Annotated in this window: 67 protein-coding genes, 1 tRNA gene and 1 pseudogene (2 of these 69 running past the window's edge); 21 read left to right on the forward strand and 48 right to left on the reverse strand. The window is 41.8% G+C overall.

The genetic code is table 11. The features are described 5' to 3' along the window. The 10 genes from H3U73_RS06850 to H3U73_RS10740 all read right to left on the reverse strand — a co-directional run. A protein-coding gene (locus H3U73_RS06850) for a PBSX family phage terminase large subunit (RefSeq protein WP_198190246.1) crosses the window boundary here: on the reverse strand, positions 1-582 show its 5' end (the start). 762 nt of this gene lie to the left of the window's left edge; the window shows 582 of its 1,344 coding nt (coding positions 1-582); its start codon is at positions 580-582; the stop codon falls past the left edge of the window. Continuing rightward, the gene (locus H3U73_RS06855) at positions 575-1,123 is read right to left on the reverse strand and encodes a terminase small subunit (RefSeq protein WP_198190247.1); all 549 of its coding nucleotides are present in this window, start codon (positions 1,121-1,123) and stop codon (positions 575-577) included. Before H3U73_RS06855 ends, H3U73_RS06850 begins: the two co-directional genes overlap by 8 nt. Positions 1,124-1,409: 286 nt before the next feature. Continuing rightward, the gene (locus H3U73_RS06860; protein WP_198190248.1) at positions 1,410-1,934 is read right to left on the reverse strand and encodes a hypothetical protein; all 525 of its coding nucleotides are present in this window, start codon (positions 1,932-1,934) and stop codon (positions 1,410-1,412) included. Between the two features lie 10 nt (positions 1,935-1,944). Further along, on the reverse strand, positions 1,945-2,238 hold the full coding sequence (locus tag H3U73_RS06865; RefSeq protein ID WP_198190249.1) for a DUF1364 domain-containing protein: 294 nt from the start codon (positions 2,236-2,238) through the stop codon (positions 1,945-1,947). Between the two features lie 2 nt (positions 2,239-2,240). Then, a complete protein-coding gene (locus H3U73_RS06870; RefSeq protein WP_198190250.1) occupies positions 2,241-2,840 on the reverse strand; it encodes a DUF1367 family protein in 600 nt (199 codons plus the stop codon). 2 nt (positions 2,841-2,842) lie between these two features. After that, complete coding sequence (locus H3U73_RS06875) at positions 2,843-3,190, reverse strand: DUF1064 domain-containing protein (RefSeq protein ID WP_084551487.1); 348 nt, start codon at positions 3,188-3,190, stop codon at positions 2,843-2,845. After that, positions 3,120-3,470: a hypothetical protein gene (locus H3U73_RS06880; protein WP_084551488.1), complete on the reverse strand. Its 351-nt coding sequence runs from the start codon at positions 3,468-3,470 to the stop codon at positions 3,120-3,122. Before H3U73_RS06880 ends, H3U73_RS06875 begins: the two co-directional genes overlap by 71 nt. Continuing rightward, the gene (locus tag H3U73_RS06885; RefSeq protein ID WP_198190251.1) at positions 3,463-3,723 is read right to left on the reverse strand and encodes a hypothetical protein; all 261 of its coding nucleotides are present in this window, start codon (positions 3,721-3,723) and stop codon (positions 3,463-3,465) included. Before H3U73_RS06885 ends, H3U73_RS06880 begins: the two co-directional genes overlap by 8 nt. A 14-nt stretch (positions 3,724-3,737) precedes the next feature. Beyond that, positions 3,738-4,091, reverse strand: a complete 354-nt coding sequence (locus tag H3U73_RS06890) for a hypothetical protein (RefSeq protein WP_198190252.1) — start codon at positions 4,089-4,091, stop codon at positions 3,738-3,740. A 42-nt stretch (positions 4,092-4,133) separates the two neighbouring features. Beyond that, positions 4,134-4,304, reverse strand: coding sequence for a helix-turn-helix domain-containing protein (locus H3U73_RS10740; RefSeq protein ID WP_172397074.1), 171 nt, complete (start codon positions 4,302-4,304; stop codon positions 4,134-4,136). A 373-nt stretch (positions 4,305-4,677) separates the two neighbouring features. Between H3U73_RS10740 and H3U73_RS06900 the strand changes: the two genes are divergently transcribed. After that, positions 4,678-5,400: a S24 family peptidase gene (locus H3U73_RS06900; RefSeq protein ID WP_084551449.1), complete on the forward strand. Its 723-nt coding sequence runs from the start codon at positions 4,678-4,680 to the stop codon at positions 5,398-5,400. Positions 5,401-5,462: 62 nt separating this feature from the next. Here H3U73_RS06900 and H3U73_RS06905 read toward each other — a convergent pair whose 3' ends face one another. Beyond that, a complete protein-coding gene (locus H3U73_RS06905; protein WP_198190253.1) occupies positions 5,463-6,209 on the reverse strand; it encodes a LexA family transcriptional regulator in 747 nt (248 codons plus the stop codon). Positions 6,210-7,016: 807 nt separating this feature from the next. Here H3U73_RS06905 and H3U73_RS06910 point away from each other — a divergent pair. The 10 genes and pseudogenes from H3U73_RS06910 to H3U73_RS06950 all read left to right on the forward strand — a co-directional run bounded on the left by H3U73_RS06910 (position 7,017) and on the right by H3U73_RS06950 (position 13,712). Then, the gene (locus tag H3U73_RS06910) at positions 7,017-7,388 is read left to right on the forward strand and encodes a hypothetical protein (RefSeq protein WP_198190254.1); all 372 of its coding nucleotides are present in this window, start codon (positions 7,017-7,019) and stop codon (positions 7,386-7,388) included. Positions 7,389-7,576: 188 nt separating this feature from the next. After that, complete coding sequence (locus tag H3U73_RS06915; RefSeq protein ID WP_174829825.1) at positions 7,577-8,413, forward strand: hypothetical protein; 837 nt, start codon at positions 7,577-7,579, stop codon at positions 8,411-8,413. Positions 8,414-8,496: 83 nt separating this feature from the next. Further along, the gene (locus H3U73_RS06920; RefSeq protein ID WP_084551453.1) at positions 8,497-8,835 is read left to right on the forward strand and encodes a hypothetical protein; all 339 of its coding nucleotides are present in this window, start codon (positions 8,497-8,499) and stop codon (positions 8,833-8,835) included. A gap of 162 nt (positions 8,836-8,997) precedes the next feature. Continuing rightward, a complete protein-coding gene (locus H3U73_RS06925) occupies positions 8,998-9,822 on the forward strand; it encodes a hypothetical protein (RefSeq protein ID WP_198190255.1) in 825 nt (274 codons plus the stop codon). Positions 9,823-10,057: 235 nt separating this feature from the next. Then, positions 10,058-10,192: a hypothetical protein gene (locus tag H3U73_RS10745; RefSeq protein ID WP_255454428.1), complete on the forward strand. Its 135-nt coding sequence runs from the start codon at positions 10,058-10,060 to the stop codon at positions 10,190-10,192. 215 nt (positions 10,193-10,407) lie between these two features. Then, entirely contained in the window at positions 10,408-10,659 is a 252-nt protein-coding gene (locus H3U73_RS06930) for a hypothetical protein (protein ID WP_174829823.1), read from the forward strand. 12 nt (positions 10,660-10,671) lie between these two features. Continuing rightward, positions 10,672-11,139 (forward strand): single-stranded DNA-binding protein, encoded by a 468-nt coding sequence (locus H3U73_RS06935; protein ID WP_198190256.1) that lies wholly within the window; start codon positions 10,672-10,674, stop codon positions 11,137-11,139. Between the two features lie 676 nt (positions 11,140-11,815). Then, positions 11,816-11,912 (forward strand): annotated as a pseudogene (locus H3U73_RS10835) (Bro-N domain-containing protein); the annotation flags it as partial. Positions 11,913-11,963: 51 nt separating this feature from the next. After that, positions 11,964-12,227 (forward strand): ORF6C domain-containing protein, encoded by a 264-nt coding sequence (locus H3U73_RS06945; protein ID WP_084551457.1) that lies wholly within the window; start codon positions 11,964-11,966, stop codon positions 12,225-12,227. A 744-nt stretch (positions 12,228-12,971) separates the two neighbouring features. Further along, entirely contained in the window at positions 12,972-13,712 is a 741-nt protein-coding gene (locus tag H3U73_RS06950; RefSeq protein ID WP_198190258.1) for a site-specific integrase, read from the forward strand. A gap of 51 nt (positions 13,713-13,763) precedes the next feature. Here H3U73_RS06950 and H3U73_RS06955 read toward each other — a convergent pair. Further along, positions 13,764-13,839: transfer RNA gene (locus tag H3U73_RS06955), tRNA-Ala, on the reverse strand. Between the two features lie 238 nt (positions 13,840-14,077). Here H3U73_RS06955 and mltG point away from each other — a divergent pair. Genes mltG through H3U73_RS06985 form a run of 6 tightly spaced genes read left to right on the forward strand, consistent with a single transcriptional unit; the run spans position 14,078 to position 18,649 of the window. Continuing rightward, positions 14,078-15,082 carry an endolytic transglycosylase MltG gene (gene mltG, locus H3U73_RS06960; RefSeq protein ID WP_198190259.1) on the forward strand — a complete coding sequence of 335 codons (1,005 nt, stop codon included), beginning with the start codon at positions 14,078-14,080 and terminating at the stop codon, positions 15,080-15,082. Between the two features lie 15 nt (positions 15,083-15,097). Beyond that, positions 15,098-15,724: a dTMP kinase gene (tmk, locus tag H3U73_RS06965; RefSeq protein WP_025330087.1), complete on the forward strand. Its 627-nt coding sequence runs from the start codon at positions 15,098-15,100 to the stop codon at positions 15,722-15,724. Further along, a complete protein-coding gene (gene holB / locus H3U73_RS06970) occupies positions 15,721-16,710 on the forward strand; it encodes a DNA polymerase III subunit delta' (RefSeq protein ID WP_078474248.1) in 990 nt (329 codons plus the stop codon). The genes tmk and holB overlap by 4 nt, the downstream gene beginning before the upstream one ends. 9 nt (positions 16,711-16,719) lie before the next feature. Continuing rightward, positions 16,720-17,079: a PilZ domain-containing protein gene (locus H3U73_RS06975; protein WP_025330085.1), complete on the forward strand. Its 360-nt coding sequence runs from the start codon at positions 16,720-16,722 to the stop codon at positions 17,077-17,079. Beyond that, a complete protein-coding gene (locus tag H3U73_RS06980; RefSeq protein WP_198190352.1) occupies positions 17,079-17,855 on the forward strand; it encodes a TatD family hydrolase in 777 nt (258 codons plus the stop codon). Before H3U73_RS06975 ends, H3U73_RS06980 begins: the two co-directional genes overlap by 1 nt. 2 nt (positions 17,856-17,857) lie before the next feature. After that, positions 17,858-18,649, forward strand: a complete 792-nt coding sequence (locus tag H3U73_RS06985) for an MBL fold metallo-hydrolase (RefSeq protein ID WP_198190260.1) — start codon at positions 17,858-17,860, stop codon at positions 18,647-18,649. 100 nt (positions 18,650-18,749) lie between these two features. On the opposite strand, the gene H3U73_RS06990 is transcribed toward H3U73_RS06985, so the two are convergent. The 11 genes from H3U73_RS06990 to H3U73_RS07040 all read right to left on the reverse strand — a co-directional run bounded on the left by H3U73_RS06990 (position 18,750) and on the right by H3U73_RS07040 (position 29,052). Beyond that, on the reverse strand, positions 18,750-19,859 hold the full coding sequence (locus tag H3U73_RS06990) for a hypothetical protein (RefSeq protein WP_198190261.1): 1,110 nt from the start codon (positions 19,857-19,859) through the stop codon (positions 18,750-18,752). A gap of 269 nt (positions 19,860-20,128) precedes the next feature. Next, complete coding sequence (locus tag H3U73_RS06995; RefSeq protein ID WP_198190262.1) at positions 20,129-20,941, reverse strand: urease accessory protein UreD; 813 nt, start codon at positions 20,939-20,941, stop codon at positions 20,129-20,131. Further along, positions 20,941-21,576 carry an urease accessory protein UreG gene (gene ureG, locus H3U73_RS07000; protein ID WP_025330080.1) on the reverse strand — a complete coding sequence of 212 codons (636 nt, stop codon included), beginning with the start codon at positions 21,574-21,576 and terminating at the stop codon, positions 20,941-20,943. The genes H3U73_RS06995 and ureG overlap by 1 nt, the downstream gene beginning before the upstream one ends. Before the next feature lie 150 nt (positions 21,577-21,726). Further along, positions 21,727-22,284 carry a HupE/UreJ family protein gene (locus H3U73_RS07005; RefSeq protein WP_174829816.1) on the reverse strand — a complete coding sequence of 186 codons (558 nt, stop codon included), beginning with the start codon at positions 22,282-22,284 and terminating at the stop codon, positions 21,727-21,729. 22 nt (positions 22,285-22,306) lie between these two features. Next, positions 22,307-23,026 carry an urease accessory protein UreF gene (locus tag H3U73_RS07010; protein WP_038648660.1) on the reverse strand — a complete coding sequence of 240 codons (720 nt, stop codon included), beginning with the start codon at positions 23,024-23,026 and terminating at the stop codon, positions 22,307-22,309. A gap of 13 nt (positions 23,027-23,039) precedes the next feature. Then, positions 23,040-23,555 (reverse strand): urease accessory protein UreE, encoded by a 516-nt coding sequence (ureE, locus tag H3U73_RS07015; RefSeq protein WP_100125127.1) that lies wholly within the window; start codon positions 23,553-23,555, stop codon positions 23,040-23,042. Between the two features lie 30 nt (positions 23,556-23,585). Then, the gene (gene ureC, locus H3U73_RS07020) at positions 23,586-25,307 is read right to left on the reverse strand and encodes an urease subunit alpha (protein WP_198190263.1); all 1,722 of its coding nucleotides are present in this window, start codon (positions 25,305-25,307) and stop codon (positions 23,586-23,588) included. Positions 25,308-25,407: 100 nt separating this feature from the next. Next, the gene (locus H3U73_RS07025; RefSeq protein WP_174829813.1) at positions 25,408-25,722 is read right to left on the reverse strand and encodes an urease subunit beta; all 315 of its coding nucleotides are present in this window, start codon (positions 25,720-25,722) and stop codon (positions 25,408-25,410) included. A gap of 91 nt (positions 25,723-25,813) precedes the next feature. Continuing rightward, positions 25,814-26,116, reverse strand: a complete 303-nt coding sequence (gene ureA, locus H3U73_RS07030) for an urease subunit gamma (RefSeq protein WP_025330073.1) — start codon at positions 26,114-26,116, stop codon at positions 25,814-25,816. A gap of 480 nt (positions 26,117-26,596) precedes the next feature. Further along, positions 26,597-28,387, reverse strand: coding sequence for a 2-isopropylmalate synthase (locus H3U73_RS07035; RefSeq protein ID WP_198190264.1), 1,791 nt, complete (start codon positions 28,385-28,387; stop codon positions 26,597-26,599). A 239-nt stretch (positions 28,388-28,626) separates the two neighbouring features. Then, entirely contained in the window at positions 28,627-29,052 is a 426-nt protein-coding gene (locus H3U73_RS07040; RefSeq protein WP_025330071.1) for a hypothetical protein, read from the reverse strand. 33 nt (positions 29,053-29,085) lie between these two features. On the opposite strand from H3U73_RS07040, the gene H3U73_RS07045 reads away from it, so the two are divergent. After that, positions 29,086-29,730 carry a 4'-phosphopantetheinyl transferase superfamily protein gene (locus H3U73_RS07045; RefSeq protein WP_198190265.1) on the forward strand — a complete coding sequence of 215 codons (645 nt, stop codon included), beginning with the start codon at positions 29,086-29,088 and terminating at the stop codon, positions 29,728-29,730. Here the strand turns inward: H3U73_RS07045 and H3U73_RS07050 are convergent. From H3U73_RS07050 to rluD, 20 genes are all read right to left on the reverse strand, one after another. Continuing rightward, positions 29,714-30,940, reverse strand: a complete 1,227-nt coding sequence (locus H3U73_RS07050) for a beta-ketoacyl-ACP synthase (RefSeq protein WP_084553267.1) — start codon at positions 30,938-30,940, stop codon at positions 29,714-29,716. The two genes, H3U73_RS07045 and H3U73_RS07050, sit on opposite strands and share 17 nt — an antisense overlap. Then, the gene (gene fabG, locus H3U73_RS07055; RefSeq protein WP_025330068.1) at positions 30,934-31,668 is read right to left on the reverse strand and encodes a 3-oxoacyl-ACP reductase FabG; all 735 of its coding nucleotides are present in this window, start codon (positions 31,666-31,668) and stop codon (positions 30,934-30,936) included. Before fabG ends, H3U73_RS07050 begins: the two co-directional genes overlap by 7 nt. After that, a complete protein-coding gene (locus tag H3U73_RS07060) occupies positions 31,661-32,128 on the reverse strand; it encodes a hypothetical protein (RefSeq protein WP_084564751.1) in 468 nt (155 codons plus the stop codon). Before H3U73_RS07060 ends, fabG begins: the two co-directional genes overlap by 8 nt. After that, positions 32,109-33,329 (reverse strand): beta-ketoacyl-ACP synthase, encoded by a 1,221-nt coding sequence (locus H3U73_RS07065; RefSeq protein WP_198190266.1) that lies wholly within the window; start codon positions 33,327-33,329, stop codon positions 32,109-32,111. The genes H3U73_RS07060 and H3U73_RS07065 overlap by 20 nt, the downstream gene beginning before the upstream one ends. Beyond that, entirely contained in the window at positions 33,322-33,762 is a 441-nt protein-coding gene (locus H3U73_RS07070) for a hypothetical protein (protein WP_100115774.1), read from the reverse strand. Before H3U73_RS07070 ends, H3U73_RS07065 begins: the two co-directional genes overlap by 8 nt. Beyond that, entirely contained in the window at positions 33,756-35,009 is a 1,254-nt protein-coding gene (locus tag H3U73_RS07075) for an NAD(P)/FAD-dependent oxidoreductase (RefSeq protein ID WP_084551340.1), read from the reverse strand. The genes H3U73_RS07070 and H3U73_RS07075 overlap by 7 nt, the downstream gene beginning before the upstream one ends. Then, a complete protein-coding gene (locus tag H3U73_RS07080) occupies positions 34,996-37,344 on the reverse strand; it encodes an MMPL family transporter (protein WP_198190267.1) in 2,349 nt (782 codons plus the stop codon). The genes H3U73_RS07075 and H3U73_RS07080 overlap by 14 nt, the downstream gene beginning before the upstream one ends. Then, positions 37,328-37,930: an outer membrane lipoprotein carrier protein LolA gene (locus H3U73_RS07085; protein WP_078474300.1), complete on the reverse strand. Its 603-nt coding sequence runs from the start codon at positions 37,928-37,930 to the stop codon at positions 37,328-37,330. Before H3U73_RS07085 ends, H3U73_RS07080 begins: the two co-directional genes overlap by 17 nt. 1 nt (position 37,931) lies before the next feature. Then, complete coding sequence (locus H3U73_RS07090; RefSeq protein ID WP_084551338.1) at positions 37,932-38,381, reverse strand: thioesterase family protein; 450 nt, start codon at positions 38,379-38,381, stop codon at positions 37,932-37,934. Further along, the gene (locus H3U73_RS07095) at positions 38,365-39,315 is read right to left on the reverse strand and encodes a glycosyl transferase family 2 (RefSeq protein WP_078474298.1); all 951 of its coding nucleotides are present in this window, start codon (positions 39,313-39,315) and stop codon (positions 38,365-38,367) included. The genes H3U73_RS07090 and H3U73_RS07095 overlap by 17 nt, the downstream gene beginning before the upstream one ends. Beyond that, complete coding sequence (locus tag H3U73_RS07100) at positions 39,308-40,048, reverse strand: glycosyltransferase family 2 protein (RefSeq protein WP_084564741.1); 741 nt, start codon at positions 40,046-40,048, stop codon at positions 39,308-39,310. Before H3U73_RS07100 ends, H3U73_RS07095 begins: the two co-directional genes overlap by 8 nt. Beyond that, positions 40,045-41,748, reverse strand: a complete 1,704-nt coding sequence (locus H3U73_RS07105) for an AMP-binding protein (RefSeq protein ID WP_172397397.1) — start codon at positions 41,746-41,748, stop codon at positions 40,045-40,047. The genes H3U73_RS07100 and H3U73_RS07105 overlap by 4 nt, the downstream gene beginning before the upstream one ends. A 2-nt stretch (positions 41,749-41,750) precedes the next feature. Continuing rightward, entirely contained in the window at positions 41,751-42,299 is a 549-nt protein-coding gene (locus tag H3U73_RS07110; protein WP_198190268.1) for a hypothetical protein, read from the reverse strand. Beyond that, positions 42,292-42,549 (reverse strand): acyl carrier protein, encoded by a 258-nt coding sequence (locus tag H3U73_RS07115; RefSeq protein ID WP_025330056.1) that lies wholly within the window; start codon positions 42,547-42,549, stop codon positions 42,292-42,294. Before H3U73_RS07115 ends, H3U73_RS07110 begins: the two co-directional genes overlap by 8 nt. Positions 42,550-42,586: 37 nt before the next feature. Next, positions 42,587-42,844 (reverse strand): phosphopantetheine-binding protein, encoded by a 258-nt coding sequence (locus tag H3U73_RS07120; RefSeq protein ID WP_037392583.1) that lies wholly within the window; start codon positions 42,842-42,844, stop codon positions 42,587-42,589. Between the two features lie 3 nt (positions 42,845-42,847). Next, positions 42,848-43,573: a 1-acyl-sn-glycerol-3-phosphate acyltransferase gene (locus H3U73_RS07125; protein WP_232336239.1), complete on the reverse strand. Its 726-nt coding sequence runs from the start codon at positions 43,571-43,573 to the stop codon at positions 42,848-42,850. Between the two features lie 41 nt (positions 43,574-43,614). Next, positions 43,615-44,346, reverse strand: a complete 732-nt coding sequence (locus H3U73_RS07130) for a beta-ketoacyl synthase chain length factor (RefSeq protein ID WP_037392580.1) — start codon at positions 44,344-44,346, stop codon at positions 43,615-43,617. 401 nt (positions 44,347-44,747) lie between these two features. Beyond that, complete coding sequence (locus H3U73_RS07135) at positions 44,748-45,275, reverse strand: DUF6882 domain-containing protein (RefSeq protein ID WP_174829805.1); 528 nt, start codon at positions 45,273-45,275, stop codon at positions 44,748-44,750. A gap of 320 nt (positions 45,276-45,595) precedes the next feature. Next, on the reverse strand, positions 45,596-46,387 hold the full coding sequence (gene pgeF / locus H3U73_RS07140) for a peptidoglycan editing factor PgeF (protein WP_084551316.1): 792 nt from the start codon (positions 46,385-46,387) through the stop codon (positions 45,596-45,598). A 9-nt stretch (positions 46,388-46,396) separates the two neighbouring features. Beyond that, a complete protein-coding gene (rluD, locus tag H3U73_RS07145) occupies positions 46,397-47,527 on the reverse strand; it encodes a 23S rRNA pseudouridine(1911/1915/1917) synthase RluD (protein ID WP_084551314.1) in 1,131 nt (376 codons plus the stop codon). Between rluD and H3U73_RS07150 the strand changes: the two genes are divergently transcribed. Further along, on the forward strand, positions 47,526-48,332 hold the full coding sequence (locus H3U73_RS07150) for an outer membrane protein assembly factor BamD (RefSeq protein ID WP_038648650.1): 807 nt from the start codon (positions 47,526-47,528) through the stop codon (positions 48,330-48,332). The genes rluD and H3U73_RS07150 overlap by 2 nt on opposite strands. 287 nt (positions 48,333-48,619) lie before the next feature. On the opposite strand, the gene speD is transcribed toward H3U73_RS07150, so the two are convergent. From speD to H3U73_RS07170, 4 genes are read right to left on the reverse strand one after another with little or no spacing between them, the layout of a single operon-like run. Further along, entirely contained in the window at positions 48,620-48,997 is a 378-nt protein-coding gene (gene speD / locus H3U73_RS07155) for an adenosylmethionine decarboxylase (RefSeq protein ID WP_084551310.1), read from the reverse strand. After that, entirely contained in the window at positions 48,985-50,823 is a 1,839-nt protein-coding gene (locus tag H3U73_RS07160; RefSeq protein ID WP_084551308.1) for a DUF4178 domain-containing protein, read from the reverse strand. Before H3U73_RS07160 ends, speD begins: the two co-directional genes overlap by 13 nt. 8 nt (positions 50,824-50,831) lie before the next feature. Then, the gene (locus H3U73_RS07165) at positions 50,832-51,875 is read right to left on the reverse strand and encodes an SPFH domain-containing protein (RefSeq protein WP_084551306.1); all 1,044 of its coding nucleotides are present in this window, start codon (positions 51,873-51,875) and stop codon (positions 50,832-50,834) included. A 31-nt stretch (positions 51,876-51,906) separates the two neighbouring features. Next, a complete protein-coding gene (locus H3U73_RS07170) occupies positions 51,907-52,305 on the reverse strand; it encodes a DUF350 domain-containing protein (RefSeq protein ID WP_025330045.1) in 399 nt (132 codons plus the stop codon). A 194-nt stretch (positions 52,306-52,499) separates the two neighbouring features. Here H3U73_RS07170 and H3U73_RS07175 point away from each other — a divergent pair, with 194 nt between their 5' ends. Next, complete coding sequence (locus H3U73_RS07175) at positions 52,500-54,011, forward strand: polyamine aminopropyltransferase (protein ID WP_084551304.1); 1,512 nt, start codon at positions 52,500-52,502, stop codon at positions 54,009-54,011. Between the two features lie 13 nt (positions 54,012-54,024). Continuing rightward, positions 54,025-55,653 carry an FAD-dependent oxidoreductase gene (locus H3U73_RS07180; protein WP_084551302.1) on the forward strand — a complete coding sequence of 543 codons (1,629 nt, stop codon included), beginning with the start codon at positions 54,025-54,027 and terminating at the stop codon, positions 55,651-55,653. Between the two features lie 73 nt (positions 55,654-55,726). On the opposite strand, the gene H3U73_RS07185 is transcribed toward H3U73_RS07180, so the two are convergent. Beyond that, positions 55,727-56,177, reverse strand: the 3' portion of a protein-coding gene (locus H3U73_RS07185) for an FAD-dependent oxidoreductase (protein WP_084551300.1). The gene runs 959 nt beyond the window's last position; only the last 451 of its 1,410 coding nucleotides appear in the window; its start codon lies beyond the right edge, outside the window; it ends in the stop codon at positions 55,727-55,729.

Below are 56,177 nucleotides of genomic sequence, written 5' to 3' on the forward strand. Positions count from 1 at the left end.
ATAATCCCGTTCTTTGCAGGCTTCCATCTCAACGCGCAGCACTTCTGGGAAGTTCAGGTTATCGTAATAGTTAGCTTTAATAACAATTGCGTTATCCGGGGGACGGATTACAAACCGCTGGTGTGTATCGTCCAGCATGTTCTTAGGATTGTAAGAAACCCATATCTCACTGCCCAGTGTCCGGATTGTAGGAATCAGGGTATCCCACATCTCCTGAGTGATACTTTCTGCCTCTTCTATCCAGCATACGCCGGCACCCTCAAGTGACTTTATCTTTCCCGGGTCATTCTTAATCCCGAAAAAGATAAAGTTTGTACCTGTCCCTCTATGGATAATGGTTGATTTCTGTATTTCAAATTCATCATCATAGCCAAGGCGGGAAATAGTATTTGAGAGTAGCTTGTGTACTGAATCAGCAATCGATAACTGTAATTCGCGTACACACGGGATAGTCGTTTTTGTACGTCTGGCTATTTCAATTGCCAGCTCTGCAAACATCCACGACTTACCCGATCCACGACCACCATAAGCAACCTTGTAACGTGCTGGTCTGGCAAATCTGGCAAAGTGTTTACTAATCATTCGCCTGCTCAAATATCGCACTGATCGGGCGTGTTTCTATTTTTAACTCACCTGATACAGAAGTCTTTTCATTAAACGCCTGTACAGTTACATGCTTGCCCAATAACTCAAGATTCTTCACCTTGTCCGGCCATTTAATCTTTTTGAGAATACTCTGACCATCTTCTTTATCCATCATGGTAAATACATCAAAGCCGCTTAATGTCTTTCTCCATACTTCCGGCCATTCCTTAACCGGTAATACTGAGCCATCTGCATTAAGAATATCCGCAACATCCATCTGGTCAATCTCAACCAGACGCTGCAGAACATAATCAGCATTAATCTGTGTACGCATGCAGCGTTTTTGCTTTGCTTCGTTCAGTGCCTTTACAATCTCAGGTTTTTTGAGGTTTTCATGCCCTACCGCGCTCGCCGTTCTGGCACTGTATCCAGCCCTTATTGCAGCCTGTGTTGCATTGAAATCTATTAGATACTCTTCAACAAAACGCTGCTGTTTTTCTGTTAATCCGCTCATGGCGGAGTTGTTGGTATCCACCATGGCAATCTCCAATAAAAAAAGCCCACGCGCGCGCGTTAGGCTTGTCTCTTTTTTTGACGGTTAATATGCATACACCAACAAAAAAGCGGATTAGCTATCAGCCAACCCGCTATAAATAAATATTATATGTAATATAAATAATTTGCTGCTTAACCCAATAAAAAACCAGCCTTTTTGGCTGGTTAATATGTATATCGAATCTCGCAAATAAGGTTTATATATCTTTATCTAACATCTTATCCGAAACATAGCATAATTATAAATTTTCACTCCCGCTTTTTCAATGCTAAAAGCTTGAATATTCCAAATTTTTACCTAATTTAACTAAAATATCACTCATTCCTACTTCCAGCTTATCTATACAGTCACAATGCAGCTTGTTAATGATGGTTTTAACATGGGATAACTTCCTGTTCAGCCTCTGCGCTCCCCAGTCGAATTTATCCTGAAGCTGTATATAGGTTTTATTCCTAGTAAAAAGGTATTCCAGCAAGGTATCGCACTCTAACGGCTGAATATATGAATCTCTGGCTAATACGTAGTTTGTTAAATCAATAATACCGGACAGGTTATAGCCGTATTCTGCATTAATCAGCGTCCATTCAATATCATTTAAAATACGCTCTACACGGGTTAATAGCATGGAACTGTTTGCATGCATATCATGCTGGCTTAGCCCTGATTTACTTCTGTCAATTACACCTCTGGATTTAATCCATTCCTCAATGCGCGCTGAATTACTTTTGCCCATGATTAGCGTGTTTTTTATGAAAAACACTTCACACAGCATGTGATCTATTGATTCATACATTATTCAGCTCCTAAGCTATTTGTATCAAATGCTGGCTGTTTAGTAGCAGTTGCGTTCTTAGTACGCCCTCTGCGTGGTACAGATGAGCGGTTTCTGCATCCAGTATCCTTGTTCTTCTATCCGCCTCATCATGGCAGGCACTGCATGCGTATGCACCTAAAAGGTCACTGGGTTTAATTCCGGTACCGCAACTACCTGCTAGTCTGTAATGAGCGAAAACCACTGTTTCAGGATTACCGTTACAAATACCGGGCATGCGTACCTGACATTGCTGTCCTCGTGCTGATCGGGTGATTTTGCTCATGATTAATTCCCTAAAGACAAAAGCTGGTCAATAGCCTGCTGTGCTTCATCTTTACTAGAGAAGCGGTTGCATAAAATCATGTTCCAGCAAACGGTGAAGCAGGCTTGATAGAAGGCGTTAAACTCGTTCTGATTCATACTGGCAAAACTTATTGATTTAGGTTCTTTCACCACACCAGCCGGTGTTACGCAAATATTAAAATGTCCAGCTTCAATAGTTAGCCAGCGACGAAATGAATCAATATCTTTGTCTATAACGGGTAGTTTTTCGGCGCGCTTTTTAGCCAGTAAGTTAAGTGCTTCCTCTGCGGCTTTAACAATAATGCCTTTATTACCGGCGAACTTATCCAGCCTCTTAGCTACCCACAGCACTACATCCCGTTCTTTAGGGCTGATAACTCCACCTGCCGGTTGCCAGTAATCAAAAGCCAAAGGCAGTAAGCCGCCAAAGAATAAACGGTGATGAGGCAGGCTCCGGTCTTTTTGTCTTGTTACTTGTATCTTTACCGCTTGCCCTACTTTAATTCCTTTGAGACTATCGGCATCAATTGCTGTAACTGGTCGCAAGCTGTTATCAACTGCCTTAACTGCTACAAATTCCATGATTAAAATTCCTCAATGCTCCAGCCTCCGCCGTTCTTCTTGGCCTGGCGTTTTACCGCAATAAATTTAAGCGGGTACATATCAGCGGCTACTTTGATTTTTACCCTTGCATCATCCTGCCAGAAGCCCTTTACTTCGTGCATTTCCATCGTGCCGTCACTGCGCATAACGCAATAATCCGGTGTGTAAAAGGTGTTATCTGCCAGCCTGAGTTTTACGCCTTCAAACCGGTACCAGCTTACTGATCCGTCCTGCATGGCCGGCTTTAATACTTCCAGCTCATATGCCTGCTCTGTTTTGTTTTTTTGTCCGGTTTTTAATCTTCCCAGTGCGTAAAAATTTTTTGACATCTTTTCTCCAGTATTTGTTTTTCCAGTTTCTTAAGCCACGCAGCTTTGCTTCAATGTCATCCGGGCTTATATCGATTTCTGCGAGGGCACAGACTTCTTGAAAACCTCTACTCCTGAAATAGCCCATTTCCAGCCTGACAGCCCTATCCAGATCTCTGGAATCGCCTATAGCTTCAGTAGCGTCCTGCAATGCCTGAATAATGACCATTCCCCATAAGGCTCTGCATGCGTGATATTGTTCATAAGGGGATTCAACATAATCATCCGGCTGCTTATCCATGCTGCCTCCTGACATACTTACTCCGCTTATTATTTCGGGCTTCCCACTCTTCGCGCTTTATTCTCAGATCTTCGGCTATAGGCTCAAATTTATTGTTTGCACATTCTCTGTGACCGGGGAAATAGTGCCATTTTTCATCATGAGCACAAATGCCAAACCCGAGTGCCGCCATTTCGTGGGGGACATATTCGCCTTTATTATTTTTTTCTCTCAGTATCCAGTGACGGTAAGCTATACAGGTATTTTCAGACACGATGTGATCTCCTGTTAATTCATCGCACATTTTTGCGTTATTAAATTAAGCAGATTTCCTAACCGGGCTTTACCCTCTTCTTTTTGTTTATCGGTTAGAAGATTTCTGGTTTCAATATTCATGCGCTCTTCGCCTGCCGGCAATAAAGCTAAGGCATAATCGTTTGTAATTTTCCCTGTTGCCGCCGCTTCTGTGATTAGTTGCGCTAACTGTTCTTTATCAAGCCCTGCGCTAACGTACCAGTCTGGCTGTATACCTTTTGCCTTCTTCTCGCTAACGATGCGCTCATATGCAGTTTTAAACGCAAGCCCTGCACGGTATTTGTCTCCTGCGTTGAATAATGCTGATACACTTTCTGCTGCATGCATAGCTGTGTGAATTGTAAGGAATGAATTAATGACATATCCTTTCTATCGTAAATCGTAGATACGCACACCCAGTCTCAGGCAATTAAATTTGCGCAAGGCTTCTAAGGGCGTTAAAGCGTTACCTGCCTGTAGGTATTTCAGAATTTGTTCTGATTGGGAATTTATTACTAACCCTCTTAAATTACCTAAACTCGTGCTTGGTTTTAATTGCAGTCATAACTAACCACATTCTTTTAGTGCCGAAAAAATAAACACTATTAATTAAAAAGTTATTAATAAAACTTTTAATTTTTACTTATAAAAGTATTTAGATATTCTTCTTTTCGCAGTGTCTTTAAATAATTTAGTTGAGCTTTTGGAATACCTCATTTTTCCCATTGCGAAACAGCACTGCGGTTATACAGCATAATTTTGCTACAGCCGTATCGCTACCTAATATCTCTATGAATCTATTATCCTTTTCATACATTTTGTTAGCTTTCTATCTATTCTTAAACTATAAAAAGTATAGTTTACTAAATATTGTAAAGTAAACTATACTTTTTATAGTTTAAGAATACTAAACAAATGAAAGGACATTTATACTATGACAAATAAGCTAAAAGAACGTCTTCATGAATTAATGCGGGAGTATGGATTAAAAACCCAAACACAGCTTGCAGATTTTGCTAAGGTTAGCAAAGGATTAGTTCATCAGTGGTTTAATGGTGATACAGGTCTTGGGAAAAAGCCGTTACTAGAATTAGAGAAGAAAACACGATTTTCAGCACAATGGCTAGCAAATGGAACAGGAAATAAATATAAAGATTATGCTACTAATTTATCTGATTCATATAAAATGTATAGCCCATTGGAAGCAGCCGATAGTAATTCCACAACCCTGAAATTATATGATATGAGTGCTTCTTGCGGTCAAGGAATCATAATTCCTGAATTTCCAGAACTCCTTAGAACTATTGAAATTCCTAATGATGCTCTTTTAGAGTTACTAGGAACAACTAATTTACAAGGAGTACAACTAATGCCTCCTGATGGCGATTCAATGGAGCCAACAATACCAAGGCGATCTATTACATTAATTAAAACAGATATAGATAAATTTCAAGATAGTGGTGTTTATTTAATTACATTTGATGGATATACATACATCAAAAGATTAGCAAGAGGGAAATCAGGTGTAATTAAAGTAATATCTGATAATAAATTATATTCAGATACAGATTTTGACATTAAACCTAATGAAATAGACCAGTTAGTTATCCATGGTAAGTTTTGGAAAGCTTTGCCCTTGGATTTTCTAGATATATAAATTTTAAAATGAATAATGAATATTGCATAAAAGCCGCTTTTAGCGGCTTTATATATTTAATTTTAAATACTTTGAACTACAGACCACCAAAAGGCTACACCGATGATCTCTATTTTATCAATTTTTACTAGCTCATCAGCATATGCTTTATCTTCTTGATTGTAACAACTAATTTTTAAGACATCGCTTGCGATTCTATATAATTTTCTGATTCTAACAAGGCTGCCCTGTTTAATCGCATAAATCCTTCCATCCTTAATAATTTTACTTGATGTATCTATAGCTACAATAGAGCCATCTTTTAAAACAGGCTCCATACTGCTGCCGGCAACTGTTATGCAAACTACGTTCTCTTTTTGGACGCCAAATTTTTTTAATAATTCTTTGGAACATGGCAATTTGAAATCAGATTGATTAAATTGATAACGGTAAATACCTGTTTTTGCGTCAAGTGCATAAGTGTCATGATACAAAGGTATCAGTACATAATGCCCAGAAAAGAGGGAATTTTCATCATACAAAAAGAAATCACCATATAATTCGATATTTGATTGATTATTAATTCCGTCGTTTGGATTATCGATAATTAATTCATTCCCAACTCCTGATACTAACCAATCTGGATTGATTTTTAATTTTTTCTGAATCAGCAGCAATCCTTGTTTTGAGATTCCTCTTTTTTCCCAGTTTACAATTGATTGCTGAACGACACCAAGAACATGAGCTAATTCACTTTGCTTGTGTATATTGTTATTTTTCGCCACGATTTTATACAATCTTGCTGCTGTTTCATGCATTTTCTTATTCATGTAGCTCTGTCAATAAATTAATTTAATATCTAATTGTTACATATTTTTTACATATCACTACCATTTTTATTTTTAAATTTAGTTTTCTAAACTTTTTATTGTTTAAAATCAGAATATAACGTCAATAATAGATAATTTGTTTATTTTTCTATACTCCAACCATTAAAACTAATCAACTCAGTTGATTAGTTTTATTCGTAGCATTATCCGCATCGGCTCAAGGCAGCGGAATATAAAAGCCTGAGGCAAGTAGGAGCTTGCTGGCAAGCCGTTAAGCCTTCGCGGGCGGCCGAAACAAAATTGGTAAGTTCATGTAGGACTTACAAACAGAAAAGTCTAAAAATCCAAAGAACTTTATGAAAGGAGAACGACTTTAAATATTAATTTTTGATAGATTCATGAAACAACAAAAGTTAAATTAATATTAAATTTTCAAAGAAAGGAAACGTAATGAAAACTTACTATTTTTATAAATTATAAATTTAAATTCTTTTTCATACTTTAAGTTGATATACGGGCGAGCTAGTGAGTATGCCTGTTGGGAACATCGCCCGACCAGATTGCTAGTGCTGCAAGTTTCTAATTGACATTATGTTTTAATTTTTCCTAAAGAGGTGAACAAGATAACGCCTGATATAGAGGGATATTACAACGTCAGTAATTTAAGAAATGCGCGAACTATTATCAGAAAAGACTGGGAAGAGTTTGGCAGCTTAAATCAATCAGCATAACCAAAGATAAACAGAAATAATTTCTATATCTTTTTATCATTTTATTAATTCAGTTAATAAGTCCGGGGTATTAATCATGAGTAAATTTTCTAGTTATTATGATGATTTGGCTAATTTGATATCTAATGCTGATATTGTGGGAGTTGTAAATAGTTACGCAACGCCAATTGATGAGCAGTTTAAGCATATTAGCGAAGAGGACTTAGCGGATATTATATCGTGCTGCATTAACGTATCGGATAATTCCAACACGATACTAGAAGCATTAAGTATGCTACATATGGGATATGCTAATAAAGATGTTATTGCTTATTTAAAGCTTGAGGATTTTTTGGAGTTTGCAAGTAATATCACATCATTATTAGGCGGTGTTAATAATTGCTTAACACATATTATGTCTTTGGCGTGCCATCTGCAGAATGAAAGACAAGCCTCTGTATCTAATTAATTGATCTATGAATCAATCGAAATTTTAACAATTCAACTATGAGGTGAATAAAGCCAGCTAACCGCTGGCTTTTTAATTCTAACGAAAAGGAAGAAAACATGTAAATTAGATACCTAGGTTTAAAGTCTATTATTTAACCTTCATCGGGTGCTGTGTTAACATTTCATTACCCAGCAAAGGAATAAATAATGGACTTTAAAAATTTATATGCGCTTTTAAAAATAAAGCCGACAGCATCACAATCAGACATTGCCAAGGCAATGAGGCAAGCTGCGCAGCAACAGACAATCACTTTAGATGATTTAAAGCTGTGTAAACAATATCTTTTAAATGAAGAGGAACGCAATAAATATGACGAACGTTTATTTTCCGCATACCCGGAACTTTTAGCCCCTCCGCCTGAACCGAAATCCGAAAAAGCAGAAGAAGTTAAGCCATTAGAACCAGCAAAGACAAAGCAGGGCAATAAAAAGCTGTATCTGATTTTGGTTGTTGTAGCCGCTGCAATTGTGCTGATTGGTACTGTGGCTTATTTCAAACATTTTAAACCCATCGCAGAAGCAAAAGAGGCGGTTAGAGATTTATTGAAAGATCCTGATTCAGCCAAGTTTTATGATGTTAAAAAGGTTGTAAATACCCACAACAAAGAGATATATGTTTGCGGTGAAATGAATGCGAGAGCTCTTGCTGGAGGTTATGCTGGTAAAGAAAAATTTGTATATGAATTAAAATCTAAAAAAGCCACTGTAATCCCAGATAAAAGACCAGATAGTGTAATTGTTGAATATTATTATAGTACTTTATATAGAGTAGGCTGTTTAAATACTGATCCTGCAGAATTACTTAAGGCAATGGAAACTACAGGCGATTATGCAGGAAAGGTTTTATCTCTTATTGACAAAAGAAAAGTTTCTGAAAATAGTTTTGAAAGAGAAGAGCTAGCTAAATCTATAGCTAACTTATCCGCGAAGACAAAGGCAGAAGAGCAAAAGCTAACAATTTATACAAATAGTGATGACGATTGATTCAGTTATCACAGCATATGAATAAGTAACAAAGTAAGCAACACAAGCCAGCTAATAGCTGGCTTTTTTAATAGGTTAAAAAAATGAATAGGGTTATTAATAGTTGGAATGAAAATACAACAAACCCAGAACCTGTCGGATACCATGATTTGATAGCGTATGAGGAAGCCTCGCAAAGAGTAAGTGACGCAGCCAAAGAAAAGAAACAAGAAATACTGGAAAAGCTTGGAGACGATGAACTGGTATATATCGCTGGAGAAGCTACAAAATATTCTGATGAAGCGGACAGACTTATAAATGGAATAGTTAAGGCACTTGTATTGGGCTGCCATAAAGATATGACAGTAAGACAACTATTAAGCCATCTATCATTAGAAGCAAGAAAAATCCTAACTGATTATATTTTAAAGCATGCTAATTAAATCAAAAGCCAGCCAAAATGCTGGCTTTAATTTCAAGCCTAAGCTAATCAATCCAAGCACATTTAAACAAGTGTGCTTGGATTGATTAGTAGACATATTTAACATTATTTAACATTTTCTGTGTGCTGTGTTAACATTTTGAAATGTATCAAGGGGAACATAATGGACATTAAAAATTTATATGCACTTTTAAATATAAAGCCGACAGCATCACGCTCAGACATTGCCAAGGCAATGAAGCAAGCAGCGCAGCAACAGACAATTACTTTAGAGGATTTAAAACTATGCAAACTAAATCTTTTAGATGTAGAGGCGCGCAAACAATACAATACTCGTTTATTTGCAGAATATCCAGAACTTTTAACCCCTCCGCCTGAGCCTGAATCAGTAGAAAAAGCAAAACCACAGCCACCAGCAAAGACAAAACAGGGTAATAAAAAACTGTATCTGATTTTGGTTGTTGTAATTGCACTGATTACCGGTACAGCAGTTTACTTCATGCACTCTAAACTCATCGCGGAAGCAAAAGAGGCGGTTAGAAATACATTGAAAAATCTTGATTCAGCTGAGTTTTATCATGTTGAAATGTCTGTAAATACCCACTACAAAGAACATCTATATGTTTGCGGTGAAGTGGAAGGGAAAACTCTTGATGGTGGTTATACCGGTATAAAAAAATTTGTATATAGATTAAAATCTAAAAAAGCCATTGTAATTTCAAATAAAAGATCAAATGATATAATGCTTGAATATGCTGATAGTTTTACATATAGAGTAGGCTGTTTAAATGCTGATCCTGCCGAGTTGATTAAGGTAGTGAAAACTACAGACACTTATTTAGAAGAGCTTAGATCACTTACTTGGGGACCTGCTCCTAAAAATAATTTTGAAAGAGAAGAGCTAACTAGAGCTATAAATAACGTAATCGCGAAAATAAAGGCAGATCGGAAAAAGATAACAATTTATGCAAATAGTGATGACGATTGATTTAGTTATCACAACATATGAATAAGTAATAAAGTAAGCAACATAAGCCAGCTAAATAGCTGGCTTTTTTATTAGCTATAGAGGTGATATTCCAACACGATAAATTAACCCATGTAACAGCAACAACGAGGGAATTGTACATGATTAAAATTCTATAACTGGATTTATTGCAGTTTTTTTAATGTCTGCTGCTCTTTCAGTGTCCCCTGCTTTGTCTGATAAGGAGCAATTAGATATGCAGCGCAGTTATACAGCAAGACAAATGCAGCAGAAAGAATACCAGGCAGATCTGGAAGTAAAACGGTTAGCTGATACATATGCGCGCATGAGTGATAGCGAACGCATGAAAGGTGATGCAGAGCTTAAATGATTTTAGGTGATGATTGTTGACATTCCCGCCCAGCTAAATAGCTGGTTTTTTATGAGACGCGCTTAGAAAATGACTGGATCACAGGTGAATGTGATATTTATGACCCTAAAGAACGTTTTATTATTGATACAAAATGTTCTTGGGATATAGGCACTCACCCGTTTTTTATTGAAGAGGCGCAAAAAAAGGCAGAAAAAGCAGGATATATCTATCAGATGCAGGGTTATATGTGGCTATTTGATTGTGATAAAGCTGATATAGATTTTTGGCTATTCCCCTGCCCTGAAAATCTGCTGGGTACTTACGATAATCCGGCCATGTTGATTGATGCGGTTGAAGATATTCCTATCGCTAAGAGGTTAACAACGGTTACGGTAACAAGAGATGAAAAAATAATCGAAAAGATTAAAGAAAAAGTAGAAATTTGCCAGGAATATTATGACTTGCTGCTAAAACAGGTCGCATAAAAGGATTTCATTATGTCTGTTAATAAAGTAATTCTAATTGGTCGCCTTGGGCGCGACCCTGAAACACGATATATGCCCAATGGCGACGCCATAACGAATTTCTCGCTAGCAACTGATGAACAGTGGCGTGACCGTAATGGAGAACGCCAGACTCGTACAGAGTGGCATAACGTATCCCTGTACGGCAAACCAGGAGAAATAGCTAACCAGTACCTGAGAAAAGGTAGCCAAGTGTTTGTTGAGGGCAAAATTCAGAGCCGTAAATATACCGATAAAGATGGTATCGAACGCATGGCATACAATATTATCGGCAATGAGATGAAAATGCCGAGCAATCGTAATGATGGTTCTGATTCTGGCAATAATAACGCTGCACCACTTACATCATCGAACCCACCACCAGCACCACATCGGCAACCGCCTCAACATGAATCTACAACCGCGCCAATAGATGATATTGATGACGATATTCCGTTTTGATTGAAAAAAATTAAATTGATCAAAATCAAAAATATTAAACCTTTTAAATATTGAAATATTTAAAGGTTTTTTTATATACTCAAAGAAATGTAAATGTAATATTATAAATATATAAATTTTCTTATTGTGGAAAGAAAATAACTATGAAAAAAATCCTTTTTTTATTATTGCTTCCAATTACCTGTTTCGCACAAAGTGAAATAAGTAATTTTTGGGAATATGGCAATGGCACTCGGGCAATTAGTATTAGTTCCGTTATAAATGATAAAGTTGATTCATATATGATATATAAAGATGTAAAACAGGATTCAGATAGTTTTAGATTTCGTTATAGTCCAATTTTATATCTTAAGGCTGATGGTACTTACTTTTCAACGACCACTTCTGAATGTGGTAACGATTGTTTTTATTATTCGGACGGTATCTTTAAAAAAATTGATGAAACACATATACAATTACAAATTGAAGAATCCGGGCAATCGGATTTGTGTCCGGGTGGAAAAAAAGTCAATAGAAAACGACGAGATTTGGGTATTTTTGAAATTAAAACTGATGAAGATGATAGTATAGTAATGAAAAGACAACCCTCATTAATAATGAGGATCGAGCTGGGCGAGGTGCTCAGAGCTATAACATCATCAATGAAAGCGGCTTTTACTGACTTATCTTTTACTGACTTATATTACATAGTCACAAAACTGAGGCTAAACAGTTTAAGAAATGGGTAACTAGTGAAGTCCTGCCCTCTATCCGTAAAACAGGCGGCTACTCTCTAACATTAAATAAGCAGCAGCAATATTTGATTAAAGAGGCTGTACTTAATAATGAATGCTGCCCAAACAGGCAAAACATATCAGTCTGTGTATAGAAGTCTCTATACCAAGTTTAAAGTACCCAGATACCAAGACATTCTTGCTAAGAATTTTGATGAGGCACTTTCATTTTTAGGTGGCTCAGTTAAGCCAATCAATAATCAGTCTGCATTATCTAATATGAATCAGGACGGACGCTGGCTGGTAATTGTCGAAAATTACAAAGTTACATATGCAGAGAATATCAACGGTTATAACTGTATCAAGGCCGACTAAAATTATTATTTGATTCTGTAACAAAAACAAGCCAGCTAATTGCTGGCTTTTATTTTGGAGAAATTTATTTGTTGTTCTATAAAACAATATAGTTGAATTATCGAACCGATATAGCTGGATTATTGAACAAATGTCAAACTTGATAAGGAGGCACAAAAGGGACACATTTTACTGCATTTTGAAAATATCCCTATGACAGTTTTTGGCCTCACTTTAAAATAGCTACGTTGTAACCAAAATACAAATAAGTAATCAATATTAAATTTTTTAATATGATAAGCCGCTTTTAAGCGACTTTTTAATGGAGATTACCATGATTGGCAATTATTTAAAGGAACCAGATAAATATTTATATGGAATTTTTGTAAGTGGAGATCCTGGAAATAATAAAAATTACGTGCATTGCTCTATAGAAGAAGCCATCTTTTTTGTTTTTTTGTTCGAGATATTTTAATTTATCATACACATGAAAATATAACAGTTTATATTTATCGGAGAGAGTAAATTGTACCGAGTGAATGTAACGGACAGCGAATACGGCAGGCTGCTGGGACTGACGACAAAAAACAAGCGAATGAATTAGCAGCTAAACATTATTATGAAATGTTTGAGGTGCAAAAGCTTGGTTATAGCCGTGAATACACATGGCGCGAATGTGTTGTTGAATGATTAAAAGAAAACCCGCATAAACAGGAGGATAAAACCACATTATCATATTTACGCTGGCTGGATCATTTTCTTGATATGCTCACGGTTAATCAGATTGAGCGTGTAAATATTCGCGAAATACGCGACGCTAAGCTGAATCAAGGACGTAAACCAAGGACAGTAAATGCGTATTTGAATCAAGTTAAAACTGTTTTATTAGCTGCTAATAAATGGGGATGGCTGCCTAAAGTACCAGATATTGAGATGCTCAAGGAGCCAGAACCAAGGGAGCGATGGCTTACCGCTATGGAAAAAGAAAGATTGTTCAAGGAGCTGCCAGAGCATTTAAAACCAATTGTAACTTTTGCACTGGCGACAGGTTTAAAAAGGGCGAATGTTGCAGGCTTGAAATGGTCGCAAATTGATTTATCGCGAAGGATCGCATGGATTTTTGCTACTCAGGCAAAATCATCAAAGCCCATAGGAATTCAGCTAAATGATGAAGCCATGAGCGCAATTTTAAGCCAGCGAGGTAAGCATAAAACGAATGTCTTTACTTACAACGGTAAGCCAATTAAAAACCCTGCCGGCACCGCATGGAAAAAAGCATTAAAGCGAGCCAAGATTGAAAATTATAGATTTCATGATAACCGGCATACGTGGGCAACTAATCACGCAGTACAAGGGACACCCACGCGGCAACTAACTGAGTTAGGCGACTGGTCTAGTGAGAAGATGGTAAAAAGATATGTGCATATGAATGTTGAGCACTTAAAACAGTACGCGACAAACTCGGCGCAAATTGACACCAAATTGACACCAGCTAAGCTTCAATAAAAAAAGCCACAGTGCGAATGTGGCTTTTTTTATTGAATCTTTGATGTAAATTGGTGGAGGTAAGCGGGATCGAACCGCTGACCTCTTGCATGCCATGCAAGCGCTCTACCAACTGAGCTATACCCCCACTGTATACAGCGAGTTACTGCTGAACAGGTTGCGCATTTTACCTGAACTACCGAATTTTGCAAGCCCTGATTCAATCTTTGCTGAGAATAAGAGAAAATATGGTTTTCAACCGGTATGATTTTAAATATAACACTTATCCCATAATAAACATGGATTGATAAAGTAGTCGCATCTGATAATTAAACTTATACTTACATGCTAACCCAGATTTTTTGTTCTCAAACAGGAAAGCGTTTATGCAGCGCAAAAAAAGACAGACTATACTTTTAATATTAACAGGCTTACTGGTATTTGCGCTGGTGTGGGCAACACTTTTATTCCTGCCTAAAAGCAATACAGGCTATCGGTTAAAAGTACCGGCTGGCTACGGCATTAGCGGAGTAAGTCGTAATTTATCTGCTAATGATGTGATTTATAGCCGCTTGGTTTTTGTCGGTACTGCTTATATGCTGGGTATGGGAGATAAAATCAATCGGGGTAATTATCGCATTCCCCATTCAGCTTCCAGCTGGCAGATTTTACAAAGGCTGCGCAACGGTAAACCAGACAGTATTACGGTGCAGATTATTGAAGGCAGTACATTTGCGCAAATGCGCAGGTTAATTGATAACACACCGGATATTGAGCATATTACGAAAGACTGGCCTGACAACAAATTGCTACAGCAGCTAAATGCTGAAAGTAATTACACTCAGGCGGAGGGACTGTTTTTTCCGGCTACTTATGATATTAGTTCAGACAGTAGTGATTTATCTCTTTATCAGCAGGCATTTAATACGATGCAGCGACATTTACAGGCTGCATGGGAAGAGCGTCGCAGTGATTTACCCTATCAGTCTGCCTATGATTTACTAATTATGGCCAGCCTGATCGAAAAAGAAACCGGCCATGCTGAAGACAGAAACAATGTGGCAGCTGTATTTGTTAACCGGCTGAATCAGCATATGAGATTACAAACAGATCCTACTGTCATTTATGGTATGGGTTCCCGTTATAAAGGCAAGATTGGAAAAGCGGATTTGCGCCGTGATACACCATACAATACTTATACTCGTTCCGGTCTGCCGCCTACTCCTATTGCGTTGCCGGGTAAAGCAGCACTCGAAGCAGCGGCACATCCGGCCAGTAACAATTATCTTTACTTTGTAGCGCGAAATGATGGTACAGGACGCAGCCAGTTCAGCCACAATCTGAATGAACACAATGCTGCTGTCCGCCAATATATTCTGAAAAAGCATTAACCGGGTTAACTATAGATGAAAGCAAAATTTATTACTCTGGATGGAATTGACGGTGCCGGTAAATCAACCAACCTCAATACCATACGTAACTGGTTTGAAAAACATCAGCTGCCGGTACTCTTTACCCGTGAACCCGGCGGTACGCCCATTGGTGAGGCATTACGCGAATTATTATTAAACCCGGCTACTCATGCTAATGCCCGTACTGAAACTCTGATGATATTTGCTGCACGCCAGCAGCATCTGGATGAGGTTATTAAACCGGCACTGGAAAAAGGCATACATGTAGTCAGTGATCGTTTTACCGATGCTACATTCGCCTATCAGGGAGGTGGTCGTGGTTTACCGCTGACAGATATCACTATTCTGGAAAACTGGGTGCAGCAAGGTTTTCAGCCCGATTTAACTTTATTACTGGATGTACCTCTTACAGTTGCACAGCAACGTCTCAGCCAAAATAGCCATCCTGACCGCTTTGAACAACTGGATACTGCGTTTTTTGAGCACACTCGCGCTGTCTATCTGGAACGAGCTGCGGCCACACCCCAACGCTATTCTATTATTGATAGCAGTTTGAATCTTCAGGATGTGGCACAGCAAATTAACCAAGGATTAGCACAGTTGTTTGGATTAGATTCATGATTTATCCATGGCTTGAACCAGTCTGGCAACAGATAGCCCGACACTGGCAGCAACAACCGCATGCATGGCTGCTTTATGGTCATCCGGGAATTGGTAAACGGGAATTTGCTGAATATCTGGCACAAGCATTATTGTGCGAGTCGCTGGGTACTAATCATCAGCCGTGTGGTGAATGTACATCCTGTCATTTATACAGTCAGCACAGCCATCCCGATTTTCTGTTGGTTACCCCCGATGAAACAGATGGCGAAGGCGGAGAACGTAAACAGCCACTGATTAAGGTAGAAACTATACGGAACGTTCTGGATTTTGCTCATCTGAGTGCTCATCGTGGCGGCAAGCGTGTAGCTCTGATTTATCCGGCAGAAAATATGAATCTGCAGGCAGCCAACGCCCTGCTGAAAATTCTGGAAGAACCGCCGCAAGGTATGGTATTTATTCTGGTAAGCCATCAGAAAGACCGTCTGTTACCAACAATTAAAAGCCGCTGCCGGCAAGTGGTGTTGACCATACCGGCGCCTGCACAGGCACTGGCTTATGCACAGCAGCAACACGGAGATAATGCAGCTGAACTACTAGCCTTTCACGGCGGAGCCCCCTTGTTTAATGAAAACGACAGCCATACCCGGCTTCGTAACGAATTAATCGCCTTGCTGGTTAAGCCGCGTCTGATTGCTTTGCTGGATTATGCCGCTACTTTTGATAAACACAAACTGGCTCTGGCTACTTTTCTCGACTGGCTGGCTAAATGGTTACTTGATCTGTCACTGGCCCAGCAAAATATGCAACCCATGTATTACCCTGCATGGAGTAAAGCGTTAAATGAGATTAGCCGGCAGGCAGATACATTATCGTTGTTTGCCTTAATTGATAAAGTAAACAAACTTACCCCTTACGGTAAACATACACTCAATGTTAAAATGCAGCTGGAAGATTTATTAATTGAATATCTGAATATTTGGCAGCAAAAAAACACAAAATCTTAAAGGAAATCTATGGCTGAAGCTCCTGTTAATCTGCCGGGCAAAATGCTCAATTTAACGATACCCGACAAACCGGAACTGTATCGCAGTTACATGGCTTTTCTGCAGCATGGCGGTCTGTTTGCCCCTACCACTGATACATTTAATATGGGTGAAGAAGTATTACTGGTCGTTAACTTGCCAGAATTCAACGAAGCCAAATATTTGCGTACCACAGTAGTATGGATCAACACTGCTACCACTTCCACCGGGCAGCCACAGGGAATCGGGCTGGCATTTGGTAAAGATGAAGATAGCATTGCAGTAAAGCAGTCAATTGAAGATATTTTGCCCGGAATACTGTTAAGCGAACGCCCTACCTATACTTTGTAATCATGCTTATCGATTCACATTGTCATTTAAATATGCCTGATCTGGCAGCCAGATTGCCGCAAATACTGGACAATATGGTTCAGGCAGACATAGGTCAGACTATTGCTATTAGTGTAGACCGTACCAGCGCTGCTGAAGTACTGGCGCTGGCAGAACAACATACCAATCTGTTTGCCAGTGTTGGTGTTCATCCTGAAGATCAGAATTCAGTAGAAATGAGCGTGGATGAATTGGTTGCCGCTGCCCGACATCCAAAAGTAGTGGGTATCGGAGAGACCGGACTCGATTATCATTGGTGTAGCGGAGATCTGGCATGGCAGCATCAGCGCTTCAGTACGCATATTCAGGCATCTAATCAGACCGGCTTGCCTCTGATTATCCATACCCGGGAAGCTGCCAGCGATACATTGCGCTTATTGCATGAAAATCAAGCACAACAAGGTGTGATTCACTGTTTTACAGAAGATACTGCATTTGCCAAAGCTGTACTGGATTTAGGTTTTTATATTTCCTTTTCCGGAATTGTAACCTTTAAAAATGCCATACAGATACAGGAAGCCTGTCGCTATGTTCCGTTAGACCGGATACTAGTGGAAACTGATGCTCCCTATCTGGCACCTGTGCCTAAACGCGGTAAACAAAATGAACCGGCTTACGTGCGTTATACTGCCGAATTTGTAGCACAACTGCGCGGAGACAGCATTACCAACATAGAAGAAGCTACAACGGCTAATACCTATCGGCTTTTTAATAAAATTCCACCAATCCGCAATTAGCCATGACACAGATTACCGTTACTGTACTTGGCTGCGGCAGCTCATCCGGTACACCGGTTATTGGGTGTGACTGTCCTACATGTATCAGCACAGATCCCAAAAACCGGCGTACCCGTTGCAGTGCACATGTACAGATTGGTGAACAATACTGGCAAATTGATACTGGTACTGATTTTTACCATCAGGCCTTACAACATGAACTGCAGCGTATCGATGGGGTACTTTATACTCATCCTCATGCAGACCACCTAAACGGCATTGATGATTTGCGTACATTCTGCTACAGACAACGTGCAGCAATGCCTATTTACGGACACCATGACACCTTGTCTAATATTCAGAACCGTTTCGATTATGCCTTTCTGGAACAGAATAACCATTGGAACCGGCCGGTATTACGTGCATATGAACTGCCATTGAATCAAGGTAAAAATAGCGTTCTGACTATTGAAGGTGTACCTGTATGGCACTTCGGTGTACCGCATGGTAGTTGGACAACCAGTGCCTTTCGTATCGGCAATATCGCCTGGTTTACCGATCTTAACCATATAGATGAATCTATATTTCCGTACTTAAACGGGCTAGATTATCTCTTTCTCGATTGCTTGATGGATACCCCATATCCAAGTCATCTGAGTACTGAACAAGCTTTTACTTATGCTAAGCGTATCAATGCCAGACAAACTTACTTTATTCATATGACTCATCATCAGGAATACCGGGCACTAAAACGACGCTGCCCCAAAAATTGTGCACCGGCTTATGATGGTTTAATTGTAAGCAGCTATTATTAATATACTTTTATCATAAATATCTTAACATTACTAATAATAAATTTTTACTATATTTTAATTATAAAAATCATCAATTTAAATTTTGAAAAATAAATCAAAATTACAATTCTGCTTGTTCATCATAATCATCCAATACACCATCATTCATTCTGTCTAAATGCTTTTGTTTACTGAGTTCTTTCAGTTTACTATAAGAAATATAACTACAAATTTCAGATAAAGGGGCTTTCTCTAAAAGAGAAAAAACCGGTCTGAGTATTTCCTGAAAAACCTTTTCCTGTCGGTAATCGGGTGCAACAATATGTAATTTGATATTCATATTCGGTTGCAGTGCAAGTAAATCGGCCATTCTTAATAAACCTGAATAAACCGAAGTCGTATGCTCTACTTCGAACGCCCGAACAATTGAACGCCCTTTTAACCAAATAACATCTATTTGTTCAATCGTACTTATTGTCGCTTCATCATAATTAAGCGGTAATCTGTCCAATAAAGCTTCGGTACCTTTGTTCCATTCTTTTAAGACTCTGCTGCGATCTGCCTTAGGTAACCAAATTCGATGTCCCATACAAGCTCCTATCTGAGCCAGTAATGCCTGCATTTTAATTGATTCACGAACATCATTATTTTGACTGCCTTCATTATCATCTATAGATTCATCATTTTCAGGCACAGAAACTTGAACGACCTTATCTACACGATTCACAGTATGTTTTTTTAAGCTTTTCAACTCTTTTTCATCTAAAGGATATGGAAAAGGATTATTAGCCTGCATCGATAGCATCTCTGCCAATAACTCTCCGTCTTTATCATTAAGTTTATTTAAACTGTTTCGCAGAATACCGGTCCAGATACTACTATTTTTAGGATATGACTGAGTAAAAGAAAGATGCTGCCAGATTTTATCGTCACGAATTGGGATTGAATCAGGTAAGGATAACCATACTTTTGGTCGTACATGAAAACACAAAACATGCTGATCGTCTGTTTCTACAAAATCAGGTTTAATAGCCCTAAACGGTTCGTTATCTAGTATTTCAAGTAAACCACACCAGCGAGAGATGCGGGTAACATAACAAACTAAAATATCTCCGGCTTTAACCCGTTTCGCAACCTCTTTATGTCGTTCATAAAAACCATCAATCGTTCGATCTGATTGAGTAAAAGCCTGATATGTTTCCGGAGTAAAAATTTCGGTGTAGTAAGCCATAGACCGCATCCTGTCCACATTTAATTATGATAACTATTATTGTCTATATCAGAATCACAAAAATTAATGACAGCTCTGAATAAAACTAAGTAAAACAATTATTTTTAATAATTACTGATTCAGATACAGAGTTATACACAATTTACTAAAATAAATTTCTCTATTAACTATATTATCCAAAAATAAAAAATATTTATACAAAAATTATTAAAAAATTAACAATAGCATTAGTTCATTTTAATCATTATCCGGATAAATATAAGATTGTATTAACTTAAATAATGTGTTGTTTGTTCTAATATCTGCTGTAATGTTTCTGCGCTCAACCCTAATGCACGTATACATAAAGCACAATCAGCCGACTGAGTAATCCCCCACAGATATTGATTATTTTCTAACGGCCAGTCTGGCTGTAGTGCAGAATAGATTTCGTTAACCAGTTGCTGGATTTCGTTTTTGCTGGCAGCGGTATTGACATAATAAAGACAAGCCTGATGGGTATATTGCTCCATCTGTCCCAGTACATTCAATGGCTGCTGATGCGGCTGCCAGTATATATTGTCATTAAGCAATGCCTGTTGCCGGTAATCAATGTTAATGCGTGAAGACAGATAGCGAAAATCCCAGCTTTCCTGATTAAGCACGCGCCCGCAGGCTATGATTTCACCTAGAATGAGCTGACAGTTATCTGCCAGAGTAATGTGCATGGTTTGTGTTAAAGCTGCATCACGATGCAATACCAAAGGATGAGGCAGATAGCATAGCCGGCTGTGTTCATGCAAGCAGATACGGGTATGCTGCTGTGCTTCCGTAGCAGCCGGCATGGATTGCACACGGGTAAATGCCTGAGTAAACAAATACAATTGGGTTTGCTCAGCCAGTTCTATGCCAATATCGATACTATCCCCTGCCAGTAATCCCGGTGATGAACTCATCTGTATCGCCGGCAAAGCCTGCGACCATACCGGTGATATCATTTGCGGTAAAGGCAGAATTTTCAGCGGTGGTGTATAAAAGCAACTGGCAAAGGTAGTCTGTCCGTGCCGGTTTAGCTGAGTAGATAGATGTAAGCGGCTGTGCATTAACGTATCAGACCGGCTGGTTCGTCTGTGTTCTCAAGTAAGGCGTATTTTTTAATCCATTTGATTACAGTGTTAATACCTTCCTCTGCCATCAGATTGGTAAATACAAATGGCTGCCCTTTTCGCATACGCTGTGCATCATGCTGCATCACTTCAAGGCTGGCACCTACATACGGCGCTAAATCAGTTTTATTGATAACCAGCAAATCAGAACGGGTAATACCCGGTCCGCCTTTGCGCGGAATTTTTTCTCCCTGCGCCACATCAATAACAAACAGCGTAACATCAGCCAGATCAGGGCTGAAAGTAGCTGAAAGATTATCACCACCACTTTCGATAAATACTATCTGAATATCTGGAAAGCGTGCTGTCATTTCATCTACTGCTTCCAGATTCATACTGGCATCTTCACGAATGGCAGTATGCGGACAGCCACCGGTTTCTACGCCCATAATTCGTTCTGGTGGCAACAGGCTGTTTTTGGTCAGAAATTCAGCATCTTCCTGCGTATAGATATCATTGGTAATCACCGCAATACTATATTCCTGAACCATATGACGGGTAAGTTTTTCAATCAGTGCAGTTTTACCGGAACCTACCGGACCGGCAACGCCGATTTTAATGTATTCACGCATGGTGTTCCTTCTGCACCATTCCGTTTACTCGGTCTGATACAGTATTTCACGACTAACTCAGCTGCTTCTATTCAGACAGAACAGCTTGTTTATTAAACAATCAGTTCAGAAGCCATTTCTGTCTGAACTGATTTTATCCGGGTATTGTTATCAGCCTGCAAACAGCATACCGAAACCAATCAGACCAATCACGCTGCCGGTAAACCGCAACACCCACTGATGTTTACTCATTACTGTACCCAGTGCAAATCCGATGGCATGCAAAGCCGCCGTTGCAATAATGAAGCCACAGGCATAACTGAATGCACCATGTGAGCCCATTTCGGCACCATGTGCAATACCATGAAACAAAGCAAACAGGCCAACCAGCAGCATAGCGGCACCAGCCGGTACTTTTTTCAGCCAGGCCGCAGCCAGCCCCAATACCAGTACGGAAACGGCAATCCCCTGCTCCAGCATTGGTATTCGGATATCCTGTGCTCCCATCACAAATCCGGCAGTCATCACACTGACAAAAGTAACGGGAATCAGCCAGCGTGCTTTACCCTGAAAAGTTGCCGCCCATAAACCCACTGCTACCATAGCCAGCAGATGATCCCAGCCACTGAGCGGATGCTGAACACCTGCCATCCAGCCTTCCGTAAGGTGTCCGGGATGGGCAAAGGCAAATACCGGGGTTAATAATAATAAAGCAAATATTTTTTTCATATTTTCCTCCAGTGTTGAGACATTAACTCATATACAAACGGCTATACAAACGTTCGTGCTGCATTGCCCGAATGTCCGTTGCCAGTGTTGTAGCGCCAAGTTGCTGTTGTTGCGGTTGCATACTTGCAATAACTATATGAGCTATTACTGCATGCAATTCAATTAACATTTCCTGTCCGGCCATCTGGCTCAGCGGTATCAGCTTAACCCCGTTGGTAATTAAACCTATTACGGCATTGTAATAAAATGCCTGCAATGCTGCCGCTTTATCCAGTTGCAGAGACGCAGCAAGTAATCCAAATACCAGCGGGTAAAACCCGCGTACCTGTTGTGCTGCTAAAGCAGCCTGATAGGAAGCCACTATTGCTGAGCTGGTATGTGGTACAAAAATTTTCAGCAGGCGTGTGCCAAGCTTATAACTGCTTTCCCGTAATTCACGTGCGATTTTTGTCGCCCCTATCTGCCTGTCCAGAGATATCAGGACATTCAGATTATGTTCAGTAGCGGCAGTATAAGCCAGAGACATGTAAGCACCATCATTATGTAACCAGTTTTGCTTTAGCTGTGTTTCAGCAAATGCTTTCAGTGTAACAGCATCATAAATAATGCCCTGCTGAACAAAAGTCTCCAGCCCTCCGGAATGGTTAAAACCACCGATTGGTAGCGTCGGGTCGGCCAGTTGCAGCAATAATCCTGCACGTGTCAGTGTTTCAATATCAATTTTTCGGTCTGAGCCGGACATATAGTGCAATTCATTAATGATGGTGATGACCGGTTATATCATGGCTATGGCTGTGTCCTGCGCCGATACCCGGCGCTGAATTAGCCCGCAACTGTTCACTTAATCTTCGTTGCTGACGTGTCGGTGCAAATCCGGCAGCCTGCAGCCACTCAAATAAAGGTTTATCAAACGGCAACAGTAATTCATTACCATCCAGAAACAATGGTGTGTGTTTATTGCCGATTTCATAGCAGGCACGTGCCATTTCCGGCAAAGTTTGCGGAGCAAGTACCATGACTTCACTTGGTTCGATTTGCACTGCAATGACTAGCTGTTTATCCAGATAAACCACATCATCATGATGCAGTCGCTGCCCCTCTTTCAGCAGGCGAAAAGCAATTTCGCGCCCGCCGGCAGTTGTAGTACGGATAATGCGCCGGTCTGCTTCAAACCATTGCAAGCAGACAGTATCCAGCATCTGAGTAGTAATCTGCTTCTCCAGTGTAAGTGTTTGCAGATTGCCGATAATGGTTTGGACAATTAGATTCATTTGTGGTTTTATAAAAAATATTATTGCATATTAAAACAGAAAATATCGCTGTGCCAAAGCCACTTTATTTACTGGTTTACAGGTAATATGTTCGCCATTCACTTGCACTTCATAAGTTTCCGGATTTACGCTGATTTCCGGCATAGCATTATTGTGAATCAGGTCTTTTTTACCGATTGCACGGCAATTATGTACAGGCAGAGTCTGTTTAGATAAACCGTATTTTTTGCGAATATCATTATCCACGCCTGCCTGAGAGACAAATAACACGGCAGTATCCTGAACAGCACGCCCCAGCGCACCAAACATCGGCCGGTAAATAACTGGCTGCGGTGTCGGAATGGAGGCATTCGGATCACCCATACGTGCATAACTGATGCTGCCGCCCTTGATAATAATTTCCGGCTTAACTCCAAAAAATGCCGGTTTCCACAGAACCAAATCGGCAATTTTACCTGCTTCAATTGAGCCGACATAATCACTAATACCCTGAGCAATAGCCGGATTAATGGTGTATTTCGCCAGATACCGCTTAATACGGAAATTGTCATTCGCACCTGTTTCTTCGGCCAGACGTCCGCGCTGCTGTTTCATTTTATCGGCAGTTTGCCATGTTCGCAGAATGACTTCTGCCACTCTGCCCATAGCCTGCGAATCTGAACTCATAATCGAAAATACACCCATATCATGCAAAATATCTTCGGCAGCAATGGTTTCGGGACGAATACGTGAATCAGCAAACGCCACATCTTCAGCTACACTTTTATCCAGATGATGACACACCATCAGCATATCCAGATGTTCGTCTATGGTATTAACTGTAAACGGACGGGTAGGATTGGTGGAAGCCGGTAATACATTCGGATACATCGCAGCCCTGATAATATCCGGAGCATGTCCGCCGCCTGCGCCTTCGGTATGAAAGGTATGGATTACACGGCCATTAATTGCCCGCATGGTATCTTCAAGAAAACCGCCTTCATTCAGCGTATCAGTATGAATTGCCACCTGCACATCCATCTCATCGGCCACCCGTAATGATGCATCGATGACAGCGGCTGTAGCACCCCAGTCTTCATGGATTTTTAACCCCAGTGCTCCGGCATTTATCTGTTCACGCAGCGGCTCCAGAGTGCCACAGTTACCTTTGCCGAAAAAACCAAGGTTAACCGGCGCTTGTTCAGCAGCCTGTAACATTTTCTGAATATGCCATGCGCCCGGTGTGACTGTGGTGGCATTGGTACCATCGGCCGGACCGGTACCACCGCCAATCATGGTAGTAATACCCGATTCGATGGCATGAGTAATCTGTTGCGGAGAAATAAAGTGAATATGGGTATCAATCCCGCCTGCGGTCGCGATCAGGTTGGCGCCATTATGCACTTCGGTAGCAGCACCAATAATCATCCTGGGGTGCACTCCATCCATTGTATCCGGATTACCTGACTGACCTACAGCAACAATTTTGCCGTCACGAATACCAATATCAGCTTTTACAATGCCCCAATAGTCGATTATCAGTACATTGGTGATAACCATATCAAGCACATTTTCATTACTGCGCGTTGCTGTAGCAGACTGTGCCATTCCGTCCCGGATGGATTTACCACCACCGAATTTTCCTTCGTCACCATATGTAAGCAAATCACGCTCTACTTCTACAAATAATTCGGTATCACCCAAACGTACTTTATCGCCTACTGTTGGTCCGTAAGTAGCAACATATTGCCGGCGGGAAATTTTCAGGCTCATAGCTGGTTTCTCTGTCTAAATAATTTGTATCGATTTTCGGTAAGTTATTTTTGCTATTAATCAGAATATATATCAATCTGTTATTGCTCAGACGGATAAATTATTCACTGTTTACGCTGCCATTTATGGCATTATGAAAACCAAATATTTTTTTGTACCCGCCAAATTCCGTCAGTTCAACCGTTTTCGATTCTCCGGGTTCAAACCGGACTGCGTTACCGGAAGGAACATTCAGACGCATGCCGCGTGTCTGTTCCCGCTCAAACTCAAGTGCCGGATTGGTTTCATAAAAATGATAGTGGGAACCCACTTGTATCGGACGGTCACCACGATTAATGACAACAATGGTCATTGTACGGCGGTTCTGATTGGCCATAATGTCATCTGCGGCCAGAATATATTCTCCCGGAATCATGCTGTTTCTCCTGAATTTGTTTTGAGCAGATATTATTTGCTGTTTAATAATAATTCGCCTGCAGCTAATCTCAGAATAACTGACGTTTATTTCAGCGGATAGGCTGATGTACGGTAACCAGCTTTGTCCCGTCCGGAAAAGTAGCTTCAATCTGGACTTCATCTACCATATCGGCAACACCTTCCATAACATCAGCAGTGGTGAGCAGTGTTGCTCCGTACTGCATAAGTTCGGCCACGCTCATACCGTCCCGTGCAGCTTCTTGTAGCTGGCTGCTGATATAAGCTATCGCTTCCGGATAGTTTAGTTTTACTCCCCGCGCCCGGCGTTTGGCCGCAAGTTCTCCTGCCAGAAACAGCATCAGTTTTTCCTGTTCACGACTGGTTAAGTGCATAGTTTCTCTCTGTAAATTATTGGATTGATGAATTAATTTTATATGACTTTATTATATATCTTAGATAGATTTATCTATCTTTGTAATATTGATAAATTTTATAAATGATCAGACTTAGAAAAATAATTAAAAATATTCTTCCTAAGATGGAGCCAGTTTTATAGGTGGTACTATTTTCATCCACATTCGCAAAAGCATTTGTTATAGGAATAGTAAATATGGCACTTGACCATAAAAAATGTTTTATGTATTTCATAATCTGATTAAATTTGAGTTAAAAAATTAGCTTTCAAAATGCTTATTTAAACTTAAATTTATTAAACAAATGTTATAAAAACATAATAAACTTAAATAAAACAGTTTGTACAGTTAAATCGTAGATCCTTATATAAAAATGCCTGTTCTGATTACTTATACCGTAACAGAAGCAGGCATTTTAAAATATTTAATTTTTAAGTCTTTTAACTTGCTTTACACTGATTAAATCACACCCTGAGCTTTAATCCGCGGCTGACTATCCAGCTTATTCAAAGCAGACAAATAAGCTTTGGCACTGGCGACGAGAATATCGGTATCAGCTCCCTGGCCATTAACTATATAGCCTTCGCGTGATAAACGCACGGTTACTTCACCCTGACTTTCAGGGCCAGCAGTAATCGCATTTACCGAATAAAGCTGTAAATCGGCAGAACTGTTAACTTTAGACTCAATGGCTTTAAACACCGCATCTATCGGTCCTGAACCATGACCGCTGGCCCGTTTTTCGTTTCCGTCCAGATTAAAAACAATTTCTGCCACCGGCTCTTCTCCGGTTTCACTGTGAATACTCAGAGATACATATTTGTAACGATCCGGTGCACGGCTAACCAGCTCATCTGAAACCAGCGCATGCAAGTCTTCATCAAAAATTTCACGTTTTTTATCTGCCAGCTCTTTAAAGCGGGCAAAGGCTGCATTCAGTGCTTCTTCACTATCCAGCTCGATACCCAGCTCCTGTAATTTAGTCCGGAAAGCATTACGACCGGAAAGTTTACCCAGTGTAAGCCGGTTTGTACTCCAGCCAACTGATTCAGCCGACATGATTTCATAAGTTTCGCGGCATTTCAGCACTCCATCCTGATGGATACCGGACTCATGGGCGAAAGCATTAGCGCCTACAATGGCTTTATTTGGCTGGACAGGATACCCGGTAACTGTAGAAACCATTTTTGAGGTAGGAACAATTTGTGTGGTATCAATATTGGTTTCCAGACCAAAAATGTCGTGACGGGTCTTCAGTGCCATTACTACTTCTTCCAGACTGGCATTACCTGCCCGTTCACCCAGACCATTAATAGTACACTCTACCTGTCGTGCACCTCCGCTTACGGCGGCCAGTGAGTTTCCTACGGCCAGCCCCAGATCATTATGACAGTGTGCCGACCAGATAACCTTATCACTGCCGGGTGTTTTCTGAATCAATTCACGGAAAAATGCCTCAGTCTGAAAAGGAATGGCATAACCCACTGTATCTGGAATATTGATGGTAGTAGCACCTGCCTCAATAACTGCCTGACAAATCTCGGCAAGAAAATTGATATCACTGCGCAATGCATCTTCGCAGGAAAACTCCACATCATCAGTATATTCGCGTGCAATTTTTACTGCTTTAACTGCGGTTTCTTTAACCTGTTGCGGTTTCATGCGCAGTTTATGTTCCATATGCAACGGGCTGGTAGCAATAAAAGTATGAATGCGTTTGTGCTTTGCCGGTGCAATGGCTTCGCCGGCCTTACGTACATCTCGTTCATTAGCTCGTGACAGTGAACATACCGTGGCATTCTGAATAATTTCGGCAATACTGTGAATAGCATCGAAATCACCCGGACTGGCAGCAGCAAATCCTGCCTCAATGACATCTACACCTAACTTCTCCAACTGGCGTGCGATGCGGATTTTTTCTTCTTTGGTCATGGCTGCACCCGGCGACTGTTCTCCATCGCGCAGAGTGGTGTCAAATATAATGACTCGATTATTGGTACTGGTCATTCTTGGTCTCTCCAAGGTAGTGTTATTGTGTTGCATAAATGCATTGATATCCAGCGGCTTATTTTGTTTCTCAGCCATTAGAATAATTTTTTGTAACTGATTTAATGGTAATGAACCACGCTTACGCCATTTATAAATAGCAGCTGTAGAAGCAGCATTATCCGGATAATGTTGTTTGAGTGCTTCTGCCAAAGCATTGACGCCACCAAAATAGGCAATTAAGCGGTCTATATTCAATTGCATAACTGACCTTTTGTCCAATTTACTCATTTTATTGTGCTACAATATACTCCGTTAAGCTAATATACGTAAAATTAGACATTAAAGCAAGTTAAATTTCTATTTTTCTTAATAGAATAATTTTATTTAGACATTTTAGACAAAAGAGAGATAATTATTTTTGAGTTTATACTTGTGATAAAAAACCGCCGGTTTATCTTTTATTCAGATAAATGGCGGTTGTATGACAAACAGCTGTGATTTTAATTTGCCAGATCCCCTTTCAGAGCAACACCTGCAACCACTCCGCCGGCATGACACTCATATTCTTTTGTACTAGCCATACTGTTTTTCTTATAATAGCTGACAATATTGGTTACTTTACTGGCATTATGTGCAACGGCCTGTTCCTGTAGCTGTTTTACAGCAGATAGAAATGCCCAACGGCAGGCTTCTTCATCTGTTTTGCCTACACTATTGGTTTTACGGTTGCTAACCAGACCGGCACGCACTACCCGTCCGGAACTCTGAGCAAAATAAACTTTTATTTTCGGATTCAATACCTGTGCAGCTTCCGGTGCATTAATTGCATCCTGAATAGACAAAAGCAATTTATCATCACGTGCATAAGCAGCAGACACACAAGCCAGCAATGCTGCCAGCGTTATTACTTTAGAAAACTTTTTCATTCCTTACTCCTTTTAATTAATGAAGTGTACTACATGATGAATCAAGATTGTCTGATTTTGCTTGCATCATCCGAAGTCTCCGGACAATATAGTAACCTGAAACTGGATCAGGCAGACAAACAGCGTTTACAGAAAAATCCGCATTTAGCTCAGCGTACCGACTGGCAAAGCAGCCGGTTTTTGAAACAGCAACTTTCAGCTTTCTATAAACGGCTTTCTCTAACACATAAGAAAGGTTTTGCCGGTTTAATCGCCTGTTCTTCAATACAGCATATTCCAGGTATTGATATGGAGTATGCACAGGAACGTGATTTTATATCACTGGCAAAGCTCTGCTGTACAGATAACGAACAGAAATGGCTATCTGAACAGCAGAATCTATCTTGCTCTTTCTACCAGTTATGGACACTTAAAGAAGCATTGATTAAAGTCAGACACGGTCAGTTATCTGATATGCACCAATATAATTTAATACCTGACGGATATGATGGAATTTATATTCCGGCATTGGATAATCCGGTTCAGGCATACAGCTGTATTGTTGATAATTGCTGGCATATCAGTGTAGTCTATCCTGCTGTCTGCTCTGCATCCCCGTTAAATTGTACTTATGGATTTGGTCGCTGGCATAACTACAAATTTAACTGGCATCAATGGCCCGTTAGCTCATCCGTTTAAATATCAGAGATGAATTTACCCCTCCGAAAGCAAAATTATTATTCATAACAAACTCTGTATCAATTTTGCGGGCTTCGTTGACAACATAATCCAGCTCACCGCACCGGCTATCAATCTGATTAAGATTCAAAGTTGGTGCAAACCAGCCTTCATTCATCATGTGAATTGAAAACCATGATTCCAGTGCACCGCAGGCGCCAAGAGTATGTCCAAGATAACTTTTTTGCGAACTGATCGGCACGTATCCGAATACATCCGCCGTAGCAAGAGTTTCCGCAATATCTCCCTGTTCAGTTGCTGTACCGTGACCATTAATATAACCAACCTCAGCAGCCGGCAGATGCGCATCTTCAAGTGCCATCTGCATACAACGGCGCATTGTCGTACGTTCCGGTCGGGTGATGTGCGAGCCATCACTAGTACAGGCAAATCCCACAACTTCAGCATAAATTCTGGCTCCGCGTGCTTTAGCCATTTCGTACTCTTCCAGCACCAGAATACCTGCACCTTCACCAATAACCAGACCATCACGATCAGCATCATAAGGACTTGGTGATAGCTCCGGAGTCTCATTACGCAAACTTGTTGCATATAACGAATCAAACACGAAAGCTTCAGAAACACATAATTCCTCACCACCTCCGGCCAGCATCATATCAATTTTGCCAGATTTAATTGCTTCATAAGCATAACCAATTGCCTGATTACCTGAAGCACAGGCACTGGATGTAGGAATCACCCTTCCGGTCAGACCAAAGAAAATTGACAGATTAGCAGCCGTAGTATGCGGCATTATACGTACGTAGGTATTGGCATTAAAATTTGCAGAGCTGCCATTAAGAACAAGTTCGCTGATGTCGCGAATATCCTGCGGACTGCCTGTAGACGAACCACATGCTACGCCCATCCGCCCGTCCTTAATAGACTCATCTCCGAGCAGTCCTGCATCTGCCAGTGCATTTTCAGCAGCCTGTGTACACATCTGGGCTACTTTTCCCATACTGCGCAGTTGTTTGCGCGTCCAGTGTGCAGGAGGAGAATAGTCTGTCACCGGCGCAGCCAGTCTGGTATTTAAATCCTGATACCGATCCCAGCTTTCCATACGGACTACTTTATTTTTATAAGCCAGCAAACCGCTTTTAACTGTAGACCAGTCATTTCCCAGCGCGCTGACACCGCTCATGCCTGTAATCACAACACGTCTCAACATAAACCTCCGTTTACAGCCAGCACCTGCCGGGTAATGTAAGCAGCCTGTTCTGATACCAGAAAAGCTACTGCATGGGCTACTTCCTCTGCCCGTCCCATACGATTCATAGGTATAGCCTTCAGAATCTCAGCAACAGGTACATGTTCATCAATCATTTCTGTTTCGATCAGCCCGGGCGCTACACAATTAACAGTAATTTTGCGTCTGGCCAGCTCAACTGCCAGTGCCTTGGCTGCCCCAATCATACCGGCTTTGGATGCACTGTAATTTACCTGCCCCCGATTACCTATTATTCCGGAAACAGAAGCAACGCAAACAATACGCCCGGCTTTCCGCCGGCGTATCATGGGCATCATCAGCGGATGCAGTACATTGAAAAAACCATCCAGATTGGTATCCAGCACCTGATCCCAGTCATCGTTACTTAGTGCCGGAAAAGCGTTATCACGAGTAATACCAGCATTCAGTACCACACCATAATAAGCACCATGCTGTTCTATATCATTTAGTAAAACTTCCTGACAGGCTTGCCGGTCACTGATATCAAATGTCAGTATGCGGCTGTGAGAGCCAAATGCCGCTATTTCAGCAGCTACTTTTTCGGCATCAGCACGCCGGCTGCGGCAATGCAGTACAATATCCCAGCCAGCCTGAGCCAGCGTCAGTGCGATTGCTCTGCCGATTCCGCGTGCGGAACCGGTAACCAGAATGGTTTTATCATTATTCATCATGTATTAGATCATTTTCAGTAGGACTGTATACATTAAGTGCTGCTTCCGCCAGTAACTGATTCGGATTTCTGGCTTCATCACACAACCATAACTGGCTGTCAAAAACACCAAAGCCGTTTGTATCCTGTAAAGAAGCATGAATTTTAATTTGCAAGATAACGGGTACTGGTAATGCTGAAAAATAAAGTTGAAGCTTTCTTGTTCCCAGTAAGAAACCTAGCCGCACCGGTTCACCGGCATCATGAGCTAATGCTCCGGCCCATGCCGCTACGCCCTGCGCCATGATTTCCATTGCTGCCCATGAATGAAGACATTCTCCCTTTACCAGGATCTGATCTGGTTTTACGTATGCATAGGCTGTTAAGCTATGTTCATCATAATTTACAATTTCATCCAGTAGCACCATTTTGCCACTATGCGGCAGCAGGGAAGCCACATCATAAATCGGGGTTTGCATTATTGCTCCCCATAATCAGTGCGGTATTATTACCACCAAAAGCAAATGAAGTACTTAATGCTATGCGCGGACTATCAGCATTGAATGCTTCCTGAAATTGTGTCAGATGAATGAATGCTAATTCGGGATCAAGATTTGTTTTTGCCCGATGCGGGGGTAATTTACCATCAGGATTAATTTGGCGACTGATTACTGTCCATAAAAAAGCTGCTTCGAGTGCACCTGCTGCCCCAAGTGTATGACCAGTAAGTGCTTTAGTTGAAGCACAGGATACTTCCTCACCCAATTCGTTATGAATAGCCAGCGCTTCCATAGCATCATTCTGAGTAGTGCCAGTACCATGCAGATTAACCCAGCCAATAGCACTGGCCGGCAACTGTGCTTTATGTAAAGCCTGCTGAATTACTTTTCTGGCTCCTTCTGCATCAGGTCGCGGACTGGACATATGATAGGCATCACTGCTTGAACCATATCCTAATAGAGGCAGACCTCTGGACGGATTCCGGGTCATTACAAATACAGCTGCTGCTTCACCAATATTGATACCATCACGCATGGCGGTAAATGGCTGACATTGCCCGGAAGATAATACCTGTAATGCATGAAAACCATTAATAGTCAGCGCTGAAAGAGTATCTACTCCGCCACAAATTACAGCGTCGCACATACCAGTACGCAATAACCGTGCCGCACTTATGAGTGCTCGTGCTCCTGAAGTACAGGCAGTTGATATACCATAGCGGACATTACGCAGCTGATACATCTCAGCCACAAAATCTGCCGGTGAAGACATTAACTGCAAGGTCTGATTATAACCACTGTTTGCCCAGTCCTGCCGCGTAAAACCATACTCAATAGCGGCCCTGTTATCATCACTGCCAGTTGTCGATGTACCGAGTACAACTGCTACCCGATCGGTCCCATATTCAGTAATGGCAGCCTGAATGTCATCTTCAATCTGTAAAAGTGCGTGCCAGAGCAACTGATTATTACGACTACAGAAATTCGGATTCAATCCGGCCGGAAAAGGTCTTAATGCTGTCTGGACTGATCCGAATAAATATGATTTACCGTTTACCCAGAAATCGCTACGGGTAAGATAGCTGTCTGCTTCACCCAGCAAAGCACTTATATGCTCATGCACACCACAGCCGAGAGCACTGACCATAGCAGGACGACTTAGAAAAACCGGTTTATTCATCAGTCACCTCCCGGATTTTCCAATGCTGTTTATGCCATTCTATTTTTGCAGCCATACCATCTGTACCAGAAGAAACTCTTACATCATTCAGTTCAGCAGGTACAGACCAATGATACTGATGACCAAGATAAGCATAGACAGCAGTAAATAGCTGACGTGCTTTGGGATTAGGAGGTAAAAAACCGTCATTATGCCATTTCCCCCGTTGCAGAATCTGTCTGGATATCGGTGCGCCTAAACCATCAACCTGTACAAACCGCCATTGCTGCTCCGACAACGGTTCAATTAACAGCAGACTGTTACTACCATCTTTATCTGTAACCTGCAAAGTGAGCGTTTGCTTCAATACCGGTAACGAATCAATCACAGATAAACTTTGACAGGCGCTCAGACAAAACAACATCATCAGCCAAATAACAAAATTCTTTAACATATTTTGGCTTGACCACAAATTTCTGCCAGAACAGCCAAACGACGTTCTGAATTGATAACATAAGGGTTGGTTTCATCCCATGCATAGCCGGCAAGAATAGAGCTTATCATGCGTCTGATTTCAGGATTAATTTTTTCAGCATATATAACATCCTGAAAAGCTGTGCTATACCAGCCATTGACATAAGTCTTAAAGGTGTTAATACCTATCTGTAATTTATCAGCAAAATCCTGCTGCCAGTTTACTGTTTCTCCGGAAAACTGCCGGTGCAGTACATCTGTAGCCAGTTTGGCCGAATGCATGGCAATCGTTACGCCGGATGAAAAAACCGGATCAAGAAATTCTGAAGCATTTCCTAATAAAGCAAAGCGTTTTCCATACAGACTTTTAACGTTAGCAGAATAATTGCGTAAGGTCCGGAATGGTACATCGTTGTGCCATTGTGCATTGACCAGAATGCGTCTAAGCATTGGCACTTCACTGACAAATTTTTGTAAAATAGCCTCCGCTCCCTCTGCTCCATGATTGTTCAGACATTCCGGCAATCCGACCACACCAATAGAGGTACGATTGTTACTGAACGGAATAAACCAGAACCACACATCACGTAAATCAGGATGGGTACATATCAGAATTTTGTTACGGTCAAATACCGGATCTGTAACATTATCATCAATATGAGTAAAATAAGCCATGCGTTCAGGCAAGAAAGACGGCTGTTCCAGATCAAGCAATTTTGCCAATACCCGTCCGTATCCGCTGGCATCCAGCACAAATTGCGTCCGAATCTGATAAGGCATTCCCTGTGTATCCGTTACTGACAGAACAGCAGCATCCTCCTCAAACTCAATCCCGTTAACACTATGCTCAAAACGAACTTCTACGCCCTGTTTCTGTGCTTCACTAATAAGAATATGATCAAAACGCCCCCGCATTACCTGAAAGGTAGTACCCGGACCCGGTGAAAACTTATCGGTAAAATCTATAGTGGTATAGCGATTACCCCAGCTAAATGCCGCACCATTTTTAAACTGGAAACCATCGTCAACACCTGCATTTACTGCTTCCAGCATTCCGGCCTCTGCAATAAATTCCATGCAATGAGGTAACAGGCTTTCACCAATCACAAACCGGGGAAAAACTTGTTTTTCAAGTACACAAACCCGATAACCTTTTTTATTTAATAAAGCACCGGCAATAGCTCCGGACGGACCTGCACCAATTATTACTACATCAAACTGACTCATTACACCTCCCCCTGTTATCGGCTCCGGGCAACAAGGCCAGAGCCAGTATCATGCTAAAAAATACCCCAAGAGCAACACTGCGACCAAAACTGGCAATAGCCGGAGTTGCGCTGAAACCAAGAATAGCAAACGAAATCATTGTTGTTGTCGCAGCCAGCAATACACCGGCCAGACGTTCGGCTACTGCCATCTGTTTGACGGAAACATAGATTGCATAATCCATACCTATTGCCGTTACCAGAAACAGACCAAAAATAGCAAATAAAGACAATGGCCAGTCTGCATAAGCAAATACAGCCAGACAGGCTAATGAAGACAGAACAGGTACAGCCAGCATTAAAAGTCCTTTACGCCAGCCAAAAGCATAAGCCAGCAATACGATGGCCACCAGATAAGAAGCTATCTTCAAAGCAATTGCCTGATTTCGCGTATGTGTAAATAACTGATTTAATGCCTGTAAATTATTAACAAAATAAATACCGTTATTTTTATCGGCCAGCTTCTGTAAAGCAGTAACCTGACTTACTCCTGACAAACTGACAATAGCCGCAACTTTTCCGTTACTCATTTTGCCCAGATACAAATCCTGCCATGCGGTTCCCGGTTCATTATCAAGACTTTGGGAAATTGTTTGCAAAGGTAGTTTTTGTAAACCAGTCAGATAATCCCGGATACTGTGATCATCTATGCCCAAATTAACTAAATCACGCCAGTTATCTGTATTGCTTGACAGACGACTTACATCCTGCTGGCGCTGCTTTTGGATGCTAAGCGGCATAACCCACTGATCAAGAGACTGAAAACCAGATAATTGTTTTTGTATAACCAAATCCTGTAATGATTTGCCCAGAGTACGACTTTTCAGTAACAATTCATCATCATTATCTGCCTGTAATACAAAATACTGTCCGGACGGCATCGTCTGAGTAAGTAAACCGATTTTTTGTGCCTGTGCCATCCATTGTGGTGACAGATTGGCCCACTGGCGGATATCATCCTGAGTGTTCAGCCGCAATAAGCCTCCGCCAATAAGCAGCAGAATCAGTAATACCGGCCATTTTTTCTGTACCATAATCTGCCTCTTGCGGACGATAAATTTACCGAAAGACAACATGGCACTCAAAGCCTGAGGATAGATATATGCCTGAGTAGTAGAAAAAAATGCAGGTAAACAAAGTAAGCTGAATAAAAATGCACTAATCAGCGCAGCAGCAGAAAATATCGCCGTCTGCTGCAATATCGGCAAAGGTGTAATCAGTAAAGCCGCATAACCCAGTAAAGTAATAATCAAACTTAATAAAAAGGCTTTAGCTGCAATATGTAAAGCCTGCCAGCGATTCCATTGCTGCTGAATCACGCCACTGGCCAGCCAGTGCAAAGGAAAATCCAGCAATACACCCATCAAACTGGTTCCCACTACCAGAGTGAGAATATGGATATGTCCGAAGAGCATTACGGTAGCTGCCAGACCAAATAAGATGCCTACTGCCAGAGGAAGTAATAAATATAAAATACGCAGACTGCGGAAAAGCAACAACAGCAGCAGAAAAGTTAAGCCCATACCCAGTATACTCATATACTGGCTTTCCTTCTCTCCGGTGGCTTTATTTTCTGCGGCAAAAATAGCACCACCAGCCATCAGTACCTGCACATCCTGAGATGCCTGAGTATCATGAATTACTTTAAGAAGACCATCTGGTACATTAATCAGTCCGGCTTTTTCCGGTAAACGCGCCCGTAGTAAAACCCATGTAGTATCACCATCATCTATATTCAGCCAGCCCGTCTGAAAATTATAATAAACAGGTCCGTCCTGACTGGCCTGATGCATAATGATGTTACCCAGTCCGAGCCAGTCCTGATCAACAGGCAATATGCTACGCTCAGCAAACGGATTAACGAGTGTTTGCGCCTGTCTAGCAAAAGCTTCTTCAGGCTGATTGATAATATTGCGCCAGCTTTGTTCTGAAACGACAGCCAGGCTCAATCGTTGCATACTGGCCTGCAAAGCGGCAATATCTGGCTCAAGTTTACCTGTAACAGACTGGAATATATGACTATCCTGCCATTTTTGCTGAATCATCTGTGCCGCCTCAACCGCCTTGTCAGGCGATTTACTGCCCACTAAAACCACAATATCACGGTTCATGCGCTGATTCATGCGCATTTTAGCCATTTGCTGTGCCTGTGTATTCTGCCCGTCATCAGGCAACAGGCTGGTTAAATCAGTATCCAGACGATTCTGTTGCAGAAAGCTATAAAATAACGCTGCCGCCACAAAAAATATCAGCAGTAAATAAAGACCAGCCCAGACGCGTTTACGGTAAAACGGCATTTTGCTCAAACCTGTTCAGGGCTGTATTAATTTTCAAAGCGGAAAATGTAATTTCTGTACGATCGCCCTGCACTTCAGACAGTACAATTTTTTTCACCGACTCATCACCCTGAATATCAATTCTGGTGAAAATTTGTTTCATCAATACACTTTTCGGCTGTAATTGTAATTTCCAGTTTTGAGCAGTACCTTGCAACTGCATAGTAAACTGGCTTTGTATGCTATTGGTTTGCCCGGCAAGCAGATCCAGAAAAAGCTTTACCTGATTTTTTTGCGCACTGGCTGATTGTTTGCTGGCAATCCATTTATTATTGGCGTTTAGCTGATCAATACCTGATTTACGCACCCTCATGGTATCTGCAAAAGGTTTTTTCATCTGCCATAATAAGCCGGCTTTTGGTACCAGTACAAACTGTCCCTGTGCAATAATGGGTTTATTGGTACCGCGCAAAAAACGCTGCTGCGTGAAATCACCTTTTATATTTTGCGGCCGTTGCAATTGATTTTGTAGCTCAGTTAAATCAAAAGCCCATAACAATCCACTAAACAGGCAACACCAGCAAATAAATAAAATTTTTCTCAACATATTAATCTTCCCCTTTCAAACCATTTTGCATGGCATTTCGCACTGCCTGTAACCAGCTTTCAGGCGTCTGAAACTGAGTTTCCCGTGTCTGCATACACACAGCAACCTGCATACTTGATGCCTTGGTAAGCTTTTTGCCGCTGATAATGTCACTAATGACATAATCAAACTTCAAACAGCTTTCATATTCTTTTAATACAACTTCAACGCGGATTTTCTGTCCGAAAACAGCCGGTCGTACATACTTGAGATTCAGTTGCACAATCGGCCAGCCATAACCGTTGGTTTTCATGACGTTGTAATCATAACCTATAGCACTTAAAAAAGCACAGCGTGCTACTTCCAGATATTTGACATAATGTCCGTGCCAGACAATATCCATTGAGTCGACATCAAAGAAAGGTACTTCAATAATCACACTGTGCCGTAACTGCTTATATTGCTCTGTCATTCTGATTCCAAAAATCAAAAAAATTAAACCATTGTCTTGGTGCTTTACAGCAATAAGTACCTAACAATTGAGCATATTGCTGAACATATTGTTTAATACAATGCTCCCTTTTTTGCCGTTTCCAGTTCACATTTGCTGCAAAACGCTGAATATGTAAATGATACTTACCCTGCTGTTTAAAGCAGAACAAGGTATTGACTGGTACTTTTAATAATCCGGCTAATAACCATGGTCCCTGCGGCCAGTTTGCTGTCTGCCCGAGAAATGGGATGGCTACAATTTTCTCTCCTCTTACCGGTACACGGTCAGCAGCAATAGCCAGCCACTCACCACGCTGCACTCTTTCATTCAGCTCCATCATTACCTTTGTATCCAGAGATGTCACCTGAATTAAACGAATCCGTGAAGCACCGGCGTCTTTTAAAGCCTGATTAAATTTCACTGCATGGCTGCTATGAATCAGCACATTCAGTATAAGACTCTTATGTTTTTTGACTAATGCACGGCAGATTTCTGTATTTCCTAAATGTGAACAGACAAATATCTGACCCGTAGTACCTGCAACAGGCTGATCAATATACTGAGTAAGATTATCCGGATCATGAATAATCAGATCTTCATATCTGATGCGCCCCTGCCAGACCGCGAAGCGGTCGACTATAGCCTGAGCAAAAGCATAAAATTGCCGGAATACAGATCCTTTTACGGACAGAATCCGGGACAGCTCTGTATGGTTTTCTGCTAATAAATGCTGATAACAGGCAACATTTCGGCGTGCCGATGACGCGGTCAGATAAAAATATGCCACTACTATACAAACTATCGGTGACAAAAGCAGTACAGGACAATATTTAACCAGATAACGGGTCAGAAGCAAGGCAAAGCTACTTCCCCGTTCCTGCTGATTAGCCCAGTGTCGGATTGAATTAGCCATGGAGCTTCCTTTTCCGGCGCTGCCTCAAAATCTCCGGTAAATTCAATAACATATTGACAAATAAACGTGCATGCATTCTGGAAATCAGAACATTATCCTTCCAGACCCGAAAATGGGAAATACCATCGGAAGCATAAGTAATCGGGGTATCAATCCAGATAAAGACACAGCCCCGCCGATGCAGATGCACCAGAAGCTCAGCATCAAAATCCATGTAATTACCGATTTTTTTTTCTCTGATCACATCAAAGGTAGGAACCAGCGGATAAATACGGAATCCGCACATTCCATCTTGAATATCCATTGATAACGTATTTACTGCCAACCAGAAATTAGTAATTTTACGTCCATAAAGACGTGCTTTTGGTGTATCGTCATTGTAAACCGGTCGCCCGCAAATAACTGCATGAGGCTGTGCTTCAGCGGCAGTTATCAGTTTTTGCGTATCTTCCAGACAATGCTGTGCATCAGCATCTACCTGCAAAATATGTGTATAGCCATGTACGGCAGCATACTTTATGCCATCCTTAACCGCTGCACCTTTGCCACCGTTACTGGCACGATAAATTATTTCAATACCGGGTTGTAATAATTCACGTAATTGCGTACGAATTGTTTCATCAGAACCGTCATCTACAATCAGACAATCTATCCCGTAGCCCAGCATCGACTGAGCTACCTTACCTACTGTATGCAAATGGTTATAATGCGGAATCAATGCCAGCACTTTCATGATGCATCACTTTCACTATCAGGTATCACCAACCGGCCGGAAGTAATTTTTTTATCCTGCATTGTGCATTGAAAGGAAATTTTTCTGCGGACACAATCACGCTTAAATACCAGTTCAACAACATCAGCTGGCCGAAGAAAATGTTGAAATTTCAGATTTTCCATTTGTAACGGTGCCTGAACCAGCCACGAACATTGTTGTAGCAGTTCTATTATCCATTTAATCTGAATAACGCCCGGTACCAGATGAAATACATCGAAATGACCTTTGAAATACTCCAGATCCAGAGGGACCTGAATACGTAACCAGTATTCATCTGCAGAAATCATTTTCTGATCCAGAACAACAGGATTGATAACTGGCTGTAAAATGGCCTGTTGTACATCCTCCGGATTCAGTTTACTTTGTGTATTGCGCGGTAACACTGTTGTAAACCGCCAATGGCGCGGCAAGGCAATTTTTTCCTGACTTTTAGCCAGATAGTTTTTTAACTGATGAATAATAACTTTGCGCCCCTGTTTGCACCATTCCTGAATGCCGGCATCGGTCAAAGCCACCCATGCAGCAAGATGAGTACCCTCAGGATGCTTTAGAATATGAATATCAGCAACCCATTCATGCTGCATAAGCTGATTTTCCAGTTGCATAAGGGAAATACGTTTATCTGCCAGTTTGATAATCCGGTCTATCCTGCCTAACAAATCAAAACCATTTTCATGCTCCACCACTGCATCAGCCAGTAATTGCCCGGTAGTACAGCGCTGCGACTGAACAGACAAACCATTCTGACTAACGCTATAACTAATATCAGGAAAAAACTGCCAGTATGGCTGTTTGATTCGACTGGCTACTGCGCCAGTTTCAGTACTGCCATAAATTTCAATTACTTCAGAGCAGATATGCTCATGCAAAAAATCTTTATTGGTTTGTGCCAGTATTCCGCCGGCAGAAATAACAGCACTCACATGCCCTTTAGCCAGAGAGATATCATGAGTCTGCCGGAATGTATGCAGTAAAGTCGGGCTGCTGATCCAGATCACTTTTTTAAAAGCCTGACTAGTTACCAGCAATAACTCCGGAAAAATAAGGCGCTGGCGATAAAGCGGCAATCCCAGATACATGCTGAGCATAATAAGAAAGCTCAGCCCATACATATGCTGTACACTGACACTGCCCAGCACAACCGGCTGGTCTTTGATAACTGAATCCGGTAATACCGCTGCCAGAATCTGTGCCTCAAGACACAATACGTTCCAGTCTTTTTTAATCAGTTTGGCTTTACCGGTAGAACCTGATGTTTGCAAAAATACCGCGATATTATTTATTGGCTTTCTGTCAGATTCACTGTAACTCTGTGAAATCCATGCAGATGCCGGTAATGACGGAATATTTAGTTGATTATTAATTTCATCAGACAGATAAATATCTACAGTCTGCTCCAGCCACTGAGCATTTTCATCAGAAAGATTAGCCGGCAGATAAACATCTGTACCGGCCTGCACACATGCCAGTAAAGCGATAGCAAAATGAGCACTATCATCAAAATACAGACCGGCACGTTTGACAGAATGATCAGACAAATACTGGCTTAATGCCATTATTTGTGCCATGGCCTGCTGCCAGCTCAGGCTGCTCTGACCAGTAGTAAATAAAGCCTGACTTCGGGCCCGCTCTGCCCAGAATTGCTCTGACGTCATCATATTTATATTTTTAATATTAACTGCCGATACAGAAACTCTCCGCCAAACAGTATTCCCATCAGCAGATAAGAAATCAGCCCTGTATATACAGTCCATGCGTGCCAGTATTCACCGGTAATCAAACCAGCGGTAATTATGATATTCACACAAAAAAAACCGCACCATATCTGAGTAATACGTCTGGTATAGCGTACACCTGAAGCAGGCAGATCAGGACGCTGTAAGCGGGCAAGACGCTCAATTAAAGACTGCCGGCTATACAGACTTGCACCAAATACCAGCAAAAGCAGCGCACTTACCATTACCGGATACCAGTACATGGCTTTAGCTGAATGCAGCCATGCTAAAACGATAAACAGTAACATTACTGCACATGACAACAGCTTTTGTAATGGCTGACGATTAAGTAATGCCCGTAACAGCCAGATCAGCGCCATTAATACTGCAACCGGAATAACACCGGTGTATTTTTGACCAAAATACCAGATAAACGGGTAAAGGATACTGACCAGAACGAGTACAGTATTAATTACCGGATATAATTTAGGCATTCTCGGCCTGTTTGGCCTTGTTCATGACTGCCTGAATCACATCAGCTACCGTACGCACATTGCGAAAATCCTCTGCCTGTAATTTGTGTCCAGTCTGGCGCTTGATATAATCAATCAGATCAATGGCATCAATACTGTCAATTTCTAAATCTGCAAATAAATCGGCTTCCGGCTTGATTCGCTCTGGAGCAATTTCAAACAGATTTTCCAGTGCATTTGCCAGAATGGCATAAATTTCCTGTTCAGTCATACACAGGTTTCCCTTTTAAAATAAAAACAGGTTATCTTTAACGTTTGCTTTGGATGTAATTTGCTAATGTATTAACACTAAAAAAATACTCGCGCAGCTGGCTGCTGTCACTTTCCATTTGCAAACCAAATTTTTTCTGAATGGCCAGACCTAACTCCAGAGCATCTACTGAATCAAGTCCTAGACCATCATCCCCGAATAAGGCCATATCATCACCTATATCATCTGTTGTGATATCTTCCAGCCCTAAACTGTCAATAATTAATTCTTTAATCTGAATAACTAAATCGCTCATTTACTACTTTCTTCTACTGCATTCCTGCTGGAAATATTCCTGCAACTGCTGGTTAAGTTGTCTTGCCGCAATTGGCAAAGGTTTGCGTTGTAACCACTGCTGTGGATCGATATCATCACCAACATAAAAATCATAATGAATTTTCTGTTTTGGTATCTGATACCAGGGTTGGTTTTTTTTCAGTGCCGGCGGATTCATGACAATCACGACCGGAGTAATTACGCTGGCACTGCGTAATCCGATAGACACAGCACCACGATTAAAACAAATTTTATTATCCCATCCGGTACGTGTGCCTTCAGGAAAAATCAGCATACTCTGCCCGCTGCGCAGTATTGCATCCGCATCCTCAATAACCTGTAAGGATTCATCATTCGGTAAAAATCCACAGGCAAGTATCGAGTTTTTCATTACCGGATTATGCAACAAATCCTTCTTAACAATACAGTTGAGCACCGGTACTTTGGCCAGCATAAACACAACATCCAGTAATGAAGGATGATTCACTAAAATCAGTTGCCCGGGGCGACCCAAACGTTCAAAACCATGATAGCGGACAGCAATAACTCCTGTGATACTCAGATAACGGATAAATAACGCCCAGACAGATGCAACCAGCCGTCGCGCCTTTATCTGGCTGCCTGCATTTTTTCTTGCAGCAGGTAAGGTATAAGGCCACAGAATTATTTTAAACAGCAGCCCGAATACACCAAAAATTACAAAACCCATTGCTGTTGCACACCAGCGCCACAGCCAGTTACACCAATCCGTTAACCAATTTGCCACTGCCAGATACCTTGCTCCGCAGATTGATGACGCACCGGTTGCGCTGTAATCTGCTGTGTAATCCATTCCAGTGCACTACTGTAATAATTCAGTTCACCAGATAATAATTCGTTGCCAGTATCTGCTGTTGAATAAGTCAGGCTTACCTGTTCACCTCTGGTAATAATTAACCCCAGTGCCAGCGGAAACGGAGCACGTACAGCAGCTACGTTATATTCCTCAGCCAGAGGTTCTTCTACTACGACTACCAAAACCTGTGATGCCCCCTCTTCCAGCAGACCTACAGCCTCAGTAACTCCGATTTCCAAACCATTGTATCTGGCAGTCAGCGCAATACTTTCGCTCATATCACCCCGCATCAGCGACCATTGTCCGATAATGGCATTATGTACTGATAAGGCAAACGAAGTGGGTGATAACTCTTCTTGCTGTATCAGGCTTTTCCACAATTGAAAACTGCGGTTGATCTCACCATCATGAGAAACAAAAACTACCGGACAGGAAGCATCCTCTTGCAGCAGCGGCCATGACGCAGCAAACATCAAACGAGCAGCAGAGCTTAAGCGGCGTCTTTTCATTGCCGGCAAAAAAGATAAATCCACATCTTTAACCGGTAAACCACCTACATTTCTGCGCTGAGCAACCCATTTTTGCCAGTCTTCCGGCGTATGATGAAAAGGACTAACAGCATGCCAGTCAGATATTGAAAATTTCATATATCTGTTGAAAATCTTATAAACTTGGCATTATATGTAAATATATAACAATAAACAATAAGATTTTTTGTTAATTGTTAATGTCATTTGAATCAATTTAATTTCAATATATTTGGTAAATTTTAAAGTATTTGATTATACAATATTAAATACCATAAATATCTAATAGTTAATGATTAAAAATATTAAGAGTAAATGGTTAAATGTAATTTAAAATTTAAATTAAGTGTTAATTATTATTTGGATTTTAAATTAATTTATTTGCAGATATTAGTATATACCTATCAGCACATAAAAGCAGTGCTCCTCTGTTAAAGCGCTTATTTATGGAAATTTCAATGTCATATCCGCAAAGTAATGCACATCTAATCTTACTGATTACTTCGATAATAGTTTGCTAGTTAGTCTTTATTACTTATTGTTACCGTACCATAGACCATGAATATTTTCGTTGTGTCTGCCGAACCGGTATAGCAGCCTTCACCGCCGCTGAGGTAACACGCAAGTGCAGCAAATCCCCATGCATCATCCATAGAAATCTCAAGTTTGCGAGTGGTGAGTGCTTCCAGATTATATTCTGTACCAAAATCTCGTACTTTTTGTGCAGCTACACTGAGCGATTCACTGACTGACGGATGATCCCATCCCCATAACCAGGTATTGTCTTCAGTATTGTATGTACCAACTATTTGTACTGGGGCAGTTACCATCAGTTTTTTTTCATGACTGACAAAAGTAATCGTACCGGTATCAAGGTCTGCACTCCATTCAGCAGTATCAAGACCCCAAGTATCTATTGCTATCTGCGTGCGTAATTGTATCTCGTTATTTGCGCGTGCAATGGTAAGCTCTGGCTCGGAAAGCTCTGTTGTATGCTGATCAGTATTTTTCTCTTTGCTGCCAAAAAGTTTTTTTAAGAAATTACCCATGTTTTATCCCCTGTTTATAATGCTGGTTAAGAAACAATTATTTTACATAATTTATTGATTGTTATAACTAATTGAATTATATCACGATAATTATCAACTTCTAAATCAGTTTTATATAGTTAATTTAACAAAGTATATACCTACAATATTATTTAAGCATTATTATTAGATACTTACCACTTTATTAGCATGCATGACCGGATTAAATTTTTCGGCAGAAGCATCAACGATTTATTTTTAAGTTGATTCTTTTCTAAAAAACATTGATGCTCTGGCTAAAAAATGAATTCAATTTGTAAGCAATTTAATCCATTGCGGTTTTATTCGAGCCAGATTGCACTAAGCATACGTCCGGTTTTCCCGTCACGACGATAAGAAAAATAACGCTCACGCTGCAATACAGTACATTCCGTTCCACCATATACCTGATGCACACCGGCATCTGCGAGAGCCAGCCGTGCCAGAGCATAAATATCAGCCAGATAGTGCTCATTACTAATATCTGTAAATGCAGTCTGTGCCTTTGGCTGTTTCAGACAAAACACCTCCCATACCTCAGCGCCGACTTCAAAAGCTTCCGGTCCGATTGCAGGACCAAGATAAGCTAATATTTCCAGAGGGTTAACCTGCATAGCCTCTACAGTATTCTGCAATACTCCGTTTGCCAGCCCGCGCCAGCCGGCATGTGCAGCGGCAACTACTGTTCCGGCACGGTCACACAATAATACCGGCAAACAATCGGCTGTCATAATCGCACAGGCTGCCGATTCGCCGCGGTGACAAAAGCTTGCATCAGCATTGGCCGGTGTACCTGACTGCAATGCAGTTAACGCAGATACAGCATTAATAACATCTGCACTGTGCACCTGATTCAAATAAGCCAGAGGTTTTGCTACCTGTTGTTGTACTAATGCACGATTATGCTGCACGGCATCTGCGTTATCACCGACATGTGCTCCGACATTCAATGAACTGAACGGTGGCTGGCTCACACCGCCCTGACGTGTTGTAAACAAGGTATGCACACTGGCTGGTGCCGGCCATTGTGCATTAAAAAAGACATTTTTATTCTGATTCAGACCGAGTGCCCGATTCATGTCCCACTGATTCATTCCTCTGTCCTATTCGCGTACATAAATAACATCCACATCATAATCATCGTCGTCCCAGTCTTCATCTTCAGATGCTTCCGCACTCAGCCGCTGCTGCCATTGGTCTTCGGTTTTAATGGAAGAGTCCATGCCAGCCTGTAAACGCAGTACAGACAGTAAATGATAAATATCAGCCGGTAACGGAGCTTCAAATTGCATGTTCTCCTGAGTTTGCGGATGAATAAAACTCAGCCGGTAGGCATGCAGTGCCTGACGTGCCAGCATTTTAACAGCGTCTCTGACTTCTGTTGTGGCGTGATGGCGCGGATTACCATAAAGAGCATCTCCGGCAAGCGGATGTCCGGCAGCTTTCATATGCACGCGAATCTGATGAGTACGGCCGGTTTCCAGCTGACATTCGATATAGCTGAAATCGGCATAACGTTCGAGTACTTTTACATGCGTAATGGCCTCTTTGCCGCCAAAAGGGACAACAGCCATACGGGTACGATTATGCGGATCACGTCCGATCAGTGTTTCAATTTTACCGTCAAACGGCACTACCCCGTCAGCAACAGCACGATAGGTACGTTTGACTGTCCGTGCCTGTAACTGACGAACCAGATGAGTTTGTGCGACTATGGTTTTGGCAACAACCATTAATCCGCTGGTATCTTTATCCAGACGGTGCACGATACCGGCTCGTGGTACTTGTGTCAGTGCCGGGCAATACGCGAGCAGACCATTGAGTAATGTGCCCTGCCAGTTTCCTGCTGCAGGATGTACAACCAGCCCGGCCGGTTTATTCAGTACCAGTACACTATCATCTTCATATATAATATCCAGTGACATAGCCTGCGGTATGAAAGCCAGCTGACTTTCATCCTGCTGGATGGCTGCCTGTATGGCTTCGCCGCCAATCAGTTTATACTTGGGCGGGACTACGCTGCCATTGACTGTGACATGTCCGTCTTTTATCCACGCAGTCAGCCGGCTGCGGGAAAATTCCGGTGCCAGTTTTGCCAGTGCGGCATCCAGACGCAGGCCGGCCAGTTCATTAGGTACTGTCCAATTTTTATAACTTTGTGTACTATCATCTGCCGTAAATGGCAAATCATCGTTATAATCGTCATCATTCTCTAACAAAGAAGTGTCTTTCATGAAAAATTTGTTTTTGGCGGTGGCCTTAGGCCTGTTACTGAGTGCCTGTGCCAGCACAAGTACGGTAGATAAAGATTCCCAGATTACCCAGGACTGGTCAGTTCAGCGTCTGTACAATGAAGCACATGATGAGCTGATGCACCGTAATTATACTCATGCAGAGAAATTATACGAAATTCTGCAGGCACGTTTTCCTTATGGTTCTTATGCCGAACAGGCTCAGCTGGATACGGCTTATGCTTATTATAAGGATGATGAGAACGATAAGGCACTGGCTGCTATTGAACAGTTCCAGCGTCTTTATCCGCAACATCCGAATATGGATTATGCGCTATATTTGAAAGCGCTGATTCAGCTCAATGAAGACAAATCATTTGTCAGCAAACTGGCAAAACAGGACTGGTCTGACCGCGATCCTAAAGCAAACCGTGAAGCTTATGCTACTTTTGCTCTGCTCGTACAGTATTTTCCACAGAGCAAATATGCTGACGACGCCCGTGCCAAAATGCAGAAACTGCTGGATGCACTGGGTGGTAATGAACTCTCCGTGGCACGCTATTATATGAAGCGCGGTGCATGGCTTGCTGCGGTAGGACGGGCACAGACTGTCATTTCTCAATTTCAGAATACGCCAAATGTTGAAGAAGCTCTGGCAATAATGGTTTCAGCATATGCAAATCTGGGCGAGCAGAAACTCAGTGATGACACCAAACGTGTACTGGCACAGAATTTCCCGAACAGCCCGTATTTACAGAAACCATGGCAGGATCACAATACCATTCCATGGTGGCGTTACTGGAAGTAATTACGGCTGATATTCCGGTACTCAGTCTCAGATAAGCTACACTTCTTAATCAGACCAATTCGCAGGTATTGGTCTGATTTTTTGTATATGTACAATTGATTATTCTGCTCTGTATAGTTTTTGCACATGGTGCACAGAAGTAATCAGGACTTACAAATACAAGTAATCTTTATTCTTTTTTACAGCAAATATTTATTCAATATATTCGGAATTTCTGCAGGCATCGTTTCTGAAATTGAAAAGTATGTTTTGATTATTGTTACCCTGATTTCAGTTCAGAAAAAATTTTATACTTTTGGCAAATATTCGCGTGCTAACCAGCGAATCTGCATCTGTGCATCCGGTAATAATTTTTGTAATTTTGCCACAGCAGCTTCAGTCAGTAACTGTCCGCACATAAATATATCAATGGCAGCATAGTGATATTCAGGCCATGTATGGATACTGATATGTGATTCAGCCAATAACAATACACCCGTAACACCACCGTTGCCGCCGAAAGTATGAAAATAACTGGTAAGAATATGCGCCTGTGCTGCCTGCGCAGCCTGACGCAATAATTCTTCGATGGCAACAGCATCCTGCAACCAGTTACCGTTTGTTTGATAAACATCCAGTAAACAGTGCTGCCCTACACTATGACTAAGCTGTTTTATTTGTGCCATCGCCCGCTGCTACTATAATAATGCCCGCCCGAAGAGTTTGTATCTGTTTCATGCGCGGCATAATCTATCCATGTAAATGCAATTAATAGTATTGCAGCAATATAAATATTGTATTTCCTGGTTTTATTTAATTGACGAGTTTTTAATTTGGGCACAGTCGACAGTAAACTAAAAGCAAATATAAACACTAGCACCGCATCAATTCCATAGTCATAATCAGCCGGTCCGCCGACCAATATTATAAAAATTACCGGTAAATTTAAAACAACAAATAAAGCTATCCAGAAATTAGGGTTATAAATATTAAACAGAGAATTTATAAAGGTTTGCCGGGACCATTTTCTGATATTGTCGGCATTAAAATCTTTTGCTTTAATGCCTTGATGTTCACGCACAATTTCAACAGCTTTATCCCGCTCAAGGGGTTTTGCTTTAATACTGATATTTTTATCATTTTGAAACCATGCAGCCACCAGAGAAGCAGGGATGGTGCTGACCACAGACCATGATTGTTCGTTGTCCGTGAGCGTTGTAGACAGTTTATGCGCCTTGCAACCATAATCGATATAATACATTCTGTCGCCCGGAGCAACCTGCCAGTAAAATGCACCGGCAGCATACATTACATGGGCAGCATAATCATATAAAAACGGAATATCTTCTCTTTTTAAATCGAGCGGTTGCAATGGTCCGTTTAAAATAGGCCAATCGTCCAGTGTTGAAGCCATTGCCCATTGATTATTTTCCAGCTCCAGCAGCCATAAAAAGCCTTTTCTGGGTGAGTAAAGCAGATATTCAGTCCAGCCAAGACTGTCTTCTTCCTCTGTCTCTTCACGCATAACCTGAACATACAAAGGTACATCCGGAAAAGCTATCTGTACTGGTAATTCCACCAGTATCATTGCACCCAGTACCCACCAGTCTTCATTGTTGATACGTGCTTTACTGCCAATTTTAATGGTTAACTGACGCTCATACCATTCACGCTTCTCACTGATGTTTTTCTGTAATGCCGCGTCTTCACTCATATCCATCTGACCGTGGCAATACTGGCATAGTACGTAATCGGTTACTCCGCTTACCCAGAGAATTTCACCGCCGCAACTCGGGCATTTACCTCTTTTAGTTCTGCCTTTTACATAACCGGCCTGGCTGCGTATTTGTTCTTTTCTGCGAGTGTTTTGCAGTTTCAGTGATTTCAGGGTCACTCCCCGGCCTGCAAATACTTCAGGCTGTTGCTGACCGGATGAGTAATCCAGCGTAATAAATGACAAACCATTACGGCAATCAGCTGCTAGTGCTGTTTCAGAATTTGGCAGCGATACAGGTAACTCACCTTCAGCCACATACTGACCGCGGCTGGTTTTGTGAATATCAGCTACTGCATACCAACGTGACTGATACTTAAAAAATGTTTTACCGACTTTCAGACTACTGAATTCGGGTAATTTTTCCTCACCGGCAGATGCCGGCTGCAAACGGGTAAAAGCAAAACGGTCATTAGTTTCAGACAGCCATGCACTGCTGCCATCTTCTAACAGTGCATGCCACTCATTCCATAAACCTGCTTCATAATGTACTTGTATACGCCCGATCAGAATAAATGACTTACCCTGCCACTTACCGGTAGTACCGATTTGCAGCGGAGATAAATCATTCAATACTGCAGAATGGCGCCCTGATTGAAGCAGTTTATTCTGATTAACTAATAAAACAGAATGACAATAGCCGCAAACCGCAGTGACTGCGGTGGCTGAACGGATTCCGATTTCAGCCCCGCAGCTGGGACAGCTTGTGTGCAGCAGATAAGAGGATGAACTATTCATACTGCGAATTAACCGGTGATTTTTTTGATAATCTCAGCCTTGGCAGTATCATAATCATTCTGACTAATCAGATTTTGCTCCAGCAATGTTTTCAGTTGCGCGAGCCGCGCAGTTAAATCTGAAGATCCGTTTTCAGTACTACCGGCCGGTGCAGTCTGTGCAGCCACCGTTCCGGTCAGGCCTGAAGTCATCACAGTGGCTATATTCATACCGGCAGCCAGTCCGGCACCAATTCCGGCAATACCGCCTTCATTCTCCGCTGCCAGCGGAATAGCCTGTGCAGTCTGATACTGGGTGTAACGTGCTATATCCCCGACAATACCCATGCCGATACGCTCATCCAGACGCTTTTGCAGATTTTCCGGCAGAGTAATGCTTTCCACAGTAAATTTTTCCAGCTCCAGTCCGAGCTCTGCAAAAGCCGGTTTTAGTAATGTGATCATTTGCTGTGACAGCATTAGCTGGTTAGCAGCCATATCCAGAAAAGGAATAGAAGAATTGCCAAAAGCAGTGGCCATCTGAGTAATGACCAGATTACGCAACTGCTCTTCCAGTGTTTCAGTTCGGTATTCTTCACAGACACCGCTTACTTCACGAAAGAAAACTGCCGGCTGGGCAATGCGAAAAGTGTACATGCCAAACGAGCGTACAGCGATGGCGCCAAAATCACTGTCGCGAATGGTAACTGGCTGTGCAGTCCCCCAGCGTCTGGATAATTGCTGACGCAGATTGAAAAAATACACATCCGATTTAAATGGAGACTGAAATAATTTACTCCAGTTTTTCAGATTGGTGAGTAAAGGCAGATTCTGGGTATTAAGGGTAAATGTTCCTGTACCAAACTGATCTGCAATCTGACCTTCATCCACAAAAAGAGCAGACTGTGCTTCACGCACCACCAGAGCAGCACCATTCTGAATTTCCTGATCCTGTAAGGGAAACCGCCACATTAATACATCCGGGTCAGGATTTTCCCACTGGATAACGTCAATAAATTGTTTCTTAATGAAGCCACCCAGACCATTACTGCCAAAAATTGAATTCATTACCATTGTTCGTATCCAGTTTAAATAAAGTTAATTTTTAACTTAATGCTGCAGCATTGAGAATACCGATAGCCACAGACAAACCAAAAAACAGAATTCCGACTGCAATATTATTATTAACCAGTTCCTGATTAGCTTTAGGTATCAGCAGGGTAGCAATCAAATACACCAGAATCTGAATAATCATGGCTGCTATGCCCCAGATAATAAAACTGACCAGATTAACTGATTGCAGCATACTGGAAGTCAGAGTGATGCAAAAACCAATCATTGAGCCGCTCAGCGAAACAGCACAGGCAATATTCCCTTGTTTAATTAATTTCAGCTCAGCTACAGGAGTAATACGCATATATAACAAAGCAAATGCGATTAGCATGGACAGCGCCACCGCAAAATATTTTAAATATTGGAGATATTGCAATAAAGGAATTGTCATTATTTATTATCCCGATTATTTCTGATGTTAAACATACCGTATAATAATTATTTTGTATAGTGTTGAATTTACTTTATTATGCAGAAATTTAACATCTGAATATAACTGCTGCCTTATCAGTATATACAGTTTAGTCAGACAGGATGCCTCACAGCAGCCTGTGCCTGAAGCAGACAAAATGAATAAAAGGATAAATGGTGAATCCTGCTTTAATTGTATCGGTATTTGTGGTAGCCAGCTGCGGTCTGGCATATGAACTGATTATTGCTGCTCTGGCCAGTTATCTGCTTGGTGATTCGATACTTCAGTTTTCTTCAATTATCGGCGTGTACATGTTTGCGATGGGTATCGGTGCACATATGACACGCTATATCAGGGACAAAGATGCATTAAGCCGTTTTATTGATATCGAAATTCTGGTGGGTATCGTTGGCGGTATTTCTGCGCTGCTGCTGTTTGTTCTGTTTGGTTTCTCTGAGACACCTTTTCGTTCGATACTGTACGGAATGGTGCTGACCATTGGTATTGTTACCGGAATGGAACTGCCACTGGTCATGCGGGTACTCAATTTGCGGGAAGTTGAATTTAAAGAAGTTGTTAGCCGGGTGCTGACTTTTGATTATCTGGGTGCACTGGCTGTTTCCCTGCTCTTTCCTTTGATTCTGGCACCCAAACTCGGTATGGCCAGAAGTGCTCTGCTGTTCGGTATTCTGAATACGATTGTTGCATTATTAACTGCGCGATTATTTAAAAGAAACTTACGCCGCTACCGCAGCCTGTATCTGCGCGGTAATGTAGTTCTGCTTATTCTGATTCTTCTTTTCTGCTATGCCAATAAAATTACCGATAAGGCAGAACAGCATTATTTCGGCGATCCGGTCGTATACAGCACAGCCTCTCCTTACCAGCGTCTGGTCATTACAAAATGGCATAATGATACCCGTTTATTTATCAACGGCAATTTACAATTTTCTTCAATAGATGAAGCCCGTTATCACGAAGCACTGGTCTTGCCTGTAATGGAACAGAATCCTCAGACTGCCAGTGTTCTGATACTGGGCGGCGGTGACGGACTGGCTGCTCGTGAAGTACTGAAATACCCTCAGGTTAAGCAGGTTACTCTGGTCGATCTGGATGCCAGCATGACTAAAGTATTCCGTAACTCTACTCATTTGCGCCAGCTAAACCAGAATTCACTGAATAATCCGAAAATGCATATTATCAATGCGGATGCGGCACAGTGGCTGGAACACAATCAGCAGAAATTTGATGTAATCATTATCGATTTTCCCGACCCGTCTAATTTTTCTCTGGGCAAGCTGTATTCAGTTCCGATGTACCGGATGGTTGCACAGCATCTAAATCCGCTGGGCAATATCGTAGTGCAGTCCACTTCACCTTATTTTGCCCCGAATGCGTTCTGGTGTATTGTGAACACGCTGGAAACGGCCGGCTTAAAGACTCTGCCTTACCATGTTTATGTTCCGTCATTCGGTGAATGGGGTTATGTAATGGCAAATCAGAGCGGTGAATTTCTGATTCCTGATCATTATCAGGTAACAACACGCTATCTGGATGCCGATAGTACAAGAGAAATGTTTATTTTTCCGAAAGATATGCAACGCCGCTCTGTTGAACCCAATCATCTGAATACACAAAAGCTGGTAGAGTATTTTGAGGCTGACTGGCGCGCTGTCATGCGCTAAAGGAATAGCAGAAATGAAAATCAGTCGTCGCCGTTTTCTCAACCATGTACTCGGTGCCAGTATGGTAGGTTTAACCGGCTATGAGGCATGGCGCTATTTCAGACCCGGGCAACCGCCAGTCAGTATAGATTTTCCCGGTAAGGCAACCGGCCATGCTATTCGTGATGCTCGTATAAATGTCCCGGCAGAGATACCCGGATTCAGCGTGAATACTGTGATTGTCGGCAGCGGGGCGGCAGCTCTGGCTGCGGCGTGGCAATTATCCAGACAAGGCATGCAGGATTATATTTTACTTGACGGTGCTGAACGCAATGGCAATAACCGCGGCGAACAGCAGTTTGGCGTAAACTATCCGACCGGAGCCCATTATCTGCCCCTGCCTTCGCCTGAATCAGAACATATTCGCGAACTACTTAGTGATTTACAGCTCTGTCAGCATGGTGTCTATGATGAGCGGGCTTTACTTCAAGTACCCAATGAGCGTCTGTTTTATCAGCAGCAATGGCAGAACGATTTACTGCCGCATACAGATGCCGACAGTAAACGCTTTTTTCAGTTTATACACAGGCTCAGTAGTCAGCGTGGTACAGATGGTAAGCGTTTATTCACTATTCCGCTTGATTTAGCCAGCATGGATAGCCAATGGCGCCGTCTGGAAAAAATAACATTTGCTGACTGGCTTGAGCAGCAAAACTATCGTTCGCCGACATTTTTGTGGTATCTGGACTATTGCTGCCGTGATGATTACGGACAAGGTATCAGACAAATCAGTGCCTGGGCAGGTTTGCACTATTTTTGCGCGCGCGGTAATCAGCAAAATGAGCATGGCACAATAATGACATGGCCTGATGGTTTGAATGAACTGTCACAACGGATACGCACATTCTGCCGCCTGCATCCGGCAACCAGTCTGGCGGATATTAGTTTGCCGCGCACTCAGCCATATAGCATCAATGCCTTTGCTGTTTCAATTGAGGAGCATAATCAGGGTGTTCGCCTGCTTATCTGTACAGAGCGGCAACAATATTACTGGCTCGAGGCTCAGCATGCTGTATGTGCCATGCCACTTTATATTGCAGCTCATGTGGTTAAAGATATTCAGCAGTACGGATTCAAACCGGATATCCATATGCCGCAATATGCACCATGGATAGTGGCAAACTTTCTGCTGCGTGGTTTTCCGGCAGAACGCAAGGGCAGCAAACTCGCCTGGGATAATATCCTCTATCAGGGAAAAGGACTGGGTTATGTGGTGGCAACCCACCAGCAAATCCGGCAGGGGCCACCAGCCTATACCTCATTTACCGCCTATACTGCACTGAATCATGATACCCCTGCTAATGTGCGCCGCTGGATGCTGTCTGCATCAACCGATGAAATTTATCAGTGTGCGGCCGCAGAACTCGAGCAAATCTATGGAGTTAAACTACGCCGGCGTATGTTGCAGGCGCGTTTAAGTTTACGTGGTCATGCCATGGCTGTACCGCAACCGGGCTATCTGTCCAATCAGGGTTTACAGTCACTGCGTACTTATACCGGTCGCTTACAGTTTGCACACAGTGATTTATCCGGTTATTCGATTTTTGAAGAAGCCTGCTACTGGGGTAAACGTGCGGCAGTTCAGATACTGGCACAACACTAATATGCGGTATCAGAACAAACAGCCTGCTGCCAGAAATATGGCAGCAGGCTGTTTGATTCAGATAACAAAGTTTCTAAACTTCAAGATAATCCATAATACTTTGTGCCGCATCACGACCCTCGGCAATAGCAGTAACCACCAGATCAGAACCACGGGTAATATCACCACCGGCAAAAATTCTGGGGTTGGCTGTCTGCTGTTTATATTCACCACAGGTCTGAATCCGGCCGCGTTCATCCACAGTAACACCAACACTGTTTAACCAAGGCATACTGTGCGGAGCAAAACCAAACGCCACAATCACCGCATCGCAGGCAATCACTTCTTCACTGCCGGCAACAATTTCAGCACGCCGGCGCCCGCGTTCATCCGGCGCGCCCATTATGGTTTTTACTACCTGAATACCGCTTACTGTACCATCAGCATCAGTCACTACTGCCTGTGGCTGCACATTGAATTTGAACTGAACACCTTCTTCACGCGCATTATTGAATTCTTTTTTTGATCCGGGCATATTGGCCGCA

It is taken from the genome of Snodgrassella sp. W8124 (genome assembly GCF_016100875.1).
Classification (GTDB): Bacteria; Pseudomonadota; Gammaproteobacteria; order Burkholderiales; family Neisseriaceae; genus Snodgrassella; species Snodgrassella alvi.

Excerpts from the sequence above, each read along its gene's own strand:
- H3U73_RS06950 (WP_198190258.1), top strand. The coding sequence starts at position 12,972 with ATGCTCACGGTTAATCAGATTGAGCGTGTAAATATTCGCGAAATACGC.
- H3U73_RS06890 (WP_198190252.1), bottom strand. The coding sequence starts at position 4,091 with ATGCATGCAGCAGAAAGTGTATCAGCATTATTCAACGCAGGAGACAAA.
- H3U73_RS07045 (WP_198190265.1), top strand. The coding sequence starts at position 29,086 with ATGATGAATCAAGATTGTCTGATTTTGCTTGCATCATCCGAAGTCTCC.
- H3U73_RS07125 (WP_232336239.1), bottom strand. The coding sequence starts at position 43,573 with ATGGGTTTTGTAATTTTTGGTGTATTCGGGCTGCTGTTTAAAATAATT.
- fabG (WP_025330068.1), bottom strand. The coding sequence starts at position 31,668 with ATGAATAATGATAAAACCATTCTGGTTACCGGTTCCGCACGCGGAATC.
- H3U73_RS06910 (WP_198190254.1), top strand. The coding sequence starts at position 7,017 with ATGAGTAAATTTTCTAGTTATTATGATGATTTGGCTAATTTGATATCT.
- mltG (WP_198190259.1), top strand. The coding sequence starts at position 14,078 with ATGCAGCGCAAAAAAAGACAGACTATACTTTTAATATTAACAGGCTTA.
- H3U73_RS07160 (WP_084551308.1), bottom strand. The coding sequence starts at position 50,823 with ATGAATAGTTCATCCTCTTATCTGCTGCACACAAGCTGTCCCAGCTGC.
- H3U73_RS10745 (WP_255454428.1), top strand. The coding sequence starts at position 10,058 with ATGCAGCGCAGTTATACAGCAAGACAAATGCAGCAGAAAGAATACCAG.
- ureE (WP_100125127.1), bottom strand. The coding sequence starts at position 23,555 with ATGAATCTAATTGTCCAAACCATTATCGGCAATCTGCAAACACTTACA.
- rluD (WP_084551314.1), bottom strand. The coding sequence starts at position 47,527 with ATGAAAGACACTTCTTTGTTAGAGAATGATGACGATTATAACGATGAT.
- H3U73_RS06925 (WP_198190255.1), top strand. The coding sequence starts at position 8,998 with ATGGACATTAAAAATTTATATGCACTTTTAAATATAAAGCCGACAGCA.
- H3U73_RS06915 (WP_174829825.1), top strand. The coding sequence starts at position 7,577 with ATGGACTTTAAAAATTTATATGCGCTTTTAAAAATAAAGCCGACAGCA.
- H3U73_RS07110 (WP_198190268.1), bottom strand. The coding sequence starts at position 42,299 with ATGCCTAAATTATATCCGGTAATTAATACTGTACTCGTTCTGGTCAGT.
- H3U73_RS06900 (WP_084551449.1), top strand. The coding sequence starts at position 4,678 with ATGACAAATAAGCTAAAAGAACGTCTTCATGAATTAATGCGGGAGTAT.
- H3U73_RS06995 (WP_198190262.1), bottom strand. The coding sequence starts at position 20,941 with ATGCACAGCCGCTTACATCTATCTACTCAGCTAAACCGGCACGGACAG.
- ureC (WP_198190263.1), bottom strand. The coding sequence starts at position 25,307 with ATGAGCCTGAAAATTTCCCGCCGGCAATATGTTGCTACTTACGGACCA.
- H3U73_RS07090 (WP_084551338.1), bottom strand. The coding sequence starts at position 38,381 with ATGACAGAGCAATATAAGCAGTTACGGCACAGTGTGATTATTGAAGTA.
- H3U73_RS07005 (WP_174829816.1), bottom strand. The coding sequence starts at position 22,284 with ATGAAAAAAATATTTGCTTTATTATTATTAACCCCGGTATTTGCCTTT.
- H3U73_RS07150 (WP_038648650.1), top strand. The coding sequence starts at position 47,526 with ATGAAAAATTTGTTTTTGGCGGTGGCCTTAGGCCTGTTACTGAGTGCC.
- speD (WP_084551310.1), bottom strand. The coding sequence starts at position 48,997 with ATGGCACAAATAAAACAGCTTAGTCATAGTGTAGGGCAGCACTGTTTA.
- H3U73_RS06870 (WP_198190250.1), bottom strand. The coding sequence starts at position 2,840 with ATGGAATTTGTAGCAGTTAAGGCAGTTGATAACAGCTTGCGACCAGTT.
- H3U73_RS07060 (WP_084564751.1), bottom strand. The coding sequence starts at position 32,128 with ATGCAAACCCCGATTTATGATGTGGCTTCCCTGCTGCCGCATAGTGGC.
- pgeF (WP_084551316.1), bottom strand. The coding sequence starts at position 46,387 with ATGAATCAGTGGGACATGAATCGGGCACTCGGTCTGAATCAGAATAAA.
- H3U73_RS06990 (WP_198190261.1), bottom strand. The coding sequence starts at position 19,859 with ATGGCTTACTACACCGAAATTTTTACTCCGGAAACATATCAGGCTTTT.
- H3U73_RS06855 (WP_198190247.1), bottom strand. The coding sequence starts at position 1,123 with ATGGTGGATACCAACAACTCCGCCATGAGCGGATTAACAGAAAAACAG.
- H3U73_RS07165 (WP_084551306.1), bottom strand. The coding sequence starts at position 51,875 with ATGGTAATGAATTCAATTTTTGGCAGTAATGGTCTGGGTGGCTTCATT.
- H3U73_RS06905 (WP_198190253.1), bottom strand. The coding sequence starts at position 6,209 with ATGAATAAGAAAATGCATGAAACAGCAGCAAGATTGTATAAAATCGTG.
- H3U73_RS06945 (WP_084551457.1), top strand. The coding sequence starts at position 11,964 with ATGAATGCTGCCCAAACAGGCAAAACATATCAGTCTGTGTATAGAAGT.
- H3U73_RS07115 (WP_025330056.1), bottom strand. The coding sequence starts at position 42,549 with ATGACTGAACAGGAAATTTATGCCATTCTGGCAAATGCACTGGAAAAT.
- H3U73_RS06985 (WP_198190260.1), top strand. The coding sequence starts at position 17,858 with ATGACACAGATTACCGTTACTGTACTTGGCTGCGGCAGCTCATCCGGT.
- H3U73_RS07130 (WP_037392580.1), bottom strand. The coding sequence starts at position 44,346 with ATGAAATTTTCAATATCTGACTGGCATGCTGTTAGTCCTTTTCATCAT.
- H3U73_RS07135 (WP_174829805.1), bottom strand. The coding sequence starts at position 45,275 with ATGGGTAATTTCTTAAAAAAACTTTTTGGCAGCAAAGAGAAAAATACT.
- H3U73_RS07075 (WP_084551340.1), bottom strand. The coding sequence starts at position 35,009 with ATGAGTCAGTTTGATGTAGTAATAATTGGTGCAGGTCCGTCCGGAGCT.
- H3U73_RS07105 (WP_172397397.1), bottom strand. The coding sequence starts at position 41,748 with ATGATGACGTCAGAGCAATTCTGGGCAGAGCGGGCCCGAAGTCAGGCT.
- H3U73_RS07100 (WP_084564741.1), bottom strand. The coding sequence starts at position 40,048 with ATGAAAGTGCTGGCATTGATTCCGCATTATAACCATTTGCATACAGTA.
- H3U73_RS06920 (WP_084551453.1), top strand. The coding sequence starts at position 8,497 with ATGAATAGGGTTATTAATAGTTGGAATGAAAATACAACAAACCCAGAA.
- ureA (WP_025330073.1), bottom strand. The coding sequence starts at position 26,116 with ATGCACTTAACCAGTCGTGAACAGGAAAAACTGATGCTGTTTCTGGCA.
- H3U73_RS06880 (WP_084551488.1), bottom strand. The coding sequence starts at position 3,470 with ATGGATAAGCAGCCGGATGATTATGTTGAATCCCCTTATGAACAATAT.
- H3U73_RS06860 (WP_198190248.1), bottom strand. The coding sequence starts at position 1,934 with ATGTATGAATCAATAGATCACATGCTGTGTGAAGTGTTTTTCATAAAA.
- ureG (WP_025330080.1), bottom strand. The coding sequence starts at position 21,576 with ATGCGTGAATACATTAAAATCGGCGTTGCCGGTCCGGTAGGTTCCGGT.
- H3U73_RS06930 (WP_174829823.1), top strand. The coding sequence starts at position 10,408 with ATGCAGGGTTATATGTGGCTATTTGATTGTGATAAAGCTGATATAGAT.
- H3U73_RS07050 (WP_084553267.1), bottom strand. The coding sequence starts at position 30,940 with ATGTTGAGACGTGTTGTGATTACAGGCATGAGCGGTGTCAGCGCGCTG.
- H3U73_RS06875 (WP_084551487.1), bottom strand. The coding sequence starts at position 3,190 with ATGTCAAAAAATTTTTACGCACTGGGAAGATTAAAAACCGGACAAAAA.
- H3U73_RS07070 (WP_100115774.1), bottom strand. The coding sequence starts at position 33,762 with ATGTTAAAGAATTTTGTTATTTGGCTGATGATGTTGTTTTGTCTGAGC.
- H3U73_RS07025 (WP_174829813.1), bottom strand. The coding sequence starts at position 25,722 with ATGATTCCGGGAGAATATATTCTGGCCGCAGATGACATTATGGCCAAT.
- tmk (WP_025330087.1), top strand. The coding sequence starts at position 15,098 with ATGAAAGCAAAATTTATTACTCTGGATGGAATTGACGGTGCCGGTAAA.
- H3U73_RS06975 (WP_025330085.1), top strand. The coding sequence starts at position 16,720 with ATGGCTGAAGCTCCTGTTAATCTGCCGGGCAAAATGCTCAATTTAACG.
- H3U73_RS07095 (WP_078474298.1), bottom strand. The coding sequence starts at position 39,315 with ATGGCTAATTCAATCCGACACTGGGCTAATCAGCAGGAACGGGGAAGT.
- H3U73_RS07080 (WP_198190267.1), bottom strand. The coding sequence starts at position 37,344 with ATGCCGTTTTACCGTAAACGCGTCTGGGCTGGTCTTTATTTACTGCTG.
- holB (WP_078474248.1), top strand. The coding sequence starts at position 15,721 with ATGATTTATCCATGGCTTGAACCAGTCTGGCAACAGATAGCCCGACAC.
- H3U73_RS06865 (WP_198190249.1), bottom strand. The coding sequence starts at position 2,238 with ATGAGCAAAATCACCCGATCAGCACGAGGACAGCAATGTCAGGTACGC.
- H3U73_RS07065 (WP_198190266.1), bottom strand. The coding sequence starts at position 33,329 with ATGAATAAACCGGTTTTTCTAAGTCGTCCTGCTATGGTCAGTGCTCTC.
- H3U73_RS07180 (WP_084551302.1), top strand. The coding sequence starts at position 54,025 with ATGAAAATCAGTCGTCGCCGTTTTCTCAACCATGTACTCGGTGCCAGT.
- H3U73_RS07175 (WP_084551304.1), top strand. The coding sequence starts at position 52,500 with ATGGTGAATCCTGCTTTAATTGTATCGGTATTTGTGGTAGCCAGCTGC.
- H3U73_RS07120 (WP_037392583.1), bottom strand. The coding sequence starts at position 42,844 with ATGAGCGATTTAGTTATTCAGATTAAAGAATTAATTATTGACAGTTTA.
- H3U73_RS07010 (WP_038648660.1), bottom strand. The coding sequence starts at position 23,026 with ATGTCCGGCTCAGACCGAAAAATTGATATTGAAACACTGACACGTGCA.
- H3U73_RS07040 (WP_025330071.1), bottom strand. The coding sequence starts at position 29,052 with ATGAAAAAGTTTTCTAAAGTAATAACGCTGGCAGCATTGCTGGCTTGT.
- H3U73_RS07035 (WP_198190264.1), bottom strand. The coding sequence starts at position 28,387 with ATGCAATTGAATATAGACCGCTTAATTGCCTATTTTGGTGGCGTCAAT.
- H3U73_RS07170 (WP_025330045.1), bottom strand. The coding sequence starts at position 52,305 with ATGACAATTCCTTTATTGCAATATCTCCAATATTTAAAATATTTTGCG.
- H3U73_RS06935 (WP_198190256.1), top strand. The coding sequence starts at position 10,672 with ATGTCTGTTAATAAAGTAATTCTAATTGGTCGCCTTGGGCGCGACCCT.
- H3U73_RS07085 (WP_078474300.1), bottom strand. The coding sequence starts at position 37,930 with ATGTTGAGAAAAATTTTATTTATTTGCTGGTGTTGCCTGTTTAGTGGA.